This window comes from Patescibacteria group bacterium (assembly GCA_018896645.1).
Taxonomy (GTDB): domain Bacteria; phylum Patescibacteriota; class Patescibacteriia; order UBA2591; family JABMQE01; genus JAHIMF01.
Genome location: JAHIMF010000062.1, coordinates 1 through 56058, shown reverse-complemented (window position 1 = coordinate 56058; position 56058 = coordinate 1). Strand labels below are relative to the sequence as shown.

Here is a 56058-nt window from a genome sequence, read left to right as displayed (position 1 = left end):
ACCGGCAACCTTAGAGCTGGAGTCAAGGCCTGCGAGGTGGTTGATAAGTGTGTGGGGATCCTGTATCAGGAAATTAAGCGCCAGAATGGCATCTTGATTGTTACTGCGGATCATGGAAATGTTGAGGAGATGATTAATTTAAAAACTGGCGAGATTGATACTAAACACAGCACTAACCCCGTACCGTTTATTCTGGTTGGTGATAAACTTAAAAATAAAAAATTAGCCTCTAGCGGCGTATTGGCTGATGTAGCGCCAACGATTTTGAAATTAGCCGGACTGGAGAAGCCCAAGGAGATGACGCGGAGCGGGTTGCTGTAGTTTGAATGTTAGGCAAAGTTTAACACGTATGGAGTTAATACGGTGGTTAATGTGGTTAATATGGTTGTTAATAAAGTAGTTTCGGCCAAAGGCCGACCAGCCTTTGGCTGGAATACAGTAGTTAATAAAGTTAATAATGACGACGAGTCGCTTATTAACCCTATTAACTCGCCTATTAACCTTATTAACAACTTAAATAATCAGAATGATGACTTTAAGCGCCCTGAACGATGCTTTCAGTAAAGACATTATCTCCAGATTTATTAACAATTGTATTAACCATAATTTATTAACCATAATTTAATTCAAGATGATAAAGGATAAACAATAAACTATGTCCAAACCCGTTGCCCTCATCATTCTCGACGGCTGGGGCGTTGCTCCGCCGAGTATTGGTAATGCAGTGACTTCTGCCAAGACTCCAAATTTTGATTCCTACTCCAGTTTTTATCCAGCCATGACCTTGCAAGCTTCTGGCGAGGCCGTTGGTCTGCCGTATGGCGAGCCTGGAAATTCTGAAGTCGGGCATATGAACCTTGGGGCAGGTAGGATAGTTTATCAAAAATTACCACGGATAACCCAATCCATTTGGAATGGGGATTTTTTTACTAATAAGGCTTTTCTGGAAGTTTGCGCCCATGTTAAGAAAAACCATTCTAAGCTTCATCTGATGGGGCTGGTTTCCAGCGGCGGGGTCCATAGCTATATAGAACATCTTTCTGCTCTGGTGGATTTGGCAAACAGGCAGAAGATAAAAGAGCTTTATATACACGTTTTCTTGGATGGCCGTGATACGGAGTATAACAGGGGCATTAACTTTGTAAATCAGCTTCAAGAAGGATTAAAAGGTTATAATTTGGGCGAGATAGCAACAATTTCTGGCCGTTTTTATGCCATGGACAGAGACAGCCATTGGGAAAGAATAGAAAGGGTTTACTCGGCGATGACCATTGGCAAGTCAGATCAACCTAATAAAGATCCAATGCAGGCAATCAAAGATTCTTATGCTAAAAAAATTTATGATGAAGAATTTGTGCCAACGAATATTTTAGACGATAGCGGTAAGCCAATTGGCTTAATCACAGATAACGATGGAGTAATCTTTTTCAACTTTCGCGAGGATCGGGCCAGGGAACTAACCAAAGCTTTTGTTCTTCCTGATTTTAAGGAGTTTGTCCGGCCGAAAGTTTTGAAGAATCTGTTTTTTGTTACTATGACAGAATATGAGAAGGGTTTACCAGTAAACATTGCTTTTTATCCAGAGACCATCAATCGTCCATTGCCAAAAATATTAAGTGAGTCTGGCAAGAAACAGCTTCATGTTGCCGAAACCGAAAAATATGCGCATGTTACGTTTTTTTTCGCGGGAGGTAATGAGAAGCCGTTTAAAGGTCAGGACAACATTCTTGTCCCCTCGCCTCGCATCCCGTCCTATGCCGAGAAACCAGAGATGTCTGCTTATGAAATAACAGATAAGTTGGTTAAGGCCATCGCGGACAACACTTATCATTTTATCATTGTTAATTTTGCTAACCCGGACATGGTTGCTCATACTGGCGTTTTTAAAGCCGGAGTTAAGGCGGTGGAATGCGTGGATGTTTGTTTGGACCGAGTTGTTAAGGCATTGCTGGCCCAAGATGGGGTGGCGGTTATTACGGCAGACCACGGTAATGTTGAAGAGATGGTGAATCTCCAAACAGGTAATATTGATAAAGAGCACAGCACCAATCCTGTGCCCTGCATTATCGTGGGTAAAGATTTTTTTAGATCCGGAACAAATAATGAAAAGCCGGATTTAACTTTGGCCGCTCCATCTGGAGTATTGGCTGATGTGGCGCCAACGATTTTAAAAATAATAGGAATAGAGAAGCCAAAGGAAATAACTGGACAGCCCTTGATATAATTTATTTATTATTTAGCTATTTATTATTTATTTTTTTTTGACCGCCTTAGTATTTTTCAAACATGGAAGGCAACTTAAAGAATAATAAATAATAAATTATTAAATAATAAATTGTAAGACATGCCAGAACTTCCCGAAGTTGAGACAATCGCCCGAGATCTCAACAAAAAAATCAAAGGTAAAAAGTTTAAATCAGTGGAAGTTAGGGGGGCTAAACTGGTTAAGTTGTCTATTAAACAATTCCAGCGAGAGGTTACTAGCCAGAAGGTGAAGCAGGTGGGTCGGCGAGCCAAATTAATATTAATAGAATTAGACAGTAATAAAGTATTACTAATTCACCTGAAGCTCACTGGTCAATTAATTTTTCGTGATAAATTTGGCAAACTGACAGCGGGCGGTCATCCGGTGCCTCGAGGTTTAGTAAATTTACCAAACAAGTTTACCCATATAATCTTTAAATTCAGCGATGGCAGCCATTTATTTTTTAATGATTTGCGCAAGTTTGGCTGGATGAATATAATGAGTAAGTCCGAGGTTAAAAGTTTCTTAGATTCAGAATTTGGTATTGAACCTTTGAATAAGGGTTTTACTTTAGAGAAGTTTAAACAGATTTTAGCTCAAAAGGGACGCCAGAACATTAAAAAAGTTTTAATGGATCAAAAAAATATTGCGGGTATAGGCAATATTTATGCAGACGAAGCGTGTTTTTACGCGGGTATCCGCCCAACGCGCTTGGTCAGAACCTTAAAACACGAGGAGATAAAAAAACTTGAGCAGGGCATCAAAAAAATATTAAAGGCCGCTGTTGCTCTTCGCGGCACTTCGGTTGATACTTATGTTGATGCCAGTGGTCGCCAAGGTGGTTATACTTCACATTTAAAAGTTTATGGACGGGGAGGGGAGAGGTGTAAACGGTGTGGCGGGACGATTAAGAAGATTAAGTTGAATGGCCGGGGAACGCATTTTTGTTCAGAGTGTCAGTTGTAATTTATTATTTACTATTTATTATTCATCGTAGGATATGGAAGAGAGAAAAAGTACTGAACGAAAGAATAATAAATAGTAAATAATAAATAATAAATAATAAATCGTAGAGTGGACTTACAACTCTTCCAACTCATCAACAACTTAGCCGGCAAGAATGATGTCCTGGATTTTTTGGGAATCTTTTTTGCATCCTACGCTATTTGGTTGATGATTTTTTTAATTTTGGCTTTAGGATTTTTGCCGCCGCACAAGCAAGGGGCAATATTGACTAGGATGAATGCGGCTCGCGCAGTGCTGGCAGGGCTACTGGGCTGGGGGATGGCGCGTGGTTTGGGCTTATTTTTTTATCGGCCTCGTCCTTATGTCAGTTTCCAGGTGAACAAATTAATTGAACAGTTGTTTGCAGGCAAATCTTTTCCTTCGGATCACACTACAATTGCCTTTGCTCTGGCCTGTACAATTTTTTTGTACAACAAGAAAATTGGCATTTGGTTTTTAGTTGGGGCGGCTTTGATTGCCCTATCCCGGGTATATGTTGGGGTTCACTATCCCGGTGATATTTTTGCGGGCGCAATCCTTGGTATAATATTCGCCCTTATTATAAAAAAACTAATCCCAACGAGATGTTAGAATTAGTTTTTGTTTATCCTGTACTTATAATGGTACAGGGCTTTTCCCCCTCAAAAAGAGGTAGTCCCATGCCTTATTTTATTGGGGGTTAGTTTTAAAAGATGATTAGATATTGAATTGTTAAAGAGCTTTCCTTACTTTGGCGTTTTAAGAAAAGAGCGATTATTTACCCTGTACCGCATCAGGTTTGGGGTTTAATGCCACCAACAGGCGACACTTTGGTACAGGGCCTACTGTTTTTAAAAATTATGGTGAGCCGCGAATATTATAAATTTCTCCTGCTCGTTGTTTTTTTGTCAGGAAGGCGCGAATTTTTGGGTTCATAAGTTTCTTCCTTATTAATTATTATTCCAGCCAGAGGTCGCCGACGCTCCAAAGCTGTAGCGACGGAGCGCTTATCTGACTTTAGCTGAGGCTGATATTATTTTGAATTAGAAATTTCGTAATTCAGATTGCTAATAAAATGAGAGTAGGGGAACACCCAAAAACTATCTTCTTGGTTTGCCAAAGGTTTGCACAATAATGGTTGTTTCCTGGTCATTGAACTGGCCAGTAATGACTGCCAGGCCGATTTCTTGGTATTGGCTGCCCAAGATGTTGGCTCGATGCTTGCCGCTCCGCATCCAGGCATCAACCACGCCTTGATTAGTAACAAAACCAATGGCTAAATTTTCCCCAGCATAAGAATATTCATAATCCGCCCCTTTGATCCAAGCCGAGAATACCTTTCCATCTGGAGTTGTGTGGCTAAAATATTGCCTTGCCAGGAGATCCTTGGCCTTGTTTTCAGCGGCCAGGGTGAGCTGTTCATTGGCTGTAAGCGGCGGCAGATTATATTTTGTTCGTTCGCTATTGGTTAATTGAATTATATGCTCGGCATCGACTTGAGAAAGATAAGCAACACTAGGAACTAAAAAAAGCACCCCAAAGAGCGCTATTTCAACACTTAAAATAATAGAGATAATTTGGATAATCTTTTTGTTTTTCGCTATATTCAGAAACCGACTTATCGACGAGCTCATCTCGATGACGGGCATTCGATGCCGAGGGAAGTTGAGCAGCTGAGGGATGTTTTTAGATACGAAAAAACGTATCTTGGCAAGCAAATTTTTCATTTTATTTTTTGTTTTTGTTTTATAGGACTCCATCCAACTACGGCTGGTTTGCCGCAGAAGGAAGAATCTGTGTTTTTTAGAAGAATTTTTTACTTTTTAGGCCTTTTGGACCTGATTCCGTTTAATTTCTTGGGAATATATTTTTGTTTTTTACTCTTCTGCTATCATTATATCATATCTAGAAAAAAAAGTCAAGAGCTTCAATCACGATTCACGCTACACATAACACGACTCATATCACGATAACACGAACACAATCCCAAATAACTCGTCTTGTATTGTGATACGTGCATCGTGCATCATGAGAGGAGAAAGGAGGAGGAGAAGATGTCTAAACTTATTAATTGGCACATTCAAGAAGGAACCCTAAAAACCCCGCGAATCATCAAGGCATTCCAGGAGATTAAGCGGGTCGATTTTATGGCACCAGGTTCAGAATCATTTGCCGAGGGTGACCACCCTTATCCCATTGGTTTTAGTCAAACCATATCCCAGCCATACACTGTTGCTTTCATGATGGAACTGCTCCAGCCCAAGCAAGGCGACAAAGTTTTGGATATTGGCTCGGGCTCGGGTTGGACCACTGCCTTGCTGGCGCATATTGTTTTGGGCAGTCAACAGCAACCAGGCGAAATCAAAGGAAAAGTTTTTGCCATTGAACGGATCCCGAAGTTAAAAGATTTTGGTGAACGCAATGTAGGCAAGTATAATTTTGTCAAGATGGGGGTTGTACAATTTTTTTGTACGGATGGCTCTAAGGGCTTGAAAGAAAAAGCGCCGTTTGATAGAATATTAGTATCAGCTGCCGCGGTCCGTATTCCCAAAGCACTACTCAAGCAACTCAAGGTTGGCGGTCGATTAGTAATTCCCCTTGATCGAACGCCTTCAGGTATTGCAATGGTCGAAAGGGCTGGCAAGTATAAGTATAAGGAAAAATGGTATCCTGGTTTTGGTTTCGTGCCATTGATTGAGGGATGAGACATAGGTCACTAGTCGCTGGAATTTTCAACTAGATTATTCTGGCGGCTAGTGATATCTTAAGAGCGTCATTAGTTGTCAGTCACTAGTCACTAGGGACGAGTTTAATTAAGTTATATTTAAGATTAAGTTCTGTGGGTATAAAAAATTTCTATCAATTGGATGCTTGGCAAAAAGCTAAGGAATTGTCCAAAGATATATACAGGGTAACAAAGAATTTTCCCAAGGAAGAATTTTATGGTATAACTAGTCAAATGAGAAGAGCAATTGTTTCTGTTTGTTCAAACATTGCTGAAGGTTTTGGCAGATTCTTTTATAAAGACAAAAAAAGATTTTATTATCAAGCCAGGGGTTCAATCCAAGAAGTTCAATCATTATTAATCCTATCTTATGAATTACAATATATTTCCAAAGACACTTATATTGATTTATTTAACAAAAGTGTAACAGTATTAAAATTAATTAATGGTCTCATAGCATCAGTCGGGGGAAACATAAACCCCAGTGACTAGTTGCCAGTGACAAGTGACTAAGCCCATGAAAGCCATAATCTTAGCTGGTGGAGGCGGGACCCGCCTTTGGCCGGCGTCGAGAAAAAATTCACCTAAACAAGCCCGCCCTCTTATTGACGAGGACACTTTGTTACAAAAAACTTTCAAACGAATTTGCAAAAAATTCAAAGTTGCTGATATTATTATTTCCTGCGGTGAACGTCATTATAATTTGATTCGCAAGCAAATTCCTAAAGTACCCAAGACCCAGTACATTTTAGAGCCGGCTAAAAAAGACACGGCTGCGGCCATTGGTTTGGTAGCGACTCACCTGCATCATAAAAACCCAGAAGAAAAGATAGTCATTATCTATGCTGATCATTACGTTGGTGAAGAAGCCAAGTATATTCAGACCCTGGATATGGTTGAGCAGGTATTGTCTGCTAATCCCAACCAAACAATCACGGTGGGCTTAAAACCTAAAAGCCCGGCAACTGGCTATGGTTATATTCAAAGAGGTAAGATTTTTAGCAAAAATGTTTACAAAGTTCAAAGATTTGTTGAAAAACCAAATCTAGCAACCGCTAAAAAGTATGTCCAAGACGGCGGTTACTTCTGGAACTTGGGGATGTTTGCTTGGCAAGTTGATTATTTGTTAGGTTTGTATAAGCGCCACCTGCCCAAGATGCATAAAATTTTGATGGCGATTGAGAAGTCAATTGGCAAAAAGGGCGAGTTAAAAGTTTTAAAAAGGGAGTTTGGAAAGATTGAGCCGATTTCTATTGATTATGGCGTATTAGAAAAGACCAAAGATATTTTGCTTATTCAGGCTAATTTCCAGTGGAGTGATATTGGTGACTGGCAGGCAATTAAAGAACTGCTTCTAAAAAATAAGAATCAGAATTTAACCCGAGGCAATGTTTTAACCATTGATTCAAAAAATTGTTTGTTGTATGGTTATGGTACCAAGTTGTTAGCCACTGTTGGTCTGGAGGATATGGTGGTGGTGGAGACTGAAGATGCGATTTTGGTTTGTCCAGCCGGAAGAGCGCAGGAGGTGAAGAAGGTCGTGAAGAAGCTGGAGAAAGGAGGAGGGGAGAAATTTTTATAATTTATTAAGCATCATTGTGATGTAATCGGTGTCATTGCGAGCGACTGTAGGACTTGCCAAGCAAGACTGACCATGGCGATAATCAAATATAGGTAGGCAGTAAGTCCAGAAAAGAGCGTGGCAATCCCGTTGTAAACCCTGTACCAGAATCGGTTCAGGGTAAACCCTGTAGACAGGGAGAGTAACAACGTCCACAGGATATCAACGGGATTGCCACGCCTCAGCTCGCTTCGTTCGCCGAGACTCGCAATGACATGCAGAGACTTATGTCCAAAAAAGCATTTTTTGGTTTAATTGTCATCATTCTCGCAGCAGTAATTTTCACCGGCATTTACGCTTTGCGGGAAATTTATAATTCCAACCCGACCAGGGAATCGGTTATTTTTGTGATTACTAAGGGTGAGGGGGTTAGACAAATCAGCCAAAACCTAAAAGATGATGGTTTGATTGGCAATAAGTTAGTTTTTGAAGTTTATATTTATTTAAAAAAAATTGGGCATAAATTTCAGGCCGGCGAGTATGAATTAACTCATGGTTGGAGCATCAAAAAATTAGTTGAGCTTTTAACCTCGGGCCGGGCTTTAAGCAAAGAGCAAGAAATTAAAATTATTGAAGGTTGGAACGATAGAGAAATCGCCGAGTCTTTAGAAAACCAAGGAGTAGTAACAGCTGATGATTTTTTGGAAGCGATTTATGATGACAGAATTTGGCGGGGTAAGTATGATTTTTTGGAAGATAAGCCCAAGAAAGCTTCGCTGGAAGGTTATTTATTCCCTGATACTTATAGAATTTATAAAGATGCCAGCCTTGATGATATTATCACTAAAATGCTTGATAATTTTGATAGTAAGTTGACACCCGAGATGCGCGAGGATATAAAAGAGCAAGGGAGAACGATTTTTGAAATTATCACCATGGCATCCATCATAGAGTTGGAAGTGCCGACTGACGGCGATCGCAAAATGATTGCGGATATCTTTTGGAAGCGGGTGGATAATGGCGTGGCTTTGCAATCTGATGCCACGATTAATTACATTACCGGCAAGGGCGATCCCACACCTTCGCTGGAAGATTTAAAAGTTGATTCTTTATATAATACTTATTTGTATCCAGATTTACCCCCCGGTCCCATTGGTAATCCTGGAGTTAGCGCCATTGAAGCCGCAATTTATCCAACCCCAAATGAGTACTGGTTTTATCTGTCCAAGCCTAACGGCGAGACCGTGTTTGGCAAAGATCATGATGAGCATGTGAGGAATAAGCAGAAGTGGCTTAAGTGACTTATTATTTACTATTCTATCTATGTCAGAAGTTTTACCTGAACAACAAACTGAATTCTCACCTATAGATATGAAAATCAAAATGAAATTTCAGATAGCATTGATGGAAGCAATGAAAATTAAACATGGCGACAAGAGGGTCCAGAATGATTGGGTAACAGAATATGCAAAGAAAGCTTACGAATTGATTGAGAAGGATCCAGAGATTAGGACCTGAGTTGAATCTGGTGAGGAAGAGAAGTGGGAAGAGGCGATAGAATTGGTTAAAGAGAGGTTGGAGAGTTATAGTCCTTGACAAAAAAAACTACCCATGCTAACATAACAATAGAAGTTGAACAGCCCAATCTCTCTTGACGTAAAAGTGCTAATATTAGCCTTTTTACGCGAGGAGAGGTTTTACAAAGGCTGTTTTTTGCTTTTAACTCCTATGCAGAATCAAAATAGACAATTAGATCGATATCGTTGCGTAATTTGCGGACGCAAGGTTGGGAATGCCCATCAAGCTTTTATTCGTGAAGATAGGCCTTATGGCGCTCGATTGTGCCGAGAGCACGCTCAAATAGTGGCTGAACATTTTGCTGACGCTACAATCACTACCTTAAAATTGGCAATCATTCGGGGAAAAATGCGCGAAGCAGGATATCAAGTTGATGTTGCGGAATACAAACGAATTGGGGAGGGATATAGTTTAGAGCAAAGCCAAAAAATCCTTTCAAAAGTTTTGGATTAGATTGGGAGCCAATGCTAGTCTCGGGCATCCGAGACTAGCATTGGCTGCCAAAAAGAGCAGCCAGGGGCTCGAGGGACATGTGCTTTTGCGCATTGTCTCTCGAGCATCTCATTTCAAGGCGGTAGGGTTTAAGGGGGCAGCTGTTCAACTTTCTTTTTTCTCAATTTTCCCCCTTACCCTACCGCCCCTCCTCTTCTCAAATTCATGAGTCTTAAGTTGGGCTCTTTTTTATTTTTCAAATTTCGTGTACAATAAAGACAGCTTAGTTTTAATTTATTTAGGAATAATTTTATGAGCACCCAACAACACTTTACCAGCGAACAAGCCAAAGAAATTGGCGAAAAATTAGGTCTTGACTGGACCAAGTTTGATGTTGAGCAATTCCTGATGGGTATGGATGTGGAACTTGAGCACGGCACAGTGGATCCGGCAACCAATGTCAGCAATGACGACCCCTTAACCACTGGCAAGATCGCCCTGGCCCATCTTAACGAATTTCCGGATTATTACACCCGCTTAGACAAAATGGAAAAGGAGGCCGAGCAAGGAATTTAACAATTGTCTTTTACTAAAATAAATTAACTTATTGTTTTATGTTAGAAACAACTCCTATACAATCAGCTGAATTTTCACCTTTGGACGTTAAAATCAAAAATCATTTTCAAATATAGTTAATGAGGATAATGGGCGTTAAAGAACACGAACATGATGCCCAGTTTGAATGGGTAAAAGAATATGCAGAGCGAGTTTCGGATTTAATAACTTTTGATTCGGAAATTAGGCCATTGGTTGAATCAGGGGACAAGGAAAAGTGGGAACAGGCGATAAAATTAGTCAAAGAAAGGCTGGAGATAAAGACCAGGTTTTGAAAAAACTTGATTAAAATTTATTTTTATGTAAAAATGTCATAAAAAAATGGCATTTTGATATTGATTTTTAATGAGTAATAAAGTAAAATAAAAGTATAAAGACGAATAAATTTATTAATAAAATTCCAGTATTATAGAAATTAACATTTAACGTGAGAAACATGGCTTTCTTAAAATTAACAAAAGCGAACATTAATAAACAGTACAAATTTATTAAAGAATATCACAGTAAATATCTGAAAAAGTTTGGTGTGAAATTGCCTAAACTGTATGATAAAAATAAAAAGATTACCAAGAATGCCTTAGTTTTAATTTATCTTTCTTTGGGTTATCCAAAAACTAGAGAAATAACAAAAACAGAATTGACACAATTCGTGAGAAAATTTTATCCCGAAACTAATGATGTTCAGCAAGCAAGGCATTTGGGAGCTCAAGACGGTTGGTGGATTGTTGCTGGCGGAAGAGATAATATCGTTTTAACAGTTAAAAAAGGAAATTATCAACTTTATAGCTTAGAAGAGTCATACCCCAGCTTCAAAAGGGGTCATAGGGTCACGGAGACAGGTAATTGGCTAAAAATTAAAGAACAATATGGCTTTAGATGCGCTACGTGTGGTTCACGGGAAAATAAACCCCACTTTCATTGGTCAGGGACAAAAACTAAACTCCAAAAAGCCCATAAAGATCCAAATAAGCCCTTGGCTGCTGGAAATACCATTCCCCAATGCCAAAAGTGCAACAGGGGAGACAGAAATAGATGGGTTTATGACGATAATGGCCGGGTTATAAAATTAGCTGATGCAAATTTTGTGAAAAACTTTGATAAAGATGTTAGGCAAAAAATTTATAAAATACTTCACAAAGAATTTAATAGAGGAGGTCCCCATGAAAAAAAATAAAAATTTAATAAATAAAATTGTATTGGGAGACGCTTTAGAAATTTTAGAAAAAATTGATAAAAATTCAATAGATTTGGTATTGACAGACCCGCCATATTTTTTAGACAAATTAGATAATAATTGGGAACATAAGAAAGTCGCCAATAAAAAAAACCAAAGGGTTATTAAATCCCTGCCCTCCGGCATGAAGTTTGACAGAAAACAGGGAGTTGAGTTTTACAAATGGTATTTAGAAATCTCCAAGAGATTGTTCAAAGTTTTAAAGCCTGGCGGTTTTTTCTTTTCATTTTCAAGTCCGAGATTATATCATAGAATGGCAAGCGCGATAGATGATGTTGGTTTTGAGATAAGAGATTGTTTTTTATGGCTATATACGCAAAACCAAGCCAAAGCAATGAGTTTAGACCATTTTATAAATAAATTAAACATAAAAAAAGAGGAGAAGGACAAGCTAATAGAAAAGTATAATGGTTGGAAAACCCCCCAAATAAGATCTTGTTTTGAACCGATTGTTATGGCCCAAAAACCAACAGATGGAACCTTTTTAAAAAATATGATTAAAAATAATGTAGGGCTGTTAAATACAGAAGTTAGAGTGGGAGATAATATGTTTCCGTCCAACGTATTAGCTGTTGATAATATAAATGAAATTATTGACAAGCATTTTCTAATCGGCAAGCCAAATAAGCGGGAAAAAGGGGAGAGCAATGGCCACAAAACCGTAAAGCCCCTTGAAATTTGCGAGTATATAATAAAACTGTCCGCGTTTTACAAGGACGCAATTGTTTTAGACCCCTTTATTGGCAGTGGCACAACCGCAGTAGCCGCCAAAAAATTGGGTTTAAACTATATCGGAATAGATATAAATCCAGAGTATATTAAAATATCTAAAGAAAGATTGGGCAGATTCAAAAAAATAAAAGCCACTGCCAATAAAGAAACAGAATTATTTAAATGGCCAAATACGCAAGAAAATATGTTCAACCTTATTTTCAATCAAGTGAATGTGGCATAAATTTTAAAGCGGAGAGCTTGGAGTTTTGGAAGTAAAAATATATGAGTGACCAAAAAGCTACAATTGAAAAACAAGATTTAAAAGAAAAATATTTACTTCATTATGACACATCTAACTGTCCAACTTATTGCGCAAAAATTGAAAAATGGAAAATTCAAAGCAAATTTTCAAATCCAGACATACTGTGATGGCGAATTAAACGATACTCCATATTATTTGTCAGGAGAATATTCTACCAAAGAGGAGGCATACAAAGTAGCCGAGATAAAAGCATTTGAGCATATTAAACATAATTATCCAGAAGATACTAAGTTCAGTTTAAAAAAGAGGTTATAATGTTTTGGGTTTTGATAAAAATAGGTATAGGCAATAAATGTTAAACAATAAATAGCAAATCCATGAAAACCCTCATCATCTCCCTTGGCGGCTCAATCATCATTCCCGCCCCAGACAAAGTTGATGTCAAATTTCTTAAAAAATTCCGCCAGTTAATTTTAGATTACACAAAGCGTGGTAATAGAGCAGCCATCATTACCGGCGGCGGCAAGATAAATAAACTCTATAACGGGTTTGCCCAAAAGATTGCTAAGATCAAGCCGATTGATTTGGATTGGCTCGGTATCTCCTTTACCCGCGCCAACGCTGAATTGGTCCGCTCAATATTTGGTGATTATGCTTATGAAAAAATAATAACAGACCCTACCAAAAAAATTCCAGCCCGAGGCTGGTCCGCCTCTGGCGGGAAGACCAACAAAAAAATAATCATTGGCTGCGGCTGGAAGCCCGGTTGCTCATCAGATAAAGACGCGGTTTTAATCGCTAAAAATTTAGGCGCCAAGACAATCGTCAACTTAACAAATATTGACTATGTTTATACTGCTGACCCGCGTAAAGTCAAAGATGCCAAGCCAATTAAAAAAATGACCTGGGATGAGTATAAAAAGCTAATCGGCGGCAAATGGATTCCCAGAATGAACTCTCCTTTTGATCCGATTGCGGCTAAGCTTGCGGCTAAGCTGAAACTTGAAGTGGCGATTATGAAAGGCACTAATCTTGATAATTTTAAGAAGTTTTTAGGGGGCAAGAAATTTAAAGGCACAATCATTAAATAGGGTCAGGTTAATTTACGGAAAGGAGGAGGACATTGAAACGGTTTCATTTAGGTAGAGAGGCGAGGGTTGAAGATTGGTTGGTTGAAGCCTTTTTAGGAGAGATTGTCGATGCCTGCAAGAGGCACGGCTTTTCTTTAAGTCATGAAGACACCCACGGCGCCTTCATTGTGGAGGAATATGATGAGGGCAACATCCAATGGCTGGGGGACGCCATGATTGGGAACAGTGTAAATACTGCTCAAGGTAATGTGATCACCAGAGAAAGCCAGGGTAAGGAAACTTAAAGATTGACGAATGACATGTTATCAAGCACAAGGGACTTCAGTGGGAGTCCCTTTATTTTACCCCATAATTTGACTGTGGATAAATTTTACTTTATAATAGAAATATGCAAAAAGAAGACTTAAAACAAATAAAAGGAATTTTTGATGAAAGTTTTGAGGATGGGGTTATAAAATACATAAAACCCTCTTTTGACGATGTTTACAAAAAGATTGACCATGTAGAGCAAAGACTAGAGAAAAAGATTGACCACGTAGAGCAAAGACTAGAGAAAAAGATTGACCATGTAGACAATCAAATGGTAACCAAAGATTACCTTGATGAAAAATTAGCAGATTTAAAAGGCGATACAGTTGTGCGGGACAGAAAAATAGATGAAAAAGCTTTAATCGCTAATAGGGCTTTGAGGCGGAAGGGCTTGCTGGTCCAGGAAGAAGAAAGAAGAATTATTGAGCTCAAAATATTCCCGACGCTAGACGATTTAAAGCCGGAAGCAGTCAATAGTTGACCCGCCTGCGCCCTTCGACCATTCGGCCTCGAGCTCATGGCCGAGAGGCAAGCTCAGGGCTTCGGCGGGCGGGACTCAGACATGCCAAGGCAACCAAGAATGTCAAGCATTAGGGTTGGTATGGTTACACCTTAAAGCTTGACATATTTTTTAGCATTTGCTATACTGATAACAACAATATGTAGCCGCAGAAAATAGGTAGTGCTAAGGCATGTAAAACCTATTCAGGCAAGAATGTGTTTTTTCAGATATTCTGCGGCTTAAAATCGCAGATTTTTGTTTAATGAATAATAAATAGTAAATAGTAAATAATAAATATTGACTTATGGCTAAGACTAAACAACAAAAAAAAGAAATTGTAAAGGATTTAGAACAAACCTTAGAGGATGTCAAGGGCGCTGTTTTCGCTGACTATTCTGGGCTTAAAGTTTCCGAAATGGAAGACCTGCGGAGTAAGCTCCGGGAAGCAAATACCCGTTTGTTAGTAATCAAACGCTCGCTTTTTGACATTGCTTTAAAAAATTCTAAGTTTTCGGATGTTGATATCAAAGCCATGGAAGGTCCGATGAGCTTTGCCGTGAGCAGTGAGGACGAAGTAACGCCGGCCAAAATAATGGCGGATTTTGCTAAGCAACACGAGGCCCTGAAAATCCAGGGCGGGATTTTAGAACAAAAATTTATTGACACGGCGAAAGTGGGGGAATTGGCTAAGCTACCCAATAGGGATGAACTGTTGGCACGGCTTGTGGGTTCAATCAAAGCTCCGATTTCTGGGTTTGTTAATGTTATGGCTGGTAATTTGCGTGGATTAGTGCGGGTATTAGATGCGATTCGGGAGTCGAAAGCATGATTTAATAATTAATAATTAATAATTAAAGTTAAAACTATGGCAGAAGACAATAATCAAAAAACAGACGATCAACAAAGTGCTCCTATTCAAGAAGAGCAAAAGCCAGAAGAAACTAAAAAGGCTGATGCGCCAACAGCCAAAGAATCAACTGAAGAAGAGACAGAAGTTGAAGTACCTGATAAATTCAAGTCCCTAATTGAGGAGATCGAGAAAATGTCAGTGCTGGATTTGGCAGAATTGGTGAAGATTTTGGAAAAGAAATTCGGCGTGTCCGCTGCGGCTCCGGTGGCAGTTGCCGCGGCTGGCGCTACAGGCGCCGGGGCAGGTGAAGAAGCTGAAGAAAAATCCAGCTTTAATGTGGAGTTAACCGAAATCGGAGGCAACAAAATCGGCGTGATTAAAGCTGTTCGCGAATTAACCGAACTTGGCCTTAAAGACGCCAAGGATTTGGTTGAAGCGGCGCCAAAGATGGTTAAAGAAGCCGTAGCTAAAGAAGAAGCCGAAAAGATGAAGAAGAAATTGGAAGAAGCTGGGGCGAAAGTGAGCTTGAAGTAAGCTCTAAAAAAAATTATTTTTCATTCTGAAAAAGTAATGAACCATTCGTGCGAATGGTTCATTATTATATATAAAAAATTTAAGAAGGCCGGCAAACACTTGCTGGCTTTCTGGTTATTATTCAAGACCGAGGTCTACCTCGTAGATTTTGGCGCCCGCTAAAACATAGATTTTCCCGGCTTCCTCGTCAACCACAAAATCTTTTAAATCAGCGAACGATTTGCTGGTGAGCTGTTCTTTAAGTATGCCCTCTTTAGTGATGATGACAATTCTTTTGCTGGGAGAATCCAAGATGTAAAGATTTTTAGAGTCAGCATCTGTCCAGATTTTTGTGGGCCCAATAAGCAGAGGCTCAATCGTGGGCCTAGTAAACTCTGCTTCCACCCCTTTCATCAAATTGATGACTGAACCATCGGCTTTAAGTATCCAAAGGGAGCTATCTATGATAAAAGATATTGCTTCTCTAATATCAGTCCCATCTTTGAGCCACTCGGTTTCGCGGCTAAAGCTGCCAGCCACTGGGCTGTATTTTAAAATTAGGTTCTTATTGGGGGCCAGGACATAAAGTTGATTATTATAAGCGGCTACATCAGCTATGATAATATCTTCTCGGCTGGATAATCCAAAAGAGATTATTGTATTTTTTTTCGTATCAAACTTGGCAACCCCCTCCAAGTTGTGATAAAGAAGAAACGAGGATTCGTCAAATTTTTTAATTTTAGTAATTTTGCCAATCTCGCCCGAGGAATTTTGAAGATTATCAATTTCCCCGGTCCCTAGATTGATAACATAAAAGCTATTATCGCGAGAGCGATAGGTATAGATATTTTTTTGTAACTTGATTATTTCGGACGGCAATTCTTCGGCAAAAAAGGTCAGGGCGCTAAAGTCCAAGAGTTGCTTGGGGTTTTTAATAGTCCTTAGGCGATTAAGTTGATTGAGCTGGGCATTAGCTTTTGCGAGCAAGGTTGAGGCTTTTTCTGCTCTCTCCTCGGTGTTTTGCGGCAGGCCGGCGATTAATTCTAATATATTCTTAAGGAGTAATCGCGCTTTTTCTTCGTCGCTATAAATTAAAGAAGCTTCGGTTTCGTTTTGCATGGTTTCCACTTGCTCTAACAGCTGGTTATAGGTTTGGATATCTTGCTGGTTATCCCGTCTTTTATTTAGAAGAAAGATGCTTTGGATAAAAAGCAGGCCCAAGATAATGCAAACAAAAAGTAAAGCCTTACTGGACAGGGGGAGCCTGCGAAGATATTTTTTGGGTGTTCTGGCTTGGCTGGAGATTTTTTCTAAACTGCTGGTTGATAGTTTATCAAAGCGGGCCGGGTTTTTTTTAAAGAATTTGCCTAAAAGTTCAAATGGCACAGCCGCTATTTTTAGGATAGATCCAAATTTGTGAGTGATTTTATAGCCGGGGAAATGTTTAATTTTGGGTAGATTATTAGTCGGGCTGTAATTCTTGATCGTCCTAAACATAGTTTTTTCTTGGGATGTTTTGCTTTTTTTCTGTCGGGTGTGTTTTGAGGTAAATATTTTTTTTAGATTTGAAACCAAGCGGGGTGATATAATTTGATTAGTTTCTGTTTGTTGATCCAAAAGTTTAGCAATAGAGTCTTGAACGCTGTTTTTTTCACTTTTTTTTAGGAGCGCGGGGAAACCCTTTTCTTCTGGGTGATGTGGCGGGTATGATAGACCTTTTTTCTCAATTTGGGGAGTAGCCAGGAGTTTTAAGGCAATAGCTGCCAAGGCAGATTTATCATCAATTTCTATTAAGAGATCCTGAAGGTTTTGGCAGACTTTAGAGGCCTGGTTATCAGCAATGATTTTTTTTAATTTTTCTAAAGAAAAGTAGTCCAACAGGCTTTCGGTGCAGAACAGTATGCCGTCGTCAGTTTCCAAATGTCCGGAAATCACATGGGAAAAGACTTTTAAGGGATTGATTTTTTGAGATTCTTGGTGTTGGCCCTGAAGTTTTTCGGGGCCGGCAACAATATCAGAAATTTTATTTTTTCTAATGAGATATCCCTTGATATCGCCTGCCAAGGAAAAGTGAATTTCATGGTTGCGGGCCACGCCAACCAGGACATTCAAATTATTCAGAAAATCGTCATTGATGCCGTTTTCTTTATTGGTTAGATAAAAGCCTAATTCTTGATTAGTTTTTTGCAGAGCAGCCTCAAAAACAAGTTCTATTGGTCCGGCCCGATAGTTGATTTCATTATAATAATAGCCTTTCATTGATTTGATAAGGCTGTCTATAAGTTTTTGATAAGTATACTCGGATGTGGTCTTTTGGATTTCCGAGATAACAAAAATTTGCCCGCCCCGCTCCTTTTCGCCGATTTTTGGCTGGGTAACAAAGCAAGAGACGAGCGAACGACTCTTTTGAGAGTTATAGATAACTAATTTGGCAACTTGGAGATTGTACATTCATCAAAACATTAAAACATAAAAGCATTAAAACAAATTCTTTTGCTTTTCTGCTCTCGTGCTTTCATGCTTTAATGTTTTTCTTGCTTTTTGGCTGCACTTGCATTAAATTACACAAACAACACGACAATTATTCTTGCCTTTTAACTACATTTATATTATACTACAGATATTGATTACTAACAATTAACTAATTAAAGCACAAGCCAGATGAAATCTTCAAAAAAATCAGCTCTTTATTTTTTCGAGCAACTGTTTGGCTCTAAAACGCGAGTTAAGCTTTTGCGTCTATTTTTGTTAGATGAGGGGGGCGAGGGTTTTTATATTCGGGAAATTTCAAGGAGCATAAGTGAGCATATCAATTCTGTGTGCCGGGAACTCGATAATCTCGAAGCTTTAGGGCTGATTCAAAAGATGAAGAAAAAAGAAAAAGGTACCCAGAAGATTCATTATAAAGCCAACACCAGCTTTGTTTTATATAACGAGCTCCGGAGCTTGATTATGAAATCCCAGCTTTTGCTCCGAACCTCTTTAATGGAGAACATTAAGGATATTGGCGCTATCCATTATTTAGCTTTAACCGGTAGCTTTACCGGTGTCGCGGACGCAACTACTGATATGTTAATTGTTGGACGCGTTAATCAGAAAAAACTAGCCGATTTAATTAAACGTTTTGAAAAAGAGCTGGGCCAGGAAATCCGCTATACGGTTATGAGCACTAAAGAATTTTTATATCGACACCAGCTAACAGACAGGTTTTTATATACAATTTTTGAGAATGAAAAAATCGTGCTGATTGATGTGGTCACAGCAAAGACTCAAGAGGAGACAAAGGATCATAGTCGGAAGAAGATTGCGGTGAGGGCGAAGCGCGGGTAGTTTCTAATTGGTTTGTTTTTATTTGTGCCTTTGGAGTTTAATCAGTTTTATAGTAATAAGCTCGCCTCGCTACAGCTCGGCTCGCGTAATTTGTAGTAACTCGTAGTAACTTGTAGTAATATGATTTTAGTAATTAACACAGCTGAATCAAATAAGTTAGTTATCGCGATTACCCGCGATGATTTTATTTTAGATAAGACTGTTGTTAGGGTTCAATACAAGGAATCAGAAAAGTTATTGTCAACTGTTGATAAATTATTAAAGAAGAATAAAGTTAAACTCACTGATTTGCAGGGGGTAGTGGTTGTGAAAGGTCCTGGTGGTTTTTCATCTGTGCGGGTGGGCGTGGTAGTGGCTAATACTTTAAGTTATGCTTTACAAATTCCAGTTGTTGGGGTAAAGTTGAGCGAGTTTGAGGATTTGCAGGGCCTGATTAAAATGGGTAAGTTGAGATTAAAGAAGACAAGGGTAGGGGAGACGGTTGAACCGTTTTATGGGAGGGAACCGAATATAACTGGAAGTAAGTGGTTAACCAAGTAAACAAGTAAAAGAGTAAATAGGGAAGCAGTTTGTGTTTTACACAGCTGTTTTTTTGTTTAGAGAAAAGAAAAAGGCATGACTTCTTGTTTTGATTAAAGTCATGCCTTAATGAAAGGCCCGCAAGGCGCCAGGATATTCGGTCTTGGCATCGCCCGCTCATCCTCCCCTGAAAGGTAATCGGCGCACCAGAGGATAAGGGGTCCTGGTAAGCCACTGCACTGCTTGGCACGAATTGAAACATCGGCTGTCTACATAATCTGACCGCGGCCGCAGCCAGACCACATTAGCCATGTTTAACCCTTCGCGCACTTGTTACAGTGGAAAGACCACCGCCTTGCTAGGTTAGCCATGAAAAAACACCCGAGACTAATAGCCATTTTCCTTCGGGTTTCATCTCTTTTCTGTAGAGATATATTCCAGGATAACTCCTTTTTTACTTCACGCAAGAGTAGGCTACCGTCTTATCATGGCAAAATTGAATGAACAAATTTTGGAGCCGCTGACCGGACTCGAACCGATAGCCTTCGCCTTACAAGGGCGTTGCTCTGAGCCAGTTAGAGCTACAGCGGCTGTTTTTCTGGCACGCCCGGAGGGACTTGAACCCTCAACCACTGGATTTGGAGTCCATCGCTCTATCCAATTTAGAGCTACGGGCGCAGTTTCATTTTGCAACACTTTTTGGCTCCCACCCAAGGAGTTGAATCTGAACTTCTGACCATTATTTTGCTGGTCTGGGGCCAAGAGCGGATTTGGTTGCTGCTTTGTTCCAATCGCTAATATGTTCGCGATATTTAATGAACAAAAGCTTCAACCATTCGTCAAAGCCATCACAACCGTGGGTCAGGGATCGAGTACCCGGCATCACCATAAATCCTAAGCTGTGATGACCCATGATTCCGCAGTGACCAGATTGCTCACGGCTTGCGTTTTCCGGTGATAAGCCCCACAGGATTTTAGGGGCTATTGAAATAACCCCAAGAGCTTGTAATTCCCTTATTGCTTCTTTGCCTCGTGGATGGTAATCCTCGGACATTTGACTACAGTCGGTGTAATTACACGCAAACCAGCTGGGGACCATTTGTTTAATCATTAGATGGAGCATCAAGTCCTTGAACTCTCTTTTTGTCATTTTCGGAGTTGCAGTCGTATCGCAACCAGCACAATGAAACGCGGGCCAACCATCCTTCTCCAAATCAACATACACCCTATTTTGCAAAGGATGGATAGAGCACAGGGGGTGGACATCACGATAGAGAAAGCCACCACATTCGTTGAATCTCAAGGGCTCACCTCCATCAACACAGTGCAGAGTGCCAGTGTGAACCAGCGCATTGTCGCCCATAACTGCAGCGAAAACTGATTCAAACTCACCCCTGGCAAGGAAGTTCTCCTTGTCAAGACTCGCGGTTGGGCCTGGCTGGACCACTACTATTTCCTGGCCAATGCCACCATCAAAGGGTAAATCAGAAAACCGATACTTAGACATGAATTCCTCCTTTGCCTTGCGTCCGGTCCCGCATTTTCCTGACCCTCATCGGCAGACTAGCGGCGACTACGCATCCAGGCGTTTGAGAGGTGAATGGAACGATTTATTGCTTGCAACCACCCCGTCTTGTCGAGGCTGCATCCAGCAACAGGAATTAAAGGTGCTGTTTTTATACTATCTTTTCTATAAAATATTGTCAATAGTAGCCCTTGTTAAATCAATGTCGTTTGTTGGTGGCGTTAGACCACCAACTGCGACTGATTTTGTTAACCACTGACTTTGTCAATGGCTTTCATTTAACAGGGTAAATAATGTAAGAAGTATTATTTATCCACACTTTACTCACAATATCGGATAAGTTTGGCTAATATTAGTATAAAATATAAAGTGTTGACGAGTGTGGCAAGGTGGGGTATAATAAAATTGATGTGGGAGAATGTGGATGAAAGTGGGGATAACTTATGGCAAAAGTGTATAACTGTTTTCCACATCAACAAAGATTATTAAAGCAAATTTTGTAATTTAAAGGTTTAACACGGATTTTTAAGGATTAATAACGGATTTATACGGATCACAGATCCGTGATCCGTGGCCATCCGTACATAAATAATCCGTGCTCATCCGTGTTTAATATGTTTATAGGCGAATACAATCATAATATAGATGAAAAAGGACGGTTAGCAGTGCCAGTCAAGTTCCGTAAAGATTTAGCCCAAGGCGTGGTAATCACTCGTGGGCTGGACGATTGTTTATTTTTATATCCAAAAGAAGAGTGGGGCAAGCTGGCTGAACGGCTTTCCAAGCTACCGATCTCCCAAGCCAACACCCGAGCCTTTGCGCGGCTGATGTTGGCCGGCGCCATGGATGGCGACCTAGATAAACAGGGCCGAGTAATAGTGCCGGATTATCTTCGCAAATATGCCGGCATAAAAAAGAAAACAGTGATTACCGGTTTATATAATCGTTTAGAAATTTGGGATGAAGAAAAGTGGAATGTTTATAAATCTAATACTGAAAAGAATAGCGGCGATATTGCGGAAGCGCTGGGGGAGATTGGCGTTTAAAAAAGTAATAAGCTCGGCTCGCTGCGGCTCGCCTCGCGTAATACGATAGTAATACAATTGTAATACCCAGAGTTACAATCGTATTACAACTGTGTTACAACTGTATTACAACTGTGTTACCATCGTATTACTATAAATTACCAAACCATAAAATTATGAAAAAATTCGTTTTACTCCTTATATTATTATCTCTCGCAATCCCGATGATGAGCAACGCTGACGGTATGATTCTGCCGCGGCCGGATTATTATATGAACGAGACCGGGCAGAAAGCCGTGATTTTTCATGAGAATGGAATGGAAACCATGGTGCTTTCAGTAAGTTTTTCCGGGGACGCCAAGGATTTTGCTTGGGTTATTCCGATTCCTTCAAAACCAGAAGTAACCAAGGGTTCTGATGAAATTTTTACTTCACTCGCAGAGATTACCAGACCAGTTCTTTGGCGAGGACCAATGCCCATGATGGAGCTGGCTGGCAAGGCAAATGATGAACAGGCAGTGATTGTGGTTGAGACCAAAAAGGTTGATTATTATGATATCACGGTTTTGCAAGCAACAGATTCGGGCGCTTTGGCTAAATGGTTGAATCAGAATGATTATGAATACCCAGAGGAATCCGGTTATATATTAAATGATTATATTGAGAATAATTGGTACTTTATTGCGGTTAAGATTAATACGAGCGCAGTTGAGGCCGATGAGGTTGGGGAGGGTTTGAAACAGGGCCATGCCACACCTTTGAAAATTGAATTTGCCTCAAGTGCAATTATTTATCCGTTACGGATTTCTTCAATTACTACGCAACCGAAAGTAGTTCAGATTTCTGATAATCTTTATTTAGATGGCCCTCGAATTGCTCATTTGAAAAAAATTGGGTATGGCGATTTAATCAGAAAAACTACTGGTGAAGAAGTGATAAATCAAATTATTGAAGATCTTGTCAATCAGGTGCCTTATGAAGATTCAAAAGCCAGTGACTATCCTTTAATAATTGCCAAAGAAAAAAATTATCCAACTGCAGAATCATGGAAATATGCCGCTGGTTTAGATGAAAATTATTATCGTCCCCAGTTAGAAAAATTTTGGTTCAATGCCTATTTCAATCGCCAAGGATTATATTACGAGCAGAACAGTCATCAATATGCACCCAATATACCCATTCATCTTTATGTTCTTGCTGACCATAAAAAGGACATACCCGGATTCACAACCTCGTATGCTGATAAAATCAAGAAGAATCAAATACAAGATTTAGCTTATGATATTAAGGGTGAACCCTTGATTCAGCCGGCGCAAAAAAAATACTGGCTAACTTATTTATATCGCCACATGATGACCAGCGAGATGACCAATGATTTAGTAATTCGGGATGCAGATGATAATGACAAGGTGGGCGCTGGTTCGCCGGTAAGAAGTTGGCAATGGCTGCAATGGCTGATTATCTATATGGTATCCGTGATTGGCTGGTTGTTTTCACCTTTTGGCTTGATATTTATTGGATTTAGTTTACTGCAATTTTTGTCAAAAAATAGAAAAGCGCAGGCTATTGCTTGGGTATTTCAACTTTTGAGTTTAGTGGTGACTTTGGGAATATTTGGGGTGTTATTTTTTTGGGCAATGAGAGTTGGCTGGTACGAAATTATGGCCATCTATTCGCCATCTTGGTCAGCATTTAGTTATTCATACGCTTTGCCAATATCATTTGCTGTGTTAACAATTTTTGTTGCTTGTATAATCGTTATGATTCTGCAATGGCGCCAGCATCGGCGTGAGAGTGGCGGGAATACGCCAGGGTCGTCAGAAGGTCCTAAAGAACCAGTGAAGTTGGCCAAAGAAGGAGTGAGCAGATTTTTTAAGAGAGACAGAAAAGAAAGTATTGTTTTGCCTAAGGCTAAGAAAGTGGTGATGTTGGTGTGGTGAATTTCAAAAAACAAAAAAAACAATTTTGTACTTTGAATAATTTGAAAATAAAAAAGCCCCCACACGACTTTGCCGCGCGGGGACAACGGTATTAATGGAAATGACGGATGAAAAAATTTGAAACGCGGATATTAGGAGTGATCAGTATGCCCATGCCCCATAAAAAACCGAAATTATACCACCCTCCATTATTGTGCGCTTCATAGATGCTAACATCGTCGGTGAACAACGAAACCCAAAATGTTATACTAGCTATAATCCCATGCCAGAGTCCTTGCCAAAATCCGGCTACATTTCCATCTTCATTGCCAGTATTTTTGGCAATATTCGGCCCTGCCGCGCAACCAGCGAGCAACAGAATGCCGATTATTAGAAAAAAGAGCAACATTGTTCTCATCATGCCGTCCTCCTTGTTGGGGTTTGATGGGTGAGCGAAGCGCGATGCGCCGCCCGTGGCGAAAAGAACAAAAGACAACCTAATAAGATTATGCCGCACCTAAAAATTTTTGTCAAGAGCAGGCAGAATTTTGACTCCCCTGCAGATGCGGGGGGGCCGGCAAATTTTTCACCTGCCATAGGAGCATTACTTAAATGATAAATGTAAAACGATAAATGCCAAATATAAAGTATTGCCACATTCCAGTTTTATTAGAGCCGGTGATAGAGTATCTTAATCCAAGACCGGGCCAAAATTTTGTGGATTGTACTGCGGGTGGTGGGGGACATGCAATTGAGATAGCCAAAAGAGTTGGCCCGGATGGGAGGATTCTAGGTCTAGACTTGGACCCGGGAGCGATTGCGGCAGTTGAGGCGAATGCCAAAGCTCAAGGATTAAACAATGTCATTTTTGTCAATAACACTTACAGAAATTTAATAAAAATCATCCATGCACAATTTTCTCATCCAATTAACGGTATTTTATTTGACCTTGGCTTATCATCAGCTCAGTTGCAGGATAGAACTCGGGGATTTTCTTTCCAAGCTGATGGGGAGCTAAGCATGAACTATGACGGGCTAAGTATTAAGGGGCCGACGGCTGCAGGAATTATTAATAACCGGTCAGAAGAAGAACTAATAAAAATATTTAAAGAATATGGTGAAGAGCCGAGGGCGAGAAGAATTGCCGGAGAAATAGTTAGACAGAGAAAAATTCAACCCATTACAACAACTTTACAATTAGTTAAAACAATTAAATCTGTCGTGGGTCAAAGACAGGATAAAAAAACCAAAAAGCCCTGTTCTTTAAAGGGACAGGGCATATCCCGAACCAGAATAAATTCGATTCGGGGCAACCCCTATACCATTTCGGTACAGGGTAAACATCCAGCCACTCGGGTTTTCCAGGCCCTAAGGATTGCGGTTAACAATGAATTAGAAAATTTAAAACAAACACTGCCGCAAGCTTTAGAAGTCCTGGAGCCCGGGGGCCGGTTGGTACTTATTTCTTATCATAGCCTAGAGGACAGAATTGTCAAGAATTTTTTTAGACAAGAGTCGCGAGATTGTTTGTGTCCGCCGTCTTTTCCAGAGTGCCGATGCGGACACAAAGCTCAAGTAAAAATTATTACTAAAAAACCAGTTGTCTCGACGGATGCGGAAGTTAAAGCGAATCCTAGAAGTCGGAGCGCGAAAATGAGAGTTGGGGAAAAGATATAGGATTGTAAAATGGTTAGAAAGTTATTAATGATTTGTGATAGAGAAAGTTGATGCAGTTATTAATAGGGTTAATAAATAGTTAATATAGTTAATAATTTGTGGTGTTTTGTCCGCCTTGATGAGCTCAATGTCCGCATAGACACGAGGCTGGCGAAGCAGGTGCCTTTGTGGTTTTAATAAATCAATAAATCAAATAAAATAAAATTCATGTCAAAATTTTTAAAGTTTACAAGAAAATCAAAACATTATTGCAGCCGACCGCCATCAAGGATGTCGGCCCATATGCCAGTTTGCTGGAGCGTTTTGGTTTGTCTTTTGTTTTTTGCCGTTGCCATTTTTTATCTTATTCAAGTGAACGGAATGGCTACTCTTGGTTTTAAGTTGGAAAACTTAGAGACCAGGGCGCAGGAATTAGAGCGCATGAACAAAAAATTAGAATCAAGTGTTGCCGAACTTAAATCCCTTAGCCATATTAGAGAGGTGACGCAAGGATTGGGGATGGTGGAGGTTGGGATAGTTGAATATATTTCTACTGATGATATATCTGTTGCGATAAAATAAGTTTTCATTGTTAAATTGTTACGTTACATTGTTAAATTGTTAATCATTTGTATTAGCAATGTAACAATTTAACAATGTAACAATGGATTTTTAACTATGGTATCTACTTATTCCAGAAAGCAAGTTTTTGATAGGATTTCAGTTTTAGCCATAGTTATTTTTATTTTGTCGTCTTCTATAGTTTTACGGCTTTTTAATTTACAAATTATCCAAGGCAGTTTTTACGAAGCTCTAGCCGCCGGGAACCATACAATATACAAAGAATTATACCCCAGGCGAGGCGAGGTTTTTATTAAAGATTCAAAAAATCAAAAAGAGGCTGATTTTTATCCCGTTGCTATCAACATTGATTTAAACGAAATTTACGCCATACCCAATCTTATTAAAGACTATCAAAAAACAGCCGAACTTTTAACTTCTGTTTTGGAGGCGCCAAGAGAAGAAATAGAAATGAGATTATCCAAGAAAGATGATCCTTATGAACCCTTGGCTCATTATGTTACTGATGAAAAAGTAGAGGAAATTAAAGCCCTGGATTTGGAGGGTATAGGTTTTAAACCCGAGATAAAGCGTTTTTATCCGGAAGAAAATCTTTTTAGCCATGTTTTAGGATTTGTTGGTTTTTCCGACGATGAGCGGGTGGGCCAGTATGGAGTTGAAGGTTTTTTTGAGGAGACGCTTGCTGGCAGAAAAGGGGGAATTACTTTAAAAAAAGGCGTACTGGGTAATTGGATTGCTACTTCCAGGAGAACGCTTCAAAAAGCCGAGGATGGGGCAGGTTTGGTTTTGACTTTAGATCGGGTAATTCAATTTGCGGCTTGCAGCGAGCTTAAGATAGGAATAGAAAAATACGGGGCTTCGGCCGGCAGTGTGATTATTATGAATCCGCGCACTGGAGCCATTTTGGCCCTTTGCGCGGAGCCAAATTTTGATCCCAACAACTATTCACAAGTAGAAAACATAAATGTATACATCAACCAAGTAATATCGCATGCTTATGAGCCGGGCTCCATTTTTAAAGTGATTACTATGGCGGCTGGATTGGACTCCGGGAAAGTAACTCCCAAGACAACTTATGAAGATGTTGGCATGCTGGAGATAGACGATCACAAGATAAGAAATTCCGATCTCAAGGCCCACGGCGTGGTGAACATGACAACAGTTTTGGAAGAGTCCTTAAATTTGGGGGCGGTTTTTGTGGCCCAGCAGGTTGGGCAACAGAATTTTAAAGATTATGTAGAGAAATTTGGCTTTGCTTCTTCTACCGGGATTGAACTTGGAAGCGAGGGCTTAGGCAACATTTCCTCGCTTAATAAGGGGGGCGAGATTTATTTAGCCACAGCTTCTTACGGCCAGGGGATTACTGTAACGGCTATCCAGATGATAACATCGTTTACTCCAATTGTTATGAATGGCAATTTAGTCAAGCCGCATATTGTAGCTAGTATTTTAAAGCCGGACGGCGAGGTAATTAAAACCGAGCCCCGGTTGGTGCCGGGAGTGATTACTCCAGCCACTGCCAAGATGTTAAGCGCGATGCTGGTGTCTGTTGTTAGAAGCGGCCATGCTAAAAAGGCAGGGGTGCCGGGTTATTATGTGGCGGGAAAAACCGGGACGGCCCAGGTGGCCAAAGGTGGTGGGTATTCTAATCTAACAATCCATTCGTTTGTTGGTTTCGTGCCAGTAGATAATCCGGCCTTTATTGCTTTGGTTAAATTGGACTACCCCACCAATGTCCTGTACGCAGCGGATTCAGCCGCCCCGATATTTGGCAAAATTGCGAAGTTTGTGTTAGACTATTATCAAATACCGCCTGACTATTAAAACGAACGTCATTCCGAACGGAGTCGCCGCCCTTTTTTCATTCCGAGCAAAGCGAGGAATCCCTTAAACGGGGGGTTACCACCCGCCTTTCCATTATCCACGTTTAAGGGATTCCTCACTGCGCTGCGGCTCCGTTCGGAATGAAAAAATGGCGGGCCCGTGATGACATGTGGTTTCTATGAAAAATATTATCCAAACAATTTTAAAAATACTTGCACGGCTTGTATTGCTACGTTATAGACCAGATATTATCGGCATTACTGGCAGTGTTGGTAAATCTTCTACAAAAGAAGCGGTTTTTGTAGTGCTTAAGCATCAATTTAATGTCAGGCGCAACGAGAAGAATTATAATAATGAGCTTGGCTTGCCTTTAGCTATTATTGGCAAAGAGTCGCCAAATAAATCAGTTTTTGGTTGGTTGGGAGTCTTCCTAAAGGCGTTGAGTCTAATTCTGATTGGGAGCAGGAAATACCCAAAAATTTTAGTTTTAGAGATGGGAGCGGATAAGCCGGGTGACATTGGTTATCTTCTGAAAATTATTCCCAAAAAATTATTAAGAATTGGCATAGTAACCGCGATTGGCGCCAGTCATTTAGAATTTTTTAAAAGTATTGATAATGTTTTAAAAGAAAAAAAGCAGTTACTTTCCGGTGTTCGCGATGATGGTTGGGCTATCATTAATCAAGATGACGAAAGAAGCGGTCAACTTAAAGAAAGAATCAACTCCAAGATTTTAACCTATGGCCTGGACGAAAAAGCTGATGCTCGGGCAATCGAGAAAAGATTTAGCGAAGATAAGGGCATAAATTTCAAATTGATGTACAAGGGCAGTTTTGTCCCGATTCACTTATCCGATGCTTTGGGCGAGCACCAAATTTATGCGGCGTTAGCCGGAGCGGCGGTGGGCATTTCTTATCACCTGAATCTGGTAGCTATCTCTGAAAGTTTGAAAAACTACAAGTCATTGCCAGGTAGGATGAAGCGAATTCCAGGTATTAAGCAAACTACAATCATTGATGATTCTTATAATTCTTCGCCCTCGGCCTGTAAACGAGCTTTGGAAACTTTAGCGCGGCTTGCGTCAAGGGGCCGGAAGTTTGCTGTTCTGGGAGATATGCTAGAACTTGGCGGTTATACTGAAGAAGCGCATCGGGAAATCGGCAGACTGGTGGCCAAATTAGGCATTGATCAATTGATTACAATTGGCGAGGCAGCTAAAGACATTGCTACTTCGGCCCTGCGAGCGGGTATGGATAAGCAAGATATTTTTAAATTTTCCGCCAGTGAAGAAGCCGGGAAGTTTATTCAGGAGAGATTAGAACATGGGGACCTTATTCTAATCAAAGGGTCTCAAGGCATGCGTCTGGAAAAAATTACTAAAGAAATCATGGCCGAGCCCTTAAAAGCGAAAAAACTTTTAGTGCGGCAGAGCGAGCAGTGGTTAAAGAGATAAAGATGCAAGAATACAAGAAGATAAAAATAATTTGAAATTAAATAAGTAAAAAAATTCTTATTGGCTCAAGTATGAGATTTTGTAGTTTGATTAAATTAACTAAAAAACTTGTATAATTTTATAAAATTGGTAGAGTATAATTGAAGCGCAATACTTTTGGGGAAATTATTTTTTCATTTATGGTGAGATAAGTCAAAGACATGTCTTAGGACATGAAGTGTCAAAAAGTCGCTCCTCTAATGGGGACATGAGCCGAGGTCGGACATAGAGCCGAGAAAGCCCCGACACAACTTATCTCACTTTTTCCAAAAGTATTTTGAGTTTTGTACATTAACTATACAAATAGGGGGAATACGTCATGACAGACGAAAAATGCCGCTTTCAGGGAGCGTTGAAGCAAATTTGAAAAGAGTTTGCGATAGCTGTTATCGGATTGTAGATCCGTTCGGGTTCTTTATTTGGTGCCAAGAGAATGAAGGATTCCGTCTTATCGGCGGCTGCCCTAATGAATTGATTGGAGTAGAAGATACTTTTGATGTTACGAAACGGCTTCAGCTGAAAACCGTGGTCGAGACAAAAATCCCGCTTCTTGTTGGGGTTCATGACAGCCCTCTTTTAAGTGAGGAAGAAAGAGGATGGTTGGAAGCCAAGGGTGTCTTTAAGGTGTATTATGTTCCTGTACCGGTAATGGTTAATGGTCATTTCTTTATTTTAGCTTTCAATGGGCAAGGCCCTGATTCTTTTTCTAGAAAGGAGCAGAATGATTTAAGGAGATTCACCTGGCTTATCCAGGTTGTTATTGAGGAGATAGAAGCAGCGGGCGTGCATGATTTAGCCATTATTCATACAGCTGCCGAAGAACTTAGGCATAAATTAAGGACTCCTTTGGCGATCATCGGAGGATTTGCTAAGTTGATGCTTAGTAATATTGGTCCTGGCGATCCCCACCAAGAATTCCTAGAGATCATTGCAAAAGAAGTTATTCTATTAGAGCAGGTTATTAATGAAACCTTAAATGGTTTCTAAACTGCTTAGTTGCCAATGATGGCAGGTAAGCAGTTTTTTTATCCCCGCACAAAAAGGTTGAAAAAAAACGGATTTTGTGGTAAGCTTGGGACAAGATACAAGATATCGGCCAGAGGCCGACCAGCCTTTGGCCGGCAAGACACAAGAAACAAATTACAAATAAGATACAAGATACAAATTTCAAACTCCGAGTCGTTGATATTTTGAAATTTGAAATTTGTTTGTGCCCTTGCATCTTGCATCTTGGGATACCATGCCGCCTTCGTCTAGTGGTTAGGACGTCAGGTTCTCATCCTGGTAACAGGGGTTCGATTCCCCTAGGCGGTACCAATAAACATATCAGAAAGTGTTAAACATCAAGCATCTAAAACAAGAACTAAAAAAACTTGCCAACCCAAAGCAGGCTAAAATTTTAGCTCGTTTTTTTAAAACTAAGAAAGGCGAGTATGGCGAGGGTGATGTTTTTTTAGGCATTAAAGTTCCGGTCCAGCGGATAGTGGCGAAAAAATACACGGACCTCGCTTTACAAGACGCAGAAAAACTGCTTTCCGGCAAAATTCACGAACATCGTTTAATTTCTTTGTTTATTCTTATTGCCAAGTACAAAAAAGCTAATGAAAAAGGCAGACAAGAGATTTATAAAATTTATCTGAAAAACGCGAAAAATATAAACAATTGGGATTTGGTTGACCTTTCTGCGCCCAATATTGTGGGTGATTATCTCCAAAAGAGACCCAGGGATATTTTATATAAACTCGCCAAATCAAAAAACCTCTGGGAAAGGCGAATTACAGTCCTTGCAACCTTTGCTTTCATTAGAAATAATGATTTCACTGACGCTTTAAAAATATCCCAAATATTGCTTAAAGATGAGCATGATTTAATCCATAAAGCGGTGGGCTGGATGTTACGAGAGCTCGGCAAAAGAAATCAGGGCATTGAAGAAAAATTTTTGAAAAAATATTATCACAAAATGCCGCGCACTATGTTGCGATATGCGATTGAGAAGTTTTCAGAAGAAAAGAGGAAGTTTTATATGGGGAAATAATAAAAATACCTATTTAATACATCCAAAAAATTATATAAAATTGGCTGGTTGCCCGCGTTTTTGTGCCCGGGAATATCAACCAGAGGTTGACCAACGTTTGGTTGGAATTCTAGGGCTGGGGTCCAAAATCCCATAAATGGGGTTAATAAACCCAGGGCGAATGTTAACTAAAGTTATACACGGGTTTGACATTTTTTAGATTTTTGGTATGATAGAAACTGCCTTAAATTAATAAAAATAATCGCTCTTTTCAAACAAAACCAACAAGGAGGTCAAAGTGGAACTTTATGAAGGCAAGTATGTGGTTTTGCAGGTTGATGAGTTTGCAGGCGATGAGCACAAGCAGTACGAGTTTTCCTTTGAAAGTGTTGATGACCCCAGGATTAAAGCAACTGTTAAGAGATTGTTGGGTGGGGATATGGTTCGGGAAAGTCACACCAAAGTGTTTATGAGGCTTTTTGCAGTAGAAGCTAAACGGATTCCCCTTGAATACAGCGCCGAGCCAGAAGTGCGAATTGGTGGGTAGAATGAAGTGATTGCTGGCTTAGAGCAATATTTGTTTGACCGAGGTATTAATGACATTAATGAAATTAGAGAAACTGAAAGGAGGGCGAGACAATGTACAAGGCTTATCTGTTAATCACAGACCTTGATGGAAAGACAGGGATTGTGATGTTGTATGATGATGGGGGACTCCAGTTGGCGAGTTTTGAAGAATTAACCAGTACTCGGAAAGAGACTATACCGGAATGTTGTATAGCAGAAGCCTGTAATTGGCTGGCAAAAAACGAACAATGTCAGATTGTCTGTGTTTCTGCTAGACCTACACCAATAGAATACAAGTGGAAAAATATGATTGATTGGGATTGGGCTTTTAGTATCTTAACCAGGCGCGTGGGGGGTAGTAGAGAAGCATAAGTGGTTGATGTTGAATTCAAAGTTTCAACAGGGGCGTTTAATCGAGAGATTAGCGCCTCTTTTTATTTATTTCACCAGTCACTGACCACTCGTCGCTATCCCACTAAGGAAGCTTTAAATTATATTTTGTTATAAACACACGTTTATTTGCAATAACGATGGGAAATTAACCCCTAATTGCTAATGACGAGTGACTAGTGACTACCTTGGGGTAATTAGTGAAAATAATCATTTGCCTTATTGTTTCTTTTCTTTCTGTAATAAAAGTGCTATAATAAAGATGAACCAATATCTGTTCTAAAACTATGAAAAATTTTTCCATCATTTTAATATTGTTGATGCTGACCGTTGCGGTTAGCGGTTGTTTGAATCAGGAAAGTAAGGTATATACTAGCGATGGTGTTGAGAAATCACAAAAGACTAGTGAAGAAACCCCAGAAGAGACAGCTGATGATGAGGAAGTCGGGCAAGGACCTGAAGATTCAACTATTGGAGAGGCTGATGAGGCGTCTGAACAACTAAGTGAACCTGATGAGTCAGTAGACCAGGAAGAGTCTCCAGAACCGGTAGCAAGTGAAAATATAGTCGTAGAAGCGCCCTTGCCCCACGCCACGCTTACTAGCCCTTTTGAAGTCCGGGGCCAAGCCCGGGTTTTTGAGGGCACGGTTTTGATTCGAGTAAAAAATCAGTATGGCGGTGTGGTTATTCCCGAACAGGTTGCAACGGCTCACGCCACTGAAGCGGGCGAGTTTGGGCCTTTTAAAATTACGCTCTCTTATCAATTCCACGCCACTAAAGAAGGAGTAATAGAAGTCTTTAACCAGTCAGCTAAAGACGGTAGCGAAGAAAACATAGTGGTGATCCCAGTGAAGTTTGAATAGCTTATTATGAACCTATCAACAGATTGAACTTTGATTTGTTTTAATGATATATTAGCATAAAGATACATTAATTTTTATTACTTACCATGGAAAATAAAAACCAAGAAAATTTAGATCAGCCGGTAACCTTGAGGCATTTTCAAGAATTCACAGGACTCACCCAAAAGAACTTCAAAGAATTCACAGGACTCACCCAAAAGAACTTCAAAGAATTCACAGGACTCACCCAAAAGAACTTCAAAGAATTCACGGAAGTTAACGAAAAAAGATTTAAAGAATTCACTGACAAAGCTTTCAAAATTTTTGCGACCAAGCAGGATCTTAGGGAAACAGAAGAAAGAATAATAGAAAAAACAAGCATACAGAGAAATGAGGTTTTATCCTCTAATGATGAAGTTGCTAAAAAATTAGACACCGTGCGAACCGAACAGAAGTCGCAATATGCGTGTGATAAACGACAGGATGACAAACTTGAGGAGTTAGATGAACGAGTTGTTAGAGTTGAAATAAAAACAGGTATTGCAATTGCCGGTAGTTAATCTATTAACGCGATTTATAAAAATATATAAACAAAGCGTTTTTTGCTCTTTTTGGTATTCATAACTGAAGCGGAAGGGGGGATGATATGATGAAGAAATTATCATCTTTGTATTGGTTGTATTTTAAGAAAATGTGGAGAGACCCCCGTTTCTATGTTGTCCCACTGTCTATGGTTGTGATAGCCTCTACAATAATGAAAGGTTTTGTCTTCGGTATTTTTTTGGTTTTCTCTCTGCCACTGGTGATGAAGTGGTACCAGTTGACAGTTCACCAAGGAGGTGGAAATGATACTAAGGAAGAAACCGGTATCTTTGTATTGGCGGTATTCTGATGCCTTGTGGATGAATTTTAGATTATGCCCAATTTGGTTTTTTATTGTTGTGGTGGGACCCACGTTAATTAACCGGATTCTCGCTGGCATTATGCTACTTTTATCTGTTCCCTTGGCAGTGAGCTGGTTTTCCTTATCCAGGGCTCATTAGGAGGCGGGTGCTATGAACATTCGAATTTTACCCGGGCTATTAGTGGCAACAGCGGCAACCGTAGCCACTGCTTAGGAGGGATGGAAATTATTGAGCCTTTCGGTTTTTACTGGGAGGCTTTTTTATTTTGGGCTTGACAAAATTTTTACCTATGTTAATATAAAATTAGCACTCTCGCTTGACGAGTGCTAAAGTATGGTTTATACTAAGAACATGCAGAACAGACAAAATAAGCTATTAAAATACATCATAGAAGAGCATATCAGGACCGCTGGGCCAGTGGGGTCGAGTTTATTGGTTGACAAGCATTTTAATGACATTTCATCTGCTACTATTCGTAACGAAATGGCAGAGATGGAAAAGCAGGGTTTAATTGTTCAGCCTCACATTTCTGCCGGCCGGGTGCCCACTGAAGCTGGCTATAAATTTTACTTAGAAAATCTTATTAAAAGTGGTAAAATAACAGAAGTCCCAGGATTTAAGAATATGAGCAATCTGAAAGACATCGCCAAAAGAATTGCAGAAATTTCCAAAGAAGCGGTAGTGGTTGGTTTTAGCAAAGACGATGTTTACTACACTGGCATTTCCAATGTTTTTTCCCAGCCAGAGTTTCATAAGTATGATTTGGTTTATAATTTTAGTTCGGTCATTGACCATCTTGATGAGGTTGTTTCCCAAATCTACAACGAAGTGGGGAATGACGTGGAAGTGAGGATCGGGTCCGACAATCCTTTTGGCGCTGATTGTGGTTTAGTGATTACTAAAAGCAAAAACAAAATGATTGGGATTATTGGCCCCATGCGCATGGATTATCGCAGCAATATCAATTTACTTAAATATGCTAAGACGTTAATTTAACGGATTTCGTTTAATCCATTTAATAAGTTAAAATAAAAACCTATGATCAATAAAAAACTTTTCCAACAACTTTTAGCCGATTACATCAACTACAGCTCAAAGCGGCATCAAATTATTAAGGATTCCAGCGATGCTTTGCGTCTAAGCAAGCAGGCGATTTTTTCAATGCATCGCGATGACATGAAAATTGCCGGGAAATTGATTAAGGATGTTGAAAATATTTTTGCGAATTTCCAGACCTATTTTAAACGCGATGCCTCGCTTCGCCGCGAAGGGGCTTTTCGGGCCGCGCTTGAAGAATACGCGGAGGCCAAGTTTTTTTATAATGTTCTTGCCGGCAAAAAAATTGATTTTTTGGAAGAAGAGGAATTAAACTACGAGAGTTATTTATGCGCAATTTGCGATCTTACCGGCGAGCTTGTCCGTAAGGCCGTTAATCAAGCGACAAAACGAAAGTTTAGGGAAGTTGAAAAATATCGGGATACAGTAGAAGAGATTATCGGCGAACTGATTAAATTAAATCTGAATAACGGGCATTTGCGTTCTAAGTTTGACGACGCGAAGCGAAATTTACGAAGGCTTGAGGAGATGCTGTATGATATAAAGATTAAACGTGGTTAAGTAACTGAGTAATTAAGTAATTAGTAAGTAACAGAAAATTAAGAGTTGGCAAAGTTAATAAAATAATTAATAATTGATAATTGATAATTTTTGCGGCTGTTCAATAAATTAATAAACAAATAAATTAATAAATTCAAAATATGAAAGACTCAAAAAAACTAGATGAACTTAAAAAACTCAAAAAACAATGTGATGAGTACTTAAACGGCTGGAAGCGGGCTAAAGCAGATTTGGCTAATTATAAAAAAGATATTGAAAAACGCTCTCAAGAATTGCGGGAATTTATGGCCGCTGATTTAATTTTGGATATTCTCCCAATCCATGACCACTTCAAAAAAGCATTGGCACACGCATCAGATGTCAGCAATGTAACAATTGAACAATTAAACAATAAAGACAAAGAAAACGGTAAGCCAGTCAATGAACAAAATACATGGCTTGAAGGTATTCGTCATATCAAATCCCAATTAGATAAATTTTTAAAAGACAGGGGAGTGGAAGAGATTAAAACTGTAGGCGAGAAGTTTAGTCCCGAGTTTCATGAGGCAGTAAGCAAACATCAAGAAAAAGGGAAAGAATCAGACACGATTTTAAAAGAGTGCAGTGCTGGTTACACAATGAACGGGAGAGTGATTGTGCCGGCGAAGGTGATAGTCGCGGAGTAATTTTTAATTCACCATTTTAAAATTCACCTAATTCCTAATAAAATGCTTAATTTCTAATACTAAATTTTTAATAAATGCCAAATTCCCTTTCGGCCCCGCCGTTCGAGGCTCTGAGGAGCCCTCAGGCTCTCGAAGAGAGCCTCGGAGCTTGAGGGTAAGGCCGAGGGCAAAATGTCAAATGTTAAAAAACTTTTAGTTTTTGATCTTAGAAATTTTATTAGAAATTAGAAATTAGGTGAATTAGAAATTTAAGGGGAATGACTCAACAAAAAAAGTGAATCATTTTCCCCAAAAGGAGAAATATATTATGCACCTAACCCACTGGTCTCCATTTTTGGAGCCATTTATGGATGATTTTGACCTCGCGCCAAGGTCATTTGTCCCGGCCATGGATGTTTATCAGGATAAAGACAATGTAGTTGTGGAAACTCCGATCACTGGCGTTGACCCGGAAAAACTAGATATTTCCGTGGAAAATGACGTCTTGTCTGTTACTGGCGAAAGCGAACACAAAAGCGAGGTTGATGAAAAGAATTATTATCGCAAGGAAGTCCGCTATGGTTCTTTCCATAGAAGCGTGGCTTTGCCGGCTAGTGTTGATGGGCTTAAAGCAAAAGCAGAATATGAAAATGGAGTTTTGAAAGTGATTATTCCTAAGGCAGAACGGGCTAAGCCAAAAAAGATACAGGTGGAGATAAAAAAGTGAACGAGTAATTAGGTAATAAAGTAATTAAGTAAAGATTTTGACAATAGATTTTGGTTTTCGCAATGACATTGGCAGAAAAGAGATGTGTTGTTTAAAAAAATGGCCGACCCCAAAAGAGTCGACCATCAGGAGAATCCTCGTTTTCTTAGCGGGATTCCTGGGTTCCAATTTCTGATTCCGAATTTGTAGAAGTTGGCGATATCCATATCGTTAGCAGTTCTTATCTTATCGCCAGCTTTATCCTTCGGTAATCCTACGAGAGCAAAATTGTCAATGAAGATATAATGGGATCCATTTTCTTCTGTGCAAACAAGGATATTGCCAGAAACATCTGCAAAGTGCATTAAAGATGTGTTTATACCCCATGCTTGCTTTATTTGTGAAAGAATTGCCGCCGCTTCCGTTTTTGTAAAATTATCCTTCTGAAACATAATTTCGCTCTCTTCTGCTTTCCAAAAAATACCAAAATCAATTATATCCATTTTTTTACCTCCCTTTAATCAGCTCAAACAATGTTTTCTGTGACTCCTCACTCGTTCTCTTCGAGCCATTTATCAATGATTCTAGCAAACTCTTCTATCCTAACGATATTATCTGCCTGACACGCAAGTCGGCTTGTCATCCCAAAGAACAAGTCATTCTCAATATAGTATGCCTGCATATAAATCCTCCAGCACTCCTCGCAGAATTCTGTCCTGAACGGGTCGCTCAACGGTTGCATTCTTTTTAGACATACCCACATGGTTCGCTCCTCCCACTTTTTCGTTTTTGTAAAATGAGCAAATTTATTGTGAATTTTCTATAATCATATTCTTAAATCACTTTTTTGTCAAACTAAATATCAAGGAAACAAAAGAACAAGAAAATAATATAATAATTTAACAATAAACCAATAAATAACTTTCGTCATCAACTCATCAAATATTTTTTGAGTGCTGGCGTAATAAAGGAAAATATTATATGCCAAAAATTTTAGGTATTGACTTAGGCACAACTAACTCCTGCATGGCCATTATTGAGGGTGGAGAACCAAAAGTTTTAGAGAATAAAGAGGGCATGCGGACCACGCCTTCTGTTATTGCTATTTCAAAAAATAATGAGCGCTTAGTTGGCGTGCAAGCCAAGCGCCAAGCCGTGACTAATCCAGAAAACACGGTTTTTAGCGTTAAGCGGTTAATTGGCCGGCGCTGGGAAGATGAAGAAGTCCAGCGCGATGTTAAGCTTATGTCTTATAAAATTGTCAAAGCCGGAGAAGGCGTCAAAGTCAAAATGGGCGCTAAAGAACATACTCCTCAAGAAATCTCCGCTATGATTTTACAAAAAATGAAAGCTGATGCGGAAGAGCGGCTCGGCGAAAAAATTGAAGAAGCGGTTATTACTGTGCCGGCTTATTTTGACGATTCCCAGCGCCAAGCAACTAAAGACGCCGGAGAAATCGCCGGGCTCAAAGTTAAACGGATAATTAACGAGCCCACTGCCGCGGCCCTGGCTTATGGTTTTGAAAAAAAGAAGGGCCAGCAAATCGCGGTCTATGACCTTGGCGGCGGAACTTTTGACATTTCTATTTTGGATGTTTCCGAAGATACGGTAGAAGTAAAATCCACTAATGGCGATACGCATTTGGGCGGCGATGATTTTGACCAAAAGATTATGGAATGGATTATTTCTGAATTTAAAAAAGATCAGGGCATTGATTTAGGCAATGACCAGATGGCTTTGCAAAGAATCAAAGAATCCGCGGAAAAAGCCAAAATTGAGCTTTCCACTTCCGGTGAAACAGAAATTAATCAGCCGTTTATCACTACTGATTCAAGCGGGCCAAAACATCTTGTTATGAAATTAACAAGAGCAAAATTAGAAGAACTGATCGGCGATTTAGTTGAAAGGACTTTAAAGCCGGTTAAAAAGGCGCTTGATGATGCTGGTTTAAAAACTTCGGAAATTGAAGAAATTGTAATGGTCGGTGGCATGACTCGGATGCCTTTAGTGCAGCAAACTGTGGAAAAATTCTTTGGTAAAAAGCCAAACATTTCTGTTAATCCTGATGAAGTCGTAGCTGTTGGCGCCGCAGTCCAAGCTGGTATATTTCAAGGGGACGTCAAAGACGTGCTATTGTTAGATGTTACCCCTATTTCATTAGGCATTGAGACTTTGGGCGGTGTGATGACTCGGTTAGTGGATGGCAACACAACTGTTCCTTTCTCCAAATCCCAGACCTTTTCAACTGCGGCGGATAATCAGCCGGCCGTAGAAATTCATGTTTTACAGGGTGAGAGGGAAATGGCTACTGACAACAAGACGCTTGGCAAGTTTATTTTAGACGGTATTCCTCCGGCTCCTCGTGGCGTGCCCCAAGTTGAAGTTAGTTTTGACATTGACGCCAACGGTATTCTTAACGTGAAGGCCAAAGACAAAGCAACAAATAAAGAGCAATCAATACGCATTGAGGCCTCTAGCGGTTTGAGTAAAGACGAGATAGAGAAGATGAAAAAGGACGCGGAGCTTCATGCTGATGAGGATAAGAAAAAGAAAGATGCCATTGATGTTAAGAATATGGCAGATACTTTATGTTACACCACAGAAAAAGCCCTTAAAGAAGCTGGTGATAAAATTAGTAAAGATGACAAGAAAGCCATTGAAGAAAAAGCGGAGGCCTTGAAAAAAATAAAGGATTCTGATAAGATTGAGGAAATTAAAAAGGCGACCGAGGAATTGTCAACTGTTGCGCAGAAGATTGGGCAGGCGATGTATGCCGCCTCTTCGGTGGACGAGAAACAAGAAACAAGTAACAAGAAACAAGGTGACGACGAGGCGAGCAAGAAACAAGACAAGAAAAGTGATGAAGCGGAAGAGGGAGAGATTGTTGATGAGAAGGATAAGAAATAATTGATAATTAATAATTGATAATTAGGGCAGGCAGATTCTACCCTGCCCATGGCAGAGGTCATCGGAGAGCTAAGCTTGACCTCTATCGCGGGCAAGGGTGGAAGTTGGATGTTCGTTTCGTTGGTAGTTCATTTTAACCAGCAGTACAAATGGAAAGGAGGGTGTTATGGCGGACAGAATTGAGGAGCTTTGCTCAAGGCTCCTAGATGATGACGAAACGAGCCGCACTCTTAGGGGGCTTGTACAGAAACTTGATACTCGAATCGAGAGTGCGCTTTGGTCGTTAAAACGTATTCTAGGACAGGCGGATCGGCAGGTTTTGTTTGATTTTGTTATTTCCAAAATTGGCTGTCGATTCGTTGGCAGTAGTATGAATGAAAGCAGTTCTGATTTTAACGCAGGCGGATGGGTTTATGATTGTATCCGTGGTTTATCCAGTGATGATCGAATTTGGTTTTTATCAGAGCTGGAAAAGCATGGGGTAGATGGGGGGTACCTTGAATTGTTTCAAACTTATTTGCAGCGCACGAAACCAGTTTCGTGCGCTTACACTCATTAGGGTAATAAAATGTCTGGGGTCGTTGCTCACACCGCCGACCCCATATTTTCAAGTTAATGATCTTAAAACCACTCCGGCAAGCCAGAGGGTTCGGGGCAGGTTTCTGCGATTTGATATAATGAACTATCATACCGCGAAAAACCAACTGCACTATGATATTATGAAGTATCATAGTGAGATATAGCAAAATAGTATTGAACCATTCGGGCGAATGGTTCCAAGTTAGAATAATATCGTTAATTTGAAAATGTGAAAATAAACCAATAAACCAATAAATTAATAAAATATTCATTATGCAATCACAACAATCTCAACCAACTCCACAAGCAGGGCAACCCATCTCTCCTGCGGGCAGGCAAATCCAGATCGCCGACAACATCCCGGGCGGCGCTTATGCCAATATGATGCAGGTGTGGCATAATAGGGATGAGTTTAATTTAATGTTTGCCAACATCTTTCCGCCAAGCGGGCGAGTCAGCGCTAAAGTGATAACTACACCAGGCCATGTAAAACGGATGGTCAAGGCGTTAGGTGAGAACATAAAAAAGTACGAAGATAAATTCGGCGAAATTCAGGAAGCGGATTTACCGCACAATGAAATCGGCTTCGCCGAGAAACCCGAAGGATAAAGGGAGACTGTTCGTTTTATTTATATCAACATTCTAACAAAGGAGGAGGAATTGAATAGAAGTAAAGCGCCGTATTATGGAGGTAAGAAGACGTGGGTTCAGGGTGTCCTGTATGATTCCAAATTGGAAGCAAGAATGGCCACCCTGCTTCACAAGTATGAAATACCTTTTACTCCCCACGTAAAATTCGAAGTATATGACAGACAAGGCAAGCCATTTTCTTATACAGTAGATTTTTTCTTGCATCAACCGGTTAAGTTTGCTGGCATTCCAACGATAATACAATGCCTGGAAGTCAAGGGCATTTTAACCATGCATGATATTAATCGTTGTGATGCTTTAGAGTATCGTCATCATTACACCACTTGGATTGTCAATGATTTTTGGATTAAGATGTGGGAGCGGGAAGGAATGTTTTGGAAAGAAGAAGATAGATACAGGCTTGAACGCAAAAAGGCCTGATTAGTGATAAGGCTGTTAATTTGAAAATGTGTTTAAAGAAGAATTTTTTAGTTCATAGTTCATTATCAATTCTGGCAGAAAAACAAACAAGGAGGGCTCATGCAAGAGGCGGCCAAAAAGGCAATGCATAAAATTTGTCTAAAATTAAAAGAAAGAGCTGATGATAGAAATCTTTTTCTTGCCACAATTGAAGAGATTTTAGTGGACTTGCAGGGTTTTGATCAAATTGAATCAGTCCAGCGGGTAATGCGAGCAGTGATACATCTTCTCATTAATATTGAAACAGTGCTTCAAGAGGCAAGGTTGGCAATGTTACCCGGTCTTTGTAAGTTGTTAAGGGGCTTAGAGGCTGATGATATTTTTCGGCTTGTTATTTCTTCTCAATTGCGCGTGGAACTGGATGATGAATGTGCCCGAGATATATTTAAAACAGCGTTAGAAATCGCTGTGAGCCCGGAGGCCATTAAAGAATTTCAAGCAAAACTTGAAGAATGGAGACTATCCGGATCAGTTTATACTGATGACTAAAATTGGCAAATAAGCAAAAAAGAGGAGGCGATTATGGCTAAGTCCGTCAGCCTGGGCGTTAATTTATTAAAGCCTGAAGCAGGAGTTAAGAGCGACGAAGACAGGATGTTGGCGGTTGCCAGGAGGGTTTTGCCAACAAAGAGAGACAAAGAGATATTTGCCGATATCATGGGCTCCGGCGATGAACCGAGCCAGGCCTTAGCTTGGGCTGGCCTGCGACAGAGGGCCGGCTTGAAAGTATCATAAAAACGAGATTGGGGAGCTTAGCCCAACCAAGCTCCCCCTCACTTTTTCAATCAGTTTTTTAAATACACCAAAACCAAGGAGGGAAAAATGAGAGCAATCCGGAATGTTGTTCGGAAAATTGTTTTGAGTGTTGCCACTGTTGTTAGCTTTTCGGTTTATTTGTATCTGGGCGTTAAGCACAGAAAGAAAATTAGTAACGGGTGGGTTCGTTATTTTTCCCATTGCCTCGGGGATGTCCTAAGGCATCCTTTAGACGGTTTTCACCTTTGGTCAGACAGAAAGAAAGGAAAGAAGAAAAGGCGTTTGAGGAAGTTTTTCTTTCGCATAAACCCATGGAGGTTGGTCAGGCGGATTAGGCGAAAAATTGGGGCTCTTTTTTCCATTAGCGGCATAGATTGGGAGGACAATTAGTGGGGCTGTCCTTTTGCGATGGCTCCACCTTTTTTCAAATCATACAGCAGATTTAAGCAGATTTTTAGCAGATTATTTTTGGAATATAAAGGATATTTAATCCCTAAAAAATTTCAAAGTGATAATCCGTTATAATCTGCTTAAATCTGCTGTATAAAATAAAAATCTGCTGTAATCTGCTGTATCATGTCTAATTACTACGACATCCTAGGAGTCCCCAAAACCGCTTCTTCAGAAGAAATCAAGCGGGCTTTTAGAAAACTCGCGCACCAGCATCATCCAGATAAATCCGGCGGTGACGAGCAAAAATTTAAAGAAGCCAATGAAGCCTATCAGGTTTTGAGCAATCCGAAAAAAAGAAAACAATATGACCAGTTCGGCCAAACATTTGAACAAGCCCAAGCTGGCGGCGGTTTTTCCGGATTTAACGGTTTTCGCGACTTTTCCGGTTTTGCCGATGCTTTTCGTTCAGGCGGCGGCGGAGTTAATTTTGACTTTGATGATTTGGGCGATATTGTTGGTGATTTATTTGGTATGGGCGGTCGTTCCGCAAGAGCCAGGACCAGAACTCAACACGGCCAGGATATAGAAATTCAAATGGCCCTTGATTTTAAAGAAGCCGCTTTTGGCGCCGAAAAAGAAATTGAATTAGATAAAAATGTGATTTGTCCTAAGTGTAATGGCAATGGCGCTGAACCAGGTACGAAAATTGAGACCTGCAAAACTTGCGGCGGTACTGGACAGGTGACTCGGGTTCAGCGGACAATTTTGGGCTCTATTCAAACAAGCGGTATTTGTCCGGATTGCCAGGGAGAAGGCAAAGTTCCTAGTCAAAAATGCAGCCAATGCAGGGGCGCTGGCATAGTTCAGAGTAAAGAAAAAATTAAATTCAAAGTGCCAGCTGGGATCTCTGCTGGTAAATCAATTCGCCTGCTTGGCCGGGGTGAGGCTGGAATCAGGGGTGGCGCACCCGGAGATTTATATATTACATTTATCATCCGCGAGCACTCGCGTTTTAAGCGCGAAGAAGATGATGTCATTACTCAAGAAGAGATAACTTTTTCCCAAGCCGCTCTTGGCGATAAAATTGATGTTGAAACCTTGGATGGCAAGGTTAAGCTTAAAATTCCCACTGGCACCCAAACTGGTAAAATATTCAAACTGTCAGACCGCGGCATTCCGTATCTCCGCGGCCGAGGCAGGGGAGACCATTTGGTAGAGATTATAGTCAAGACACCGCAAAAGTTGAGCAGGAAAGAGAAGAAGTTATTTGAGGAACTAAGGGATGAAGATTAATAAAATTTGACTTATTATTTTATCGGTTTTATAATTACCAATATGAAGAAAGTTTTAACCAAAAATAAATCAGTGGGACTCACAAAGACTTATATTTTTAGAGTTGTAGTTGAGCCAGATGAAGACAGATGGTTTGCTTGTTGTCCAGCATTAGAATCACAAGGGGCAGCTACCTGGGGTTACACCAAGGAGGAGGCTTTAAAAAATATTCAAGAAGTTCTGGAGATGATTGCTGAAGAAATGACCGAAGATGGGGAGGAGATCCCAATAAAGGTTCAGGAACGTCAAAGAGTTACCTTTGATCTCCCCATAGCTGTTTCCGTATGAAAGGAATTGATTATTCAAAACTTCATTCCGTAACTGTTTGAGAGATAATTAGGGCTTTGATTAAAGATGGATTTTATCTTCACTTGCAAAAAGGCAGTCATCAGCGCTATTATCATCCAGATGGGCGAAGAGTGACAGTTTCGTTTCATGCTTTGGGCGATACTTTTAAGATAAAGACCTTAAAAAGTATGATTGCCAGGCAAGCGAAATGGACAGAGTGGAATTTGAGGCGGCTAAGGATTTTGAAATAATGATAAAGTTAAGGAGTATAGAAGCAGTTCTCTAATAGGGCTGTTTTTTTGATAAAAATTTTTGGAATAAATTTTTTTTCGTTGACATATTTTTTGGTTTATGTTATACTTATTTTGTGTAATAAGGGATTGCCTTATTTTTAGCTAATATTAGATAAAGTCAGCATGAAAATAGTTGTTAGAAAAATTCAGGGAAATAAAGTAATAAAGTAATACAGAAATAAAGGATAATAATTTTATAAAATTTGACATTTAGCCCTTTATTTCTTAGTTTCTTTATTTCTTAGTTTCTTTTGTTCTCATGCAAGAAAGATTAAATATATGATGAATGACAATGACAACCAATCGAAAAATCAAAAAACCGATTCCCTGCTTGATGAGGTGCTTCGAGAACAGCAAGCCGAGAGAAAAGGGCAAATTCAACCTCAAGAATTAATTGCGGGGCTTTTTGCTGTCTTAAGCAAACAAGAAGTTGAGATTCTTAAACGCCGCTATGCCTTGTATGAAGCCGAGGAAATAAAAAAGCAAACTCTAGAAGCGATTGGTAAGTTTTATAAAGTTACTCGCGAAAGAATCCGGCAGATAGAAAGCAGAGCGATCAAGAAGATCAAACAAGACGGCAAGTTTAAAGATTTAGTGAGTCCGTTTGAGGCTGTTGTTTTTGATACTTTAGAATTCCATGGCGGGATTATGCAGGAAGACTTTTTAGTAAACAAACTTTTAGAGATAAGTGAAGATGAATCGGTTTCCAATTTTGGAAAACAAGCCCTCCTTTTTATTATTTCCAAGCTTTTAGATAAAAATTTAGAAAAGGTAAGGGCAGATGAATATTTTATGCCGGGCTGGAAATTAAAGATTGCCGATGTTGAGCTTTTTAGAAAAATTTTAGATGAGTTGCATAGCTTTATCGAAAACCAAGGCAAACCAACCTTAGCAGAGAATTTGGTGGCTGGTTTTAAAGATTATTCTCATGATAAAGATTATGAGGCAACCGATAAAATAATTTTGTCAGCCCTGGAAGCCAGCGCTAAAACCAAGAGAAATTCTTTTGGCGAATGGGGTTTGATTGATTGGCGAACCATTGTTCCCAAAAGAATGAGCGATAAGATTTATTTAGTGCTGGAAAAAACTGGCAAGCCATTGCATTTTAACGAGATTGCCGAGGCAATTAATAAGCAGGGTTTTGACTCCAAAACCGCTAACCCGGCTACTGTCCATAATGAGTTAATTATGGGTGATAAGTATATCCTAGTTGGCCGGGGTGTGTACGCTCTAAAAAACTGGGGCTATATTCCCGGAATAGTGCCTGATGTTATTGTTGGTATTATAAAAAAGAAAGGGCCTTTAGCTCGCGAAGAAATAATTGATGAGGTGCTAAAGCAACGGATGGTGAAACCCGGCACCGTGCTTTTGGCGCTTTCGGACAAGAGTAAGTTTAAGAGATTGGATGATGGACGATATAATGTGGTTGATTTGGAATAAGTAAATATATCCACATATCCATATTTTCATTTTTTATATTTTCAACCAAGAAGCTTCAGGATACTAAAGTCTGGAGCTTTTTTGGTATTCGCACATTTGTAGACCTGCCCCGGTCGTTATTGGGGTAAACATTCATTTGCCATTCAGCCTCGAGCTTTCCTCGAGTCTGAGCGACCTCGGAGTCGAGGGATGGCCGAGAGGTAGATTGGCATTGTATTCATTTTTTTGTTATAATAAAAACATGGTCAACGTCATGAATTCAATCTCAAGTTTCCTGACCCAACTAAGCAGTTTTGATAATGCTTGGGAAGGTGTTTGGTTTTTGATAAAAAACGGCGGTTGGGTCCTGCTTCTGATTGTTTTACTTTGGGGCTTAAAAGAAGCCTGGCTTTATTGGCGGCAGAATATTTATTATAGCAAGCAGAAATATGTGCTTTTGGCGGTGGATGTCCCCAAAGAGAATGAGCAAGGCCCGAAAGCCGTAGAAAATCTTTTTGCCCAAATTTATGGGAGTTATAAAACGCCAAATTTAGTGGAAAAGTACTGGCAGGGTTTTTTAACGCCAAAATTCAGTTTTGAGATTATTAGTGATGGCGGGTATTTACAGTTTTTAGTTCATTCCCCAACCCTGTTTAGGAATTTGGTGGAAGCCGCAATTTATGCTCAATATCCGGATGCTGAAATTACGGAAGTAGAAGACTATGCCGGGGCCGTGCCAACGGCATACCCCAATAAAACGTATAATCTTTGGGGCACGGAATTTGTTACCTATAACAAGGATCATTACCCCATTAGAACTTATCCGTTTTTTGAGTACGGCTTAACGCAAGAATTTAAAGACCCCATGGCGTCCCTTTTGGAAATTATGAGCAATATCAGTCCTACGGAGCACATTTGGCTTCAGCTGGTTATTACACCCATTCTGCCTGATTGGATTAAGGGTGGGGTACGGCTGGTTAGAAAATTAATAGGAGCCCAAGTGCCAGAAACAGATGGGGCTAGCACTTACTTTGCCAAATTGGGTCAAGCCGGCCAGAAATTGGCTAAGGGCGCTTTTGATACGGCCACAGCTTCTTTCAAGACTAGTGAGACGGAAGTGGCTCGAAAGCAACAAGCGTTGCGTTCACAAATGCTTTATTTATCTCCTGGTGAGCGGACAGCAGTAGAGGCTGTTGAAGCAAAGATTTCTAAACATGGTTTTGATACTAAATTTCGATTTATGTACTGGGGACCTAGAGATATTTTTTCCAAGCCTCGCGGCGTCAATGGGATATTAGGATCCATTGCTCAATTTAACAGTCTTGATTTAAACGGATTTAAGCCTCACCCCAAAAGCAAGACGACAATTGATTATTTTTTTATAAAACGTCGGGTTGCGGCCAGGCAACGGAGATTGGTTTTAGCTTATAAATATCGAAGTAATTGGCGGGGTCGGGCGCGCTTTGTTTTGAATATTGAGGAGTTGGCAACTCTTTGGCATTTTCCAATGATGGACATCAGAACTCCTTTGCTCAAGAAAACCGAAGCCAAGCGCATGGAACCGCCTTTTGCTTTACCAGTTGAACAAGCGCCCAGACAAGAGACAGAGGCTATAGAAGGTGAGAGGGGTGAGGAGGTATCAGAAGCGGAAGTTGAGGAATTTTAATAACTGGAAGGCGAGGAGAAATAAAGAAACTAAGAAATTAAGGATAACAATTTTCAAATTTAACACTCGACCCTTTATTTCTTAATTTTCCTGGCCTGAGTTTGTCGAATGGCTTTATTTCTAGTTTTTTTAATATTTATGAAATTTCCATTTTTCAAAAAGAAAAGATTTGATATTTCAATGACTTTAGTGCTGGTTAATGTAGTAGTGGCGGTTATTTCCATTTTTGTAACGGCAGCGGCAACGATTGCCTTACTATTGCAACAGCTTGGTTGATTTTTTAAAAATATTTTATATGCCCACAGATAACGATCAAAACTTAACTCTTTTAGCCGAAACCAATTTCCGCAATCGACGGGTGAAATTTGGTATCAAAGAAGATGACCGTCGCCGGCATATGTATTTGATTGGTAAAACCGGTATGGGAAAAACAACAGTTATTGAAAATATGATTATTCAGGATATTCGGGCGGGTAATGGGGTGGCTCTAGTTGATCCCCATGGCGATATTGCGGATAAAATTCTTGATTACATTCCATCAAACAGGGTTAATGATGTGGTTTATTTTAATCCGGCGGACTTAGACTTTCCTGTTGCCTTTAATGTTTTGGAACAAGTTGACGCTAGCCATCGCCACTTAGTTTCCTCGGGTTTGGTGGGAGTCTTTAAAAAGATTTGGGCAGATTCTTGGGGTCCGCGTTTGGAATATGTTTTACGGAATGCTATTTTAGCTCTTTTAGAATATCCCGGCAGTTCTTTGCTGGGGATTATGAGACTGTTAGTTGATAAGGCATATCGGAAAAAAGTAATCAGTAAAGTTACTGATCCGGTGGTCCGATCTTTTTGGGTTGATGAATATTCAAAATACCCGGATAGGTTTCAATCCGAAGCAATCGCTCCAATTCAAAATAAGGTTGGCCAATTTTTATCAACTTTTTTGATTAGAAATATTGTTGGCCAGGTGAAATCAAAATTAGATATGCGCGAGATAATGGATACCAAGAAGATATTTATTATGAATTTAGCAAAAGGCCGTGTCGGCGAAGATTCTTCGGCATTATTAGGCGCGATTATGATTACCAAGGTTCAATTGGCGGCTATGAGCCGAGTTGATATACCAGAAGAAGAGCGCAAAGATTTTTACTTGTATGTTGACGAGTTCCAAAATTTTGCCACCGAGTCATTTGCTAATATTTTATCCGAAGCCCGAAAATATCGCCTTGATCTTATTATTGCGCATCAGTATATTGAGCAATTAGACGAGACAGTTCAAGCAGCGGTATTTGGTAATGTGGGAACTATTATGTGTTTTCGGATTGGTGCAGCTGATGCCGAAGCGGTAGTCAAAGAGTTTGAGCCAGAATTTACTGAAACAGATTTGGTAAATTTAGCCAAATTTGATGTTTATATGAAGTTGATGATTGATGGCGTGTCTTCGGCTCCTTTTTCTGCCGGTACCCTGCCGCCTCTGGCCGCAGACATCCAAGAAGGAAATCGTGAAAAAATAATTAAAATTTCGCGTGAACGCTATGCTGAACCCCGAAAAGAGGTTGAGGAAAAAATAAATCGCTGGAGCGGAATGATGGACGAGGGCCGGGAAAATGGCGTTGGTGAAGGGGATGGCGGAGGGGCCGGAAAAAAAGTAGGATTTCGTCCAACCGGGTCGGCGGGTAGAGATACCTCACCTAAATTTGAAGCTACTTGCTCTCATTGTGGTGAAAAGACGGATTTACCCTTTAAGCCGGACCCAGCCCGGCCAGTTTATTGCCGGGAGTGTTTGCAAAAGGTAAGAAGCGGAGAAGTTAAACCGGCTAGAGCGCCCAGACGACCATCAGGTTCCGCCCAGCCACAACCCAGTGCCGGCCCCGAGCCGGTAACTAAAAAAGTACCCGAAGAAGTTTCTTTAAAAGACGCTATGAGTCAGGGAACCGTGGCCTTTGACGGGAAAAAGAAAAATAAAAACGATGATCAGAATGATAGGTGAGACTTGGGTGATTTATTATTTACTATTTATTATTCCAGCCAAAGGGTGCCTGCCCGCCTTTGGAGGGGTCAGCCTCTGGCTGATACTATTCTTTTTATTTTTACCTAATGAAGTTTGGAAGTTGTTTGATTGGTGAATAGTAAATAGTAAATAATGAATAGTAAATTTTTATTTTTAACGTATGTCCCATCCCATCATTCTCGGCATTATCCAAGGATTAACAGAGTTCTTGCCAATTTCCAGCTCTGGGCATTTGATTTTAGTGCCCAAGATTTTAGGTATTCGTGACCAGGGTTTGGATTTTGATGTAATTGTTCACCTGGGAACATTAGTCGCGGTTTTGTTTGCGTTTCGTAAAAAGTTGAGAGATATATTCAAGGGTGTTTTTGGCAGGGGCAGGGGACAGGAAGCTAATGCTCGCCTTGGAGCTTTGATTATTTTATCTATTATTCCAGCCGGATTGGCTGGTTTTTTATTCAAGGATTTGGTTGAAAATAATTTCCGTTCCAATATTGTGGTAGCTGCCAATTTGATCTTTTGGGGTTTAGTTTTATGGCTGGCAGACAGTTACAGCAAGCGAGCTCATTTTAAAACCAAAAATGTTAATTCTGTTGGAATTTTTCAAACAATTACAGTGGCGTTAAGTCAGGCGTTAGCTCTTATTCCCGGAACTTCGCGCAGTGGGGTTACTATGAGCTTTGGCATGCTGACTAAGATGGATCGAAAAACAGCTGTGGAGTTTTCCTTTTTGATTTCTATTCCGATTATTGCCGCTGCCGCCGGCTATGAGTTGTTTAATTTATTGCGAGAAGGGATTGTTATAGAAGAAGCAAAGAGCTTGTTAGTGGGTTTTGCGGCTGCTGCTATTAGCGGTTTTATAGCGATTAAATTGTTATTAGCATTTATAAAACGATTTGGATTTAAATTGTTTGCGGTTTATCGGATTTTGTTGGGAGCAGCGATTTTGATTTTGTTGTAGATTCATCACGGGTAGACAAGAGCCTCAGCTCGCGCCCCAACGGGTTGAGCAGAGGCTCAACCCCACCCAACAGGTGAGGGCACACCGGCGTGGTCTCAAATATCGTATCTGGCAACCTAAATTTTACGATTTCAATGTTTTAACTCCGCACAAGTTTGATGAAAAATTAAACTATATACACAACAATCCAACCAAAGCCGGTTTATGCGAGCGCCCAGAAGATTATCAATTTTCTTCAGCCCGTAACTACATTTTAGAAGATCACTCATCAATTAAAATCGATTTTGATTATTATGAATAAAAATAAGCCAAAGGTTCTTGTAGCCATGTCCGGCGGCGTTGATTCTTCAGTCGCCGCTGCTTTGTTATTGGAACAGGGTTATGAGGTCATCGGTATTTTTATGAAATTCTGGTCAGAGAGTTTAACCGGGTCGGGTCAAGGGATCCGACCCACCCAGCTTGGGGGTAGATTGGGTCCCTTGACCCAATCTATCTTACCCGAAAACAAATGTTGCTCTATCGAGGCCTATGAAGATGCCCGGCGCGTTGCCGACAAGCTCAATATCAAACTCTACACCATGAATATGAAATCAATTTTCAAGAAACGCGTGGTTGATAATTTTTTAGACGAATACTCTCGCGGTCGCACTCCTAATCCTTGCGTTGAATGCAACAAATATGTCAAGTTTGGTGAGTTTTTAAAACGCGCTAAAAGGCTTGACTGTGATTATATTGCCACTGGTCATTACGTCAAAAAAACAAGAAAGCAAAAAAACAAGAAAGCAAAAAAACAAACTAAGTTACTAGTTACCAGTTACCAGTTACGAATGGCTAACGATAAAGCCAAAGACCAATCATACTTCCTTTGGACCTTATCCCAAGCCCAACTCAAACATTGTTTATTTCCAATCGGTGATTACACCAAACCCCAAGTCCGCAAAGTCGCTAAAAAGAAAAAATTGCCAGTGTTCGAGAAGGCCGAATCTCAAGGCATTTGTTTTATTAAAGATAAACGGCATTATGATTTCCTCCGCCGTCATCTCAAACTCAAACCCGGTCCCATCATCACCCTCGACGGTGTCAAAGAGAAGGGGATTAAACCCGGTTCAGTCATCGGCGAGCATCAAGGCCTGCCATTATACACAATCGGCCAGCGCCGGGAAATTCTTATCGGTGGCATTGGCCCGTTTTATGTGGTAAAATTAGATTATCAGAAGAATATTTTGTATGTGGCTAATAAATTTGATCAGGAACTCTTATTTAAAGATCAGCTCACAGCCAAGAATATCAACTGGATTTCAGGGTTTGAACCAAAGTTTCCACTGAAGTGTCGAGCGAGGATTCGGTACCTGCACCCAGCGGTTGAGGCTGTTTTAACCAAAAATATCACAAAACAACACAAAATTTTTGTGAAATTCAAAAAATCCCAACGCGCAATAACCCCTGGCCAGTCAGTTGTTTTTTATTCTAAGAATGAAGTTCTCGGCGGGGGAGTGATAGAATAACGAATTATTTTTATTTTTTATGAAATTTCATGAAAACAATCAGCACAATATTACAAATATTATCAATAATTATTACTTTACTATGGACGATAAATTGGTTTAGATATAAAAATTTTAGCCGAGGTCATAAAACCTTAATCATTGATGTGGTCCTTTTATGGGTAATGAATATCATTTTTTTAGCTAATCCACAGATTTCTAAATTTCATCTTTTATGGACAACACCAAGTTGTTTTATATTGTCTTTTCCAATATCTACGTTGTTTTTCAGGCGAAAACGCAAGTAGCATATTCGTGCACACGATTACACAAATTTCCACTTTTAAAAACATAAACTCAAATATTCCAATTCCCTAATTACTAATTTCCAGTTACTATTTACTAACTCGTGCAAAAAAGCCAATCAAAAAATCAACCACCCCAAAAACAAGCAAAATCCCATCTTAAACTTTTTGTTGTTTTTGGTTTTGTTTTAGCTGTTGCCAATGCTTTGTCTGCGTATGTTCATTCATCTTACCTAAGTCAATTTGTCGGCGAGAAAAATGTCGGCTTTGTTTTTACCGTCGCTCATTTCTTGGTATTTTTAATGATTTTGAATTATACCAAGTTCATTAATTGGTTGAAGATTTTTAAAGCCAGTATCGCGGTATTTCTGGCAATGATCGTCTGTTTAATTAGCTTAGGTTTATCTAACAGTATTGCCCCGGCTATTATCTCTTTTTTAGCCTATGTGGTTTTCCTAAATTTAGTCTGGATATCCTTTGATATTTATGTTGAACATTTTTCTCGCGATGAAATCACTGGCCGCATTCGTGGAACTTATATGACTGGTTTGCACATTGCTTGGTTTTTGTCGCCTTTGGCCACTGGCCAGATTTTAAAAAAATTTAATTATTCATTTTTATATTTAATTGCTTCGGTTTTAGTATTCTTGGTGATGATTGGCTTTTACGTAAAGTTTAAGGATTTAAAAGTTAATCATTTTCCTAAACCCCATTTTTTAAGGGCCATAAAAAAGATTTATAAAAATAATCTGCTAAATGGAATTTTTATAATCGCCTTTCTTTTGCATGCGTTTTATTGCGCTTTTATCGTGTACGCGCCAATTTATCTCACTAAATATCTTGGCTTCCAGTGGCACCAGGTTGGCATTATGTTCACAGTTATGCTTTCAACATTTGTTTTATTTACCTATCCGGCCGGCTGGCTGGCTGATAAATATCTTGGCGAAAAAGAACTGCTCACAATTGGTATTTTTATCATGGGCGTTTCTGCTATTGTTTTTGGCCTTGCCGATTCCACGAGTTTTTGGGTTTGGCTTATTATTCTTGTCTGCACTCGCATTGGCGCCAGTTTAGTGGAAATTATGCGCGATACTTATTTTTTCAAAAGAGTTGATGTCAAGGATATTCATATCATTAATCTTTTTCGAAATACCGGACCGCTGGCTTATGTCATCACTCCGCTCCTCGCTACCCTTGTCTTGCATTTTTTTGGATTTCAGTATATTTTTGTTTTAGCTGGAGTTTTAGTATTAACTGGTTTATGGTTTTCAGCAAGGATAAAAGACACATTATAATCTATCATTTATCATTTCCCCATTTATCATCTGTAATTTGACTTTTATGTAAAAATTTAATATACTTATATCATGAAAGAGATAATATATTTAGAAACTTCAGTAATTTCAGCTTATTTTGACTTTAAAAGGCAAGATGCCGAACGAAAGGAGATTACCATTCATTTTTGGAAGGAGATAATTCCATGCTATGATTTAGTAATTTCAGATTTAGTAGTTGCGGAGCTAAATAAGATTACAGATTTACAAAACAGGGAAAAACTTTTAAGCAAGGTGAGAGGAATGAAGAGATTGGGAATAAGCAGTAAAATAGAAAATTTATCGCAGGAATACATAAATTTTAAAATAATACCCGGATCAAAATTGGAAGATGCTATCCATTTAGCAATTGCTACGGTTAATAATATTGACTACCTTGTTTCATGGAATTATCGGCACTTAGTTGGGGCAGTACAGCGAAAGAAAATAATAGAATTTAATGAGAAATTTGGTTTGTCAATTCCTAGCATTTCAACGCCGAATGATTTTTTAGAAATTTAATAATTAAAAACATAACTTATGCTTAAATTTCCTTGTCCAATTGAGCAAGAACTTGACAAAATAAGAGATAGAATGTGGCGAAAGTCTGGGAGAAATCCTAAAGCATTATTTCAGATGATAAGAGAAGAAGCAAGCAAGGTGGCAAGAGAATACCAATTAGACAGCCGGGTGGTAAAGACGCGGTGATTTGTTTTTAATTATAAAATTTAACTTGATTTTATTTAGGTTTTGGTTCTCTCTAAAAATAGAGAAAGAGAATAAGTGAATTATTTTTATTCCAACCTTTTCCCCAATACTTATGTCTACTGAAGGTAATTTAGAAAAACATTCAGAACAAGAGCCAGCTCCTGCCAAAGAGATCTGGATTATTGATGATGATAAAGAAACAATAGAAGGAATTTTAAGGTTTTGGCAAATGAAGACCCAAGACATTGGTTATGGTTTTAAGCATTTTGAAACAGGGCAGTCTGCTTTAGAAGAGATTAAAAGAAGAAAAGAATCAAAAGAGAAACTACCAGACTTAGTTTTTGTTGATGGTGAATTAGAAAAAGATCAAGAAGAGTTAAGAAAAGGAGCTAATTTGATTAAAGAAATCAGAAGTATAGAAGAGATTGAACAACCAAAAATCATTGCTCATAGCTCTGATTTTGTTAACAATGTTGAACTATTAATGGCTGGGGCTGATTTAGGATTTCAAAAGAAGGATATTACTAAATCAGCCGAGTTCTTGAAAGATCCAGAGCATTATAAACATTATTCTAAAAAGCCAGAAAGAATAAGTTTTTAGTTATCCACATTGACTATTTTTACTGAAAGAGGTAAACTAAAAATAGTTAAGAAGGATATATAATTTGACTTTATTTAGGTTTTGGTTATAATAAAAATATGCCATTAACTGCTACATCATCACAAAAAAATTTATCTCAGGTTCTAACCCAAGCTATTAACACTAAAAGCCCTCAAGTCATATATGGTGAGAATGAGCCAGTGGCTGTAATTTTGGATTACACTTCTTATAATGTCTTTCTTTCTTTAATGGATGAGTTAGAAGAAAAGGGACGGTATTTAGACGCTTTTAGAGAATCAAAAAGAGAAAAAGGCATTTCTCTGGCTCAATTAAAAAAGAAATATTGTCTTAAATAATGATGTTAAAATGTATAAAGTTATTTTTAAACCCAGAGCTGAAAGAATTTTTGGCAAGCTGGACAGAAAAATCCAACAACAGATAGTGATAGAAGTAGAAAAATTAGCTCAAGACCCTTTTTCTAAGAGTAATGTCAAGAAAATCTCTGGTACTGAATATGGTTATCGTTTAAGAGTTAGTCGATGGAGAATTTTATATTCTCTCAAAGCTGACAAGAGATTGATTGAAGTGATTGATTTGTTTATTGAAAAAAGCAAAAAAGATTATTTATTAAGAAAAAGGTTGTTTGTATTTTAATTTTTCAATATTTTTTAATTTGATTTTATTTAGGTTTTGGTTTTGACTGGTTTATGGTTTTCAGCAAGGATAAAAGACACATTGTAATCTATCATTTACCTGTCCCGAGCCAGGT

General features: G+C 39.5%; 67 protein-coding genes and 3 tRNA genes (1 of these 70 only partly in view). 62 read left to right on the top strand and 8 right to left on the bottom strand.

The window, feature by feature from the left end:
- From gpmI (KKD20_04995) to KKD20_04980, 4 genes are all read left to right on the top strand, one after another.
- Window positions 1-321: the end of a 2,3-bisphosphoglycerate-independent phosphoglycerate mutase gene (gene gpmI / locus KKD20_04995; GenBank protein MBU4332448.1), read on the top strand. Its footprint begins 1269 nt before the window's first position; the window shows 321 of its 1590 coding nt (coding positions 1270-1590); the start codon falls outside the window, past its left edge; the stop codon is at window positions 319-321.
- A gap of 334 nt (window positions 322-655) precedes the next feature.
- Entirely contained in the window at window positions 656-2224 is a 1569-nt protein-coding gene (gene gpmI / locus KKD20_04990) for a 2,3-bisphosphoglycerate-independent phosphoglycerate mutase (protein MBU4332447.1), read from the top strand.
- Window positions 2225-2344: 120 nt separating this feature from the next.
- Window positions 2345-3211: a bifunctional DNA-formamidopyrimidine glycosylase/DNA-(apurinic or apyrimidinic site) lyase gene (gene mutM, locus KKD20_04985; protein ID MBU4332446.1), complete on the top strand. Its 867-nt coding sequence runs from the start codon at window positions 2345-2347 to the stop codon at window positions 3209-3211.
- Window positions 3212-3319: 108 nt separating this feature from the next.
- Window positions 3320-3841 carry a phosphatase PAP2 family protein gene (locus KKD20_04980; protein MBU4332445.1) on the top strand — a complete coding sequence of 174 codons (522 nt, stop codon included), beginning with the start codon at window positions 3320-3322 and terminating at the stop codon, window positions 3839-3841.
- 488 nt (window positions 3842-4329) lie between these two features.
- On the opposite strand, the gene KKD20_04975 is transcribed toward KKD20_04980, so the two are convergent.
- Complete coding sequence (locus KKD20_04975; GenBank protein ID MBU4332444.1) at window positions 4330-4956, bottom strand: CAP domain-containing protein; 627 nt, start codon at window positions 4954-4956, stop codon at window positions 4330-4332.
- Between the two features lie 327 nt (window positions 4957-5283).
- Between KKD20_04975 and pcm the strand changes: the two genes are divergently transcribed.
- From pcm to rplL, 16 genes are all read left to right on the top strand, one after another.
- On the top strand, window positions 5284-5934 hold the full coding sequence (gene pcm / locus KKD20_04970) for a protein-L-isoaspartate O-methyltransferase (protein MBU4332443.1): 651 nt from the start codon (window positions 5284-5286) through the stop codon (window positions 5932-5934).
- 140 nt (window positions 5935-6074) lie between these two features.
- Window positions 6075-6446 carry a four helix bundle protein gene (locus tag KKD20_04965; protein ID MBU4332442.1) on the top strand — a complete coding sequence of 124 codons (372 nt, stop codon included), beginning with the start codon at window positions 6075-6077 and terminating at the stop codon, window positions 6444-6446.
- Between the two features lie 25 nt (window positions 6447-6471).
- A complete protein-coding gene (locus tag KKD20_04960; GenBank protein ID MBU4332441.1) occupies window positions 6472-7536 on the top strand; it encodes a mannose-1-phosphate guanylyltransferase in 1065 nt (354 codons plus the stop codon).
- Window positions 7537-7802: 266 nt separating this feature from the next.
- Complete coding sequence (gene mltG, locus KKD20_04955) at window positions 7803-8816, top strand: endolytic transglycosylase MltG (GenBank protein MBU4332440.1); 1014 nt, start codon at window positions 7803-7805, stop codon at window positions 8814-8816.
- A 70-nt stretch (window positions 8817-8886) separates the two neighbouring features.
- Window positions 8887-9033 (top strand): hypothetical protein, encoded by a 147-nt coding sequence (locus tag KKD20_04950; protein ID MBU4332439.1) that lies wholly within the window; start codon window positions 8887-8889, stop codon window positions 9031-9033.
- Window positions 9034-9243: 210 nt separating this feature from the next.
- Window positions 9244-9546: a hypothetical protein gene (locus KKD20_04945; protein MBU4332438.1), complete on the top strand. Its 303-nt coding sequence runs from the start codon at window positions 9244-9246 to the stop codon at window positions 9544-9546.
- Between the two features lie 291 nt (window positions 9547-9837).
- Window positions 9838-10101 (top strand): hypothetical protein, encoded by a 264-nt coding sequence (locus KKD20_04940; protein MBU4332437.1) that lies wholly within the window; start codon window positions 9838-9840, stop codon window positions 10099-10101.
- A gap of 119 nt (window positions 10102-10220) precedes the next feature.
- A complete protein-coding gene (locus tag KKD20_04935; protein ID MBU4332436.1) occupies window positions 10221-10415 on the top strand; it encodes a hypothetical protein in 195 nt (64 codons plus the stop codon).
- Between the two features lie 161 nt (window positions 10416-10576).
- Window positions 10577-11314: a hypothetical protein gene (locus KKD20_04930; protein MBU4332435.1), complete on the top strand. Its 738-nt coding sequence runs from the start codon at window positions 10577-10579 to the stop codon at window positions 11312-11314.
- Window positions 11301-12329, top strand: a complete 1029-nt coding sequence (locus KKD20_04925; protein ID MBU4332434.1) for a site-specific DNA-methyltransferase — start codon at window positions 11301-11303, stop codon at window positions 12327-12329. The genes KKD20_04930 and KKD20_04925 overlap by 14 nt, the downstream gene beginning before the upstream one ends.
- A gap of 102 nt (window positions 12330-12431) precedes the next feature.
- Window positions 12432-12665, top strand: coding sequence for a hypothetical protein (locus KKD20_04920; GenBank protein ID MBU4332433.1), 234 nt, complete (start codon window positions 12432-12434; stop codon window positions 12663-12665).
- A gap of 62 nt (window positions 12666-12727) precedes the next feature.
- On the top strand, window positions 12728-13441 hold the full coding sequence (pyrH, locus tag KKD20_04915) for a UMP kinase (protein ID MBU4332432.1): 714 nt from the start codon (window positions 12728-12730) through the stop codon (window positions 13439-13441).
- 32 nt (window positions 13442-13473) lie between these two features.
- Window positions 13474-13725: a hypothetical protein gene (locus KKD20_04910; GenBank protein MBU4332431.1), complete on the top strand. Its 252-nt coding sequence runs from the start codon at window positions 13474-13476 to the stop codon at window positions 13723-13725.
- 104 nt (window positions 13726-13829) lie between these two features.
- Complete coding sequence (locus tag KKD20_04905) at window positions 13830-14231, top strand: hypothetical protein (GenBank protein ID MBU4332430.1); 402 nt, start codon at window positions 13830-13832, stop codon at window positions 14229-14231.
- Window positions 14232-14556: 325 nt separating this feature from the next.
- Window positions 14557-15081, top strand: coding sequence for a 50S ribosomal protein L10 (rplJ, locus tag KKD20_04900; protein ID MBU4332429.1), 525 nt, complete (start codon window positions 14557-14559; stop codon window positions 15079-15081).
- 36 nt (window positions 15082-15117) lie between these two features.
- Entirely contained in the window at window positions 15118-15636 is a 519-nt protein-coding gene (gene rplL / locus KKD20_04895; GenBank protein ID MBU4332428.1) for a 50S ribosomal protein L7/L12, read from the top strand.
- A 117-nt stretch (window positions 15637-15753) separates the two neighbouring features.
- Here the strand turns inward: rplL and KKD20_04890 are convergent, their stop codons facing one another.
- Entirely contained in the window at window positions 15754-18066 is a 2313-nt protein-coding gene (locus KKD20_04890) for a hypothetical protein (protein ID MBU4332427.1), read from the bottom strand.
- 210 nt (window positions 18067-18276) lie between these two features.
- Between KKD20_04890 and KKD20_04885 the strand changes: the two genes are divergently transcribed.
- Entirely contained in the window at window positions 18277-18945 is a 669-nt protein-coding gene (locus KKD20_04885; GenBank protein ID MBU4332426.1) for a hypothetical protein, read from the top strand.
- Between the two features lie 120 nt (window positions 18946-19065).
- Window positions 19066-19485, top strand: a complete 420-nt coding sequence (gene tsaB / locus KKD20_04880; GenBank protein MBU4332425.1) for a tRNA (adenosine(37)-N6)-threonylcarbamoyltransferase complex dimerization subunit type 1 TsaB — start codon at window positions 19066-19068, stop codon at window positions 19483-19485.
- A gap of 491 nt (window positions 19486-19976) precedes the next feature.
- On the opposite strand, the gene KKD20_04875 is transcribed toward tsaB, so the two are convergent.
- From KKD20_04875 to KKD20_04865, 3 genes are all read right to left on the bottom strand, one after another.
- Window positions 19977-20055: transfer RNA gene (locus tag KKD20_04875), tRNA-Thr, on the bottom strand.
- A gap of 8 nt (window positions 20056-20063) precedes the next feature.
- Window positions 20064-20142: transfer RNA gene (locus KKD20_04870), tRNA-Trp, on the bottom strand.
- A gap of 61 nt (window positions 20143-20203) precedes the next feature.
- Entirely contained in the window at window positions 20204-20971 is a 768-nt protein-coding gene (locus KKD20_04865; protein ID MBU4332424.1) for a hypothetical protein, read from the bottom strand.
- Between KKD20_04865 and KKD20_04860 the strand changes: the two genes are divergently transcribed.
- The 3 genes from KKD20_04860 to KKD20_04850 all read left to right on the top strand — a co-directional run bounded on the left by KKD20_04860 (window position 20970) and on the right by KKD20_04850 (window position 23954).
- Window positions 20970-21248 carry a hypothetical protein gene (locus KKD20_04860; GenBank protein MBU4332423.1) on the top strand — a complete coding sequence of 93 codons (279 nt, stop codon included), beginning with the start codon at window positions 20970-20972 and terminating at the stop codon, window positions 21246-21248. The two genes, KKD20_04865 and KKD20_04860, sit on opposite strands and share 2 nt — an antisense overlap.
- Window positions 21249-21603: 355 nt before the next feature.
- Window positions 21604-22035, top strand: a complete 432-nt coding sequence (mraZ, locus tag KKD20_04855) for a division/cell wall cluster transcriptional repressor MraZ (protein MBU4332422.1) — start codon at window positions 21604-21606, stop codon at window positions 22033-22035.
- Between the two features lie 155 nt (window positions 22036-22190).
- A complete protein-coding gene (locus tag KKD20_04850) occupies window positions 22191-23954 on the top strand; it encodes a DUF2330 domain-containing protein (GenBank protein MBU4332421.1) in 1764 nt (587 codons plus the stop codon).
- A gap of 91 nt (window positions 23955-24045) precedes the next feature.
- Here the strand turns inward: KKD20_04850 and KKD20_04845 are convergent, their stop codons facing one another.
- The gene (locus KKD20_04845; protein MBU4332420.1) at window positions 24046-24351 is read right to left on the bottom strand and encodes a hypothetical protein; all 306 of its coding nucleotides are present in this window, start codon (window positions 24349-24351) and stop codon (window positions 24046-24048) included.
- A gap of 215 nt (window positions 24352-24566) precedes the next feature.
- On the opposite strand from KKD20_04845, the gene rsmH reads away from it, so the two are divergent.
- The 16 genes from rsmH to KKD20_04765 all read left to right on the top strand — a co-directional run bounded on the left by rsmH (window position 24567) and on the right by KKD20_04765 (window position 37193).
- Window positions 24567-25610 carry a 16S rRNA (cytosine(1402)-N(4))-methyltransferase RsmH gene (rsmH, locus tag KKD20_04840; protein MBU4332419.1) on the top strand — a complete coding sequence of 348 codons (1044 nt, stop codon included), beginning with the start codon at window positions 24567-24569 and terminating at the stop codon, window positions 25608-25610.
- Window positions 25611-25817: 207 nt separating this feature from the next.
- Window positions 25818-26171, top strand: a complete 354-nt coding sequence (locus KKD20_04835) for a hypothetical protein (protein ID MBU4332418.1) — start codon at window positions 25818-25820, stop codon at window positions 26169-26171.
- 96 nt (window positions 26172-26267) lie between these two features.
- Window positions 26268-27995: a penicillin-binding protein 2 gene (locus KKD20_04830; protein ID MBU4332417.1), complete on the top strand. Its 1728-nt coding sequence runs from the start codon at window positions 26268-26270 to the stop codon at window positions 27993-27995.
- A gap of 178 nt (window positions 27996-28173) precedes the next feature.
- On the top strand, window positions 28174-29448 hold the full coding sequence (locus tag KKD20_04825) for a UDP-N-acetylmuramoyl-tripeptide--D-alanyl-D-alanine ligase (GenBank protein ID MBU4332416.1): 1275 nt from the start codon (window positions 28174-28176) through the stop codon (window positions 29446-29448).
- Window positions 29449-29850: 402 nt separating this feature from the next.
- Window positions 29851-30474, top strand: a complete 624-nt coding sequence (locus tag KKD20_04820; protein MBU4332415.1) for a hypothetical protein — start codon at window positions 29851-29853, stop codon at window positions 30472-30474.
- A gap of 255 nt (window positions 30475-30729) precedes the next feature.
- Window positions 30730-30804: transfer RNA gene (locus tag KKD20_04815), tRNA-Glu, on the top strand.
- Between the two features lie 16 nt (window positions 30805-30820).
- Complete coding sequence (locus tag KKD20_04810) at window positions 30821-31522, top strand: DNA alkylation repair protein (protein ID MBU4332414.1); 702 nt, start codon at window positions 30821-30823, stop codon at window positions 31520-31522.
- 277 nt (window positions 31523-31799) lie between these two features.
- A complete protein-coding gene (locus KKD20_04805; protein MBU4332413.1) occupies window positions 31800-32048 on the top strand; it encodes a hypothetical protein in 249 nt (82 codons plus the stop codon).
- A gap of 92 nt (window positions 32049-32140) precedes the next feature.
- Window positions 32141-32440: a hypothetical protein gene (locus KKD20_04800; GenBank protein ID MBU4332412.1), complete on the top strand. Its 300-nt coding sequence runs from the start codon at window positions 32141-32143 to the stop codon at window positions 32438-32440.
- 305 nt (window positions 32441-32745) lie between these two features.
- Window positions 32746-33321: a Gmad2 immunoglobulin-like domain-containing protein gene (locus tag KKD20_04795; GenBank protein MBU4332411.1), complete on the top strand. Its 576-nt coding sequence runs from the start codon at window positions 32746-32748 to the stop codon at window positions 33319-33321.
- 86 nt (window positions 33322-33407) lie between these two features.
- Window positions 33408-33860, top strand: a complete 453-nt coding sequence (locus tag KKD20_04790) for a hypothetical protein (GenBank protein ID MBU4332410.1) — start codon at window positions 33408-33410, stop codon at window positions 33858-33860.
- An 86-nt stretch (window positions 33861-33946) separates the two neighbouring features.
- A complete protein-coding gene (locus KKD20_04785; GenBank protein MBU4332409.1) occupies window positions 33947-34192 on the top strand; it encodes a hypothetical protein in 246 nt (81 codons plus the stop codon).
- A 364-nt stretch (window positions 34193-34556) separates the two neighbouring features.
- Entirely contained in the window at window positions 34557-35201 is a 645-nt protein-coding gene (locus KKD20_04780) for a hypothetical protein (protein MBU4332408.1), read from the top strand.
- A 42-nt stretch (window positions 35202-35243) separates the two neighbouring features.
- Window positions 35244-35822 (top strand): hypothetical protein, encoded by a 579-nt coding sequence (locus tag KKD20_04775; protein MBU4332407.1) that lies wholly within the window; start codon window positions 35244-35246, stop codon window positions 35820-35822.
- Window positions 35823-35962: 140 nt separating this feature from the next.
- Window positions 35963-36487: a nucleotide exchange factor GrpE gene (locus tag KKD20_04770; protein ID MBU4332406.1), complete on the top strand. Its 525-nt coding sequence runs from the start codon at window positions 35963-35965 to the stop codon at window positions 36485-36487.
- Between the two features lie 307 nt (window positions 36488-36794).
- Complete coding sequence (locus KKD20_04765) at window positions 36795-37193, top strand: Hsp20/alpha crystallin family protein (GenBank protein MBU4332405.1); 399 nt, start codon at window positions 36795-36797, stop codon at window positions 37191-37193.
- Window positions 37194-37318: 125 nt separating this feature from the next.
- Here KKD20_04765 and KKD20_04760 read toward each other — a convergent pair whose 3' ends face one another.
- Together KKD20_04760 and KKD20_04755 are read right to left on the bottom strand one after the other, a co-directional pair.
- Entirely contained in the window at window positions 37319-37675 is a 357-nt protein-coding gene (locus tag KKD20_04760; protein MBU4332404.1) for a hypothetical protein, read from the bottom strand.
- 47 nt (window positions 37676-37722) lie between these two features.
- Window positions 37723-37935: a hypothetical protein gene (locus KKD20_04755; GenBank protein MBU4332403.1), complete on the bottom strand. Its 213-nt coding sequence runs from the start codon at window positions 37933-37935 to the stop codon at window positions 37723-37725.
- A 218-nt stretch (window positions 37936-38153) separates the two neighbouring features.
- On the opposite strand from KKD20_04755, the gene dnaK reads away from it, so the two are divergent.
- The 21 genes from dnaK (at window position 38154) to KKD20_04650 (ending at window position 55943) form a co-directional block, all read left to right on the top strand.
- On the top strand, window positions 38154-40079 hold the full coding sequence (gene dnaK, locus KKD20_04750) for a molecular chaperone DnaK (protein MBU4332402.1): 1926 nt from the start codon (window positions 38154-38156) through the stop codon (window positions 40077-40079).
- Between the two features lie 166 nt (window positions 40080-40245).
- Window positions 40246-40638 (top strand): hypothetical protein, encoded by a 393-nt coding sequence (locus tag KKD20_04745; protein ID MBU4332401.1) that lies wholly within the window; start codon window positions 40246-40248, stop codon window positions 40636-40638.
- Window positions 40639-40931: 293 nt separating this feature from the next.
- Window positions 40932-41267, top strand: a complete 336-nt coding sequence (locus KKD20_04740; GenBank protein ID MBU4332400.1) for a DUF3467 domain-containing protein — start codon at window positions 40932-40934, stop codon at window positions 41265-41267.
- A gap of 51 nt (window positions 41268-41318) precedes the next feature.
- Entirely contained in the window at window positions 41319-41729 is a 411-nt protein-coding gene (locus tag KKD20_04735) for a hypothetical protein (protein MBU4332399.1), read from the top strand.
- A gap of 99 nt (window positions 41730-41828) precedes the next feature.
- On the top strand, window positions 41829-42257 hold the full coding sequence (locus KKD20_04730; GenBank protein ID MBU4332398.1) for a hypothetical protein: 429 nt from the start codon (window positions 41829-41831) through the stop codon (window positions 42255-42257).
- Between the two features lie 33 nt (window positions 42258-42290).
- The gene (locus tag KKD20_04725) at window positions 42291-42503 is read left to right on the top strand and encodes a hypothetical protein (protein ID MBU4332397.1); all 213 of its coding nucleotides are present in this window, start codon (window positions 42291-42293) and stop codon (window positions 42501-42503) included.
- Window positions 42504-43097: 594 nt separating this feature from the next.
- Window positions 43098-44210 (top strand): molecular chaperone DnaJ, encoded by a 1113-nt coding sequence (dnaJ, locus tag KKD20_04720; GenBank protein ID MBU4332396.1) that lies wholly within the window; start codon window positions 43098-43100, stop codon window positions 44208-44210.
- A 42-nt stretch (window positions 44211-44252) separates the two neighbouring features.
- Entirely contained in the window at window positions 44253-44537 is a 285-nt protein-coding gene (locus KKD20_04715) for a type II toxin-antitoxin system HicB family antitoxin (GenBank protein MBU4332395.1), read from the top strand.
- A 44-nt stretch (window positions 44538-44581) separates the two neighbouring features.
- A complete protein-coding gene (locus KKD20_04710) occupies window positions 44582-44788 on the top strand; it encodes a type II toxin-antitoxin system HicA family toxin (GenBank protein MBU4332394.1) in 207 nt (68 codons plus the stop codon).
- A gap of 321 nt (window positions 44789-45109) precedes the next feature.
- Window positions 45110-46270, top strand: a complete 1161-nt coding sequence (locus KKD20_04705; GenBank protein MBU4332393.1) for a hypothetical protein — start codon at window positions 45110-45112, stop codon at window positions 46268-46270.
- Between the two features lie 253 nt (window positions 46271-46523).
- Window positions 46524-47915: a hypothetical protein gene (locus tag KKD20_04700; GenBank protein MBU4332392.1), complete on the top strand. Its 1392-nt coding sequence runs from the start codon at window positions 46524-46526 to the stop codon at window positions 47913-47915.
- Window positions 47916-48053: 138 nt separating this feature from the next.
- Window positions 48054-48191: a hypothetical protein gene (locus tag KKD20_04695; GenBank protein ID MBU4332391.1), complete on the top strand. Its 138-nt coding sequence runs from the start codon at window positions 48054-48056 to the stop codon at window positions 48189-48191.
- Between the two features lie 19 nt (window positions 48192-48210).
- Complete coding sequence (locus KKD20_04690) at window positions 48211-49899, top strand: type IV secretion system DNA-binding domain-containing protein (GenBank protein MBU4332390.1); 1689 nt, start codon at window positions 48211-48213, stop codon at window positions 49897-49899.
- A 181-nt stretch (window positions 49900-50080) separates the two neighbouring features.
- Window positions 50081-50878, top strand: coding sequence for an undecaprenyl-diphosphatase UppP (uppP, locus tag KKD20_04685; GenBank protein ID MBU4332389.1), 798 nt, complete (start codon window positions 50081-50083; stop codon window positions 50876-50878).
- A 293-nt stretch (window positions 50879-51171) separates the two neighbouring features.
- Complete coding sequence (gene mnmA / locus KKD20_04680) at window positions 51172-52383, top strand: tRNA 2-thiouridine(34) synthase MnmA (protein ID MBU4332388.1); 1212 nt, start codon at window positions 51172-51174, stop codon at window positions 52381-52383.
- A gap of 388 nt (window positions 52384-52771) precedes the next feature.
- Window positions 52772-53962: an MFS transporter gene (locus KKD20_04675; GenBank protein MBU4332387.1), complete on the top strand. Its 1191-nt coding sequence runs from the start codon at window positions 52772-52774 to the stop codon at window positions 53960-53962.
- A 72-nt stretch (window positions 53963-54034) separates the two neighbouring features.
- A complete protein-coding gene (locus tag KKD20_04670; protein MBU4332386.1) occupies window positions 54035-54502 on the top strand; it encodes a PIN domain-containing protein in 468 nt (155 codons plus the stop codon).
- 18 nt (window positions 54503-54520) lie between these two features.
- Entirely contained in the window at window positions 54521-54688 is a 168-nt protein-coding gene (locus KKD20_04665) for a hypothetical protein (protein MBU4332385.1), read from the top strand.
- 112 nt (window positions 54689-54800) lie between these two features.
- Complete coding sequence (locus tag KKD20_04660) at window positions 54801-55289, top strand: hypothetical protein (GenBank protein ID MBU4332384.1); 489 nt, start codon at window positions 54801-54803, stop codon at window positions 55287-55289.
- Window positions 55290-55387: 98 nt separating this feature from the next.
- Entirely contained in the window at window positions 55388-55645 is a 258-nt protein-coding gene (locus KKD20_04655) for a type II toxin-antitoxin system Phd/YefM family antitoxin (protein MBU4332383.1), read from the top strand.
- A gap of 10 nt (window positions 55646-55655) precedes the next feature.
- On the top strand, window positions 55656-55943 hold the full coding sequence (locus KKD20_04650) for a type II toxin-antitoxin system RelE/ParE family toxin (GenBank protein ID MBU4332382.1): 288 nt from the start codon (window positions 55656-55658) through the stop codon (window positions 55941-55943).
- The last annotated feature ends 115 nt before the right edge of the window (window positions 55944-56058 follow it).

Bases quoted from the DNA above. Each gene is read 5' to 3' on its own strand.
- gpmI (MBU4332447.1), top strand. From the start codon at position 656: ATGTCCAAACCCGTTGCCCTCATCATTCTCGACGGCTGGGGCGTTGCT.
- mutM (MBU4332446.1), top strand. From the start codon at position 2,345: ATGCCAGAACTTCCCGAAGTTGAGACAATCGCCCGAGATCTCAACAAA.
- KKD20_04975 (MBU4332444.1), bottom strand. From the start codon at position 4,956: ATGAAAAATTTGCTTGCCAAGATACGTTTTTTCGTATCTAAAAACATC.
- pcm (MBU4332443.1), top strand. From the start codon at position 5,284: ATGTCTAAACTTATTAATTGGCACATTCAAGAAGGAACCCTAAAAACC.
- KKD20_04960 (MBU4332441.1), top strand. From the start codon at position 6,472: ATGAAAGCCATAATCTTAGCTGGTGGAGGCGGGACCCGCCTTTGGCCG.
- mltG (MBU4332440.1), top strand. From the start codon at position 7,803: ATGTCCAAAAAAGCATTTTTTGGTTTAATTGTCATCATTCTCGCAGCA.
- KKD20_04950 (MBU4332439.1), top strand. From the start codon at position 8,887: ATGAAAATCAAAATGAAATTTCAGATAGCATTGATGGAAGCAATGAAA.
- KKD20_04945 (MBU4332438.1), top strand. From the start codon at position 9,244: ATGCAGAATCAAAATAGACAATTAGATCGATATCGTTGCGTAATTTGC.
- KKD20_04940 (MBU4332437.1), top strand. From the start codon at position 9,838: ATGAGCACCCAACAACACTTTACCAGCGAACAAGCCAAAGAAATTGGC.
- KKD20_04935 (MBU4332436.1), top strand. From the start codon at position 10,221: ATGAGGATAATGGGCGTTAAAGAACACGAACATGATGCCCAGTTTGAA.
- KKD20_04930 (MBU4332435.1), top strand. From the start codon at position 10,577: ATGGCTTTCTTAAAATTAACAAAAGCGAACATTAATAAACAGTACAAA.
- KKD20_04925 (MBU4332434.1), top strand. From the start codon at position 11,301: ATGAAAAAAAATAAAAATTTAATAAATAAAATTGTATTGGGAGACGCT.
- KKD20_04920 (MBU4332433.1), top strand. From the start codon at position 12,432: ATGACACATCTAACTGTCCAACTTATTGCGCAAAAATTGAAAAATGGA.
- pyrH (MBU4332432.1), top strand. From the start codon at position 12,728: ATGAAAACCCTCATCATCTCCCTTGGCGGCTCAATCATCATTCCCGCC.
- KKD20_04905 (MBU4332430.1), top strand. From the start codon at position 13,830: ATGCAAAAAGAAGACTTAAAACAAATAAAAGGAATTTTTGATGAAAGT.
- rplJ (MBU4332429.1), top strand. From the start codon at position 14,557: ATGGCTAAGACTAAACAACAAAAAAAAGAAATTGTAAAGGATTTAGAA.
- rplL (MBU4332428.1), top strand. From the start codon at position 15,118: ATGGCAGAAGACAATAATCAAAAAACAGACGATCAACAAAGTGCTCCT.
- KKD20_04890 (MBU4332427.1), bottom strand. From the start codon at position 18,066: ATGTACAATCTCCAAGTTGCCAAATTAGTTATCTATAACTCTCAAAAG.
- KKD20_04885 (MBU4332426.1), top strand. From the start codon at position 18,277: ATGAAATCTTCAAAAAAATCAGCTCTTTATTTTTTCGAGCAACTGTTT.
- tsaB (MBU4332425.1), top strand. From the start codon at position 19,066: ATGATTTTAGTAATTAACACAGCTGAATCAAATAAGTTAGTTATCGCG.
- KKD20_04860 (MBU4332423.1), top strand. From the start codon at position 20,970: ATGAATTCCTCCTTTGCCTTGCGTCCGGTCCCGCATTTTCCTGACCCT.
- KKD20_04865 (MBU4332424.1), bottom strand. From the start codon at position 20,971: ATGTCTAAGTATCGGTTTTCTGATTTACCCTTTGATGGTGGCATTGGC.
- mraZ (MBU4332422.1), top strand. From the start codon at position 21,604: ATGTTTATAGGCGAATACAATCATAATATAGATGAAAAAGGACGGTTA.
- KKD20_04850 (MBU4332421.1), top strand. From the start codon at position 22,191: ATGAAAAAATTCGTTTTACTCCTTATATTATTATCTCTCGCAATCCCG.
- KKD20_04845 (MBU4332420.1), bottom strand. From the start codon at position 24,351: ATGAGAACAATGTTGCTCTTTTTTCTAATAATCGGCATTCTGTTGCTC.
- rsmH (MBU4332419.1), top strand. From the start codon at position 24,567: ATGCCAAATATAAAGTATTGCCACATTCCAGTTTTATTAGAGCCGGTG.
- KKD20_04835 (MBU4332418.1), top strand. From the start codon at position 25,818: ATGTCAAAATTTTTAAAGTTTACAAGAAAATCAAAACATTATTGCAGC.
- KKD20_04830 (MBU4332417.1), top strand. From the start codon at position 26,268: ATGGTATCTACTTATTCCAGAAAGCAAGTTTTTGATAGGATTTCAGTT.
- KKD20_04825 (MBU4332416.1), top strand. From the start codon at position 28,174: ATGAAAAATATTATCCAAACAATTTTAAAAATACTTGCACGGCTTGTA.
- KKD20_04800 (MBU4332412.1), top strand. From the start codon at position 32,141: ATGTACAAGGCTTATCTGTTAATCACAGACCTTGATGGAAAGACAGGG.
- KKD20_04795 (MBU4332411.1), top strand. From the start codon at position 32,746: ATGAAAAATTTTTCCATCATTTTAATATTGTTGATGCTGACCGTTGCG.
- KKD20_04790 (MBU4332410.1), top strand. From the start codon at position 33,408: ATGGAAAATAAAAACCAAGAAAATTTAGATCAGCCGGTAACCTTGAGG.
- KKD20_04785 (MBU4332409.1), top strand. From the start codon at position 33,947: ATGATGAAGAAATTATCATCTTTGTATTGGTTGTATTTTAAGAAAATG.
- KKD20_04780 (MBU4332408.1), top strand. From the start codon at position 34,557: ATGCAGAACAGACAAAATAAGCTATTAAAATACATCATAGAAGAGCAT.
- KKD20_04775 (MBU4332407.1), top strand. From the start codon at position 35,244: ATGATCAATAAAAAACTTTTCCAACAACTTTTAGCCGATTACATCAAC.
- KKD20_04770 (MBU4332406.1), top strand. From the start codon at position 35,963: ATGAAAGACTCAAAAAAACTAGATGAACTTAAAAAACTCAAAAAACAA.
- KKD20_04765 (MBU4332405.1), top strand. From the start codon at position 36,795: ATGCACCTAACCCACTGGTCTCCATTTTTGGAGCCATTTATGGATGAT.
- KKD20_04760 (MBU4332404.1), bottom strand. From the start codon at position 37,675: ATGGATATAATTGATTTTGGTATTTTTTGGAAAGCAGAAGAGAGCGAA.
- KKD20_04755 (MBU4332403.1), bottom strand. From the start codon at position 37,935: ATGTGGGTATGTCTAAAAAGAATGCAACCGTTGAGCGACCCGTTCAGG.
- dnaK (MBU4332402.1), top strand. From the start codon at position 38,154: ATGCCAAAAATTTTAGGTATTGACTTAGGCACAACTAACTCCTGCATG.
- KKD20_04745 (MBU4332401.1), top strand. From the start codon at position 40,246: ATGGCGGACAGAATTGAGGAGCTTTGCTCAAGGCTCCTAGATGATGAC.
- KKD20_04740 (MBU4332400.1), top strand. From the start codon at position 40,932: ATGCAATCACAACAATCTCAACCAACTCCACAAGCAGGGCAACCCATC.
- KKD20_04730 (MBU4332398.1), top strand. From the start codon at position 41,829: ATGCAAGAGGCGGCCAAAAAGGCAATGCATAAAATTTGTCTAAAATTA.
- KKD20_04725 (MBU4332397.1), top strand. From the start codon at position 42,291: ATGGCTAAGTCCGTCAGCCTGGGCGTTAATTTATTAAAGCCTGAAGCA.
- KKD20_04715 (MBU4332395.1), top strand. From the start codon at position 44,253: ATGAAGAAAGTTTTAACCAAAAATAAATCAGTGGGACTCACAAAGACT.
- KKD20_04705 (MBU4332393.1), top strand. From the start codon at position 45,110: ATGATGAATGACAATGACAACCAATCGAAAAATCAAAAAACCGATTCC.
- KKD20_04700 (MBU4332392.1), top strand. From the start codon at position 46,524: ATGAATTCAATCTCAAGTTTCCTGACCCAACTAAGCAGTTTTGATAAT.
- KKD20_04695 (MBU4332391.1), top strand. From the start codon at position 48,054: ATGAAATTTCCATTTTTCAAAAAGAAAAGATTTGATATTTCAATGACT.
- KKD20_04690 (MBU4332390.1), top strand. From the start codon at position 48,211: ATGCCCACAGATAACGATCAAAACTTAACTCTTTTAGCCGAAACCAAT.
- uppP (MBU4332389.1), top strand. From the start codon at position 50,081: ATGTCCCATCCCATCATTCTCGGCATTATCCAAGGATTAACAGAGTTC.
- mnmA (MBU4332388.1), top strand. From the start codon at position 51,172: ATGAATAAAAATAAGCCAAAGGTTCTTGTAGCCATGTCCGGCGGCGTT.
- KKD20_04670 (MBU4332386.1), top strand. From the start codon at position 54,035: ATGAAAGAGATAATATATTTAGAAACTTCAGTAATTTCAGCTTATTTT.
- KKD20_04665 (MBU4332385.1), top strand. From the start codon at position 54,521: ATGCTTAAATTTCCTTGTCCAATTGAGCAAGAACTTGACAAAATAAGA.
- KKD20_04660 (MBU4332384.1), top strand. From the start codon at position 54,801: ATGTCTACTGAAGGTAATTTAGAAAAACATTCAGAACAAGAGCCAGCT.
- KKD20_04655 (MBU4332383.1), top strand. From the start codon at position 55,388: ATGCCATTAACTGCTACATCATCACAAAAAAATTTATCTCAGGTTCTA.
- KKD20_04650 (MBU4332382.1), top strand. From the start codon at position 55,656: ATGTATAAAGTTATTTTTAAACCCAGAGCTGAAAGAATTTTTGGCAAG.